The 57,432-nt window shown below is 53.4% G+C and carries 52 protein-coding genes and 1 tRNA gene (2 of these 53 cut by a window edge); 23 read left to right on the top strand and 30 right to left on the bottom strand.

Annotated features, from left to right (window positions below; genetic code table 11):
• Window positions 1–1,081, bottom strand: the 5' portion of a protein-coding gene (locus M0646_RS01110) for an HlyD family secretion protein (protein ID WP_286649776.1). 245 nt of this gene lie to the left of the window's left edge; the window shows 1,081 of its 1,326 coding nt (coding positions 1–1,081); its start codon is at window positions 1,079–1,081; its stop codon lies beyond the left edge, outside the window.
• A 355-nt stretch (window positions 1,082–1,436) separates the two neighbouring features.
• Here M0646_RS01110 and M0646_RS01105 point away from each other — a divergent pair, with 355 nt between their 5' ends.
• Both M0646_RS01105 and M0646_RS01100 read left to right on the top strand, forming a co-directional pair.
• Entirely contained in the window at window positions 1,437–1,811 is a 375-nt protein-coding gene (locus M0646_RS01105; protein WP_149817367.1) for an FHA domain-containing protein, read from the top strand.
• 74 nt (window positions 1,812–1,885) lie between these two features.
• On the top strand, window positions 1,886–2,428 hold the full coding sequence (locus tag M0646_RS01100) for a biotin transporter BioY (protein WP_286627147.1): 543 nt from the start codon (window positions 1,886–1,888) through the stop codon (window positions 2,426–2,428).
• Window positions 2,429–2,438: 10 nt separating this feature from the next.
• Here M0646_RS01100 and cobN read toward each other — a convergent pair whose 3' ends face one another.
• Window positions 2,439–6,116 (bottom strand): cobaltochelatase subunit CobN, encoded by a 3,678-nt coding sequence (gene cobN, locus M0646_RS01095; RefSeq protein ID WP_286649775.1) that lies wholly within the window; start codon window positions 6,114–6,116, stop codon window positions 2,439–2,441.
• A 158-nt stretch (window positions 6,117–6,274) separates the two neighbouring features.
• Here cobN and M0646_RS01090 point away from each other — a divergent pair, with 158 nt between their 5' ends.
• Window positions 6,275–8,467: an ATP-binding protein gene (locus M0646_RS01090; RefSeq protein WP_286626218.1), complete on the top strand. Its 2,193-nt coding sequence runs from the start codon at window positions 6,275–6,277 to the stop codon at window positions 8,465–8,467.
• Here the strand turns inward: M0646_RS01090 and coaE are convergent.
• The 3 genes from coaE to M0646_RS01075 form a co-directional block, all read right to left on the bottom strand.
• Window positions 8,438–9,049 (bottom strand): dephospho-CoA kinase, encoded by a 612-nt coding sequence (coaE, locus tag M0646_RS01085; protein ID WP_149817360.1) that lies wholly within the window; start codon window positions 9,047–9,049, stop codon window positions 8,438–8,440. The genes M0646_RS01090 and coaE overlap by 30 nt on opposite strands.
• Window positions 9,042–9,605, bottom strand: coding sequence for an FxLYD domain-containing protein (locus M0646_RS01080; RefSeq protein WP_286626217.1), 564 nt, complete (start codon window positions 9,603–9,605; stop codon window positions 9,042–9,044). Before M0646_RS01080 ends, coaE begins: the two co-directional genes overlap by 8 nt.
• A 99-nt stretch (window positions 9,606–9,704) precedes the next feature.
• Window positions 9,705–10,628 carry a DUF928 domain-containing protein gene (locus tag M0646_RS01075; protein WP_286626215.1) on the bottom strand — a complete coding sequence of 308 codons (924 nt, stop codon included), beginning with the start codon at window positions 10,626–10,628 and terminating at the stop codon, window positions 9,705–9,707.
• A gap of 156 nt (window positions 10,629–10,784) precedes the next feature.
• Here M0646_RS01075 and M0646_RS01070 point away from each other — a divergent pair, with 156 nt between their 5' ends.
• Window positions 10,785–11,522 carry a 7-carboxy-7-deazaguanine synthase QueE gene (locus M0646_RS01070; protein ID WP_315863175.1) on the top strand — a complete coding sequence of 246 codons (738 nt, stop codon included), beginning with the start codon at window positions 10,785–10,787 and terminating at the stop codon, window positions 11,520–11,522.
• 13 nt (window positions 11,523–11,535) lie between these two features.
• On the opposite strand, the gene M0646_RS01065 is transcribed toward M0646_RS01070, so the two are convergent.
• The 6 genes from M0646_RS01065 to M0646_RS01040 form a co-directional block, all read right to left on the bottom strand.
• Window positions 11,536–12,720 (bottom strand): hypothetical protein, encoded by a 1,185-nt coding sequence (locus M0646_RS01065; protein WP_149817350.1) that lies wholly within the window; start codon window positions 12,718–12,720, stop codon window positions 11,536–11,538.
• 166 nt (window positions 12,721–12,886) lie between these two features.
• On the bottom strand, window positions 12,887–13,732 hold the full coding sequence (locus M0646_RS01060; RefSeq protein ID WP_149817347.1) for a bifunctional diguanylate cyclase/phosphodiesterase: 846 nt from the start codon (window positions 13,730–13,732) through the stop codon (window positions 12,887–12,889).
• Between the two features lie 524 nt (window positions 13,733–14,256).
• Window positions 14,257–15,252 carry an adenosylcobinamide-phosphate synthase CbiB gene (gene cbiB / locus M0646_RS01055; RefSeq protein ID WP_286649773.1) on the bottom strand — a complete coding sequence of 332 codons (996 nt, stop codon included), beginning with the start codon at window positions 15,250–15,252 and terminating at the stop codon, window positions 14,257–14,259.
• Window positions 15,253–15,290: 38 nt separating this feature from the next.
• Window positions 15,291–16,361 (bottom strand): Fe(3+) ABC transporter substrate-binding protein, encoded by a 1,071-nt coding sequence (locus M0646_RS01050; protein ID WP_286649772.1) that lies wholly within the window; start codon window positions 16,359–16,361, stop codon window positions 15,291–15,293.
• A 65-nt stretch (window positions 16,362–16,426) separates the two neighbouring features.
• Complete coding sequence (locus M0646_RS01045; RefSeq protein WP_315863174.1) at window positions 16,427–16,774, bottom strand: hypothetical protein; 348 nt, start codon at window positions 16,772–16,774, stop codon at window positions 16,427–16,429.
• 53 nt (window positions 16,775–16,827) lie between these two features.
• Window positions 16,828–17,160 carry a hypothetical protein gene (locus M0646_RS01040; protein WP_286649770.1) on the bottom strand — a complete coding sequence of 111 codons (333 nt, stop codon included), beginning with the start codon at window positions 17,158–17,160 and terminating at the stop codon, window positions 16,828–16,830.
• Between the two features lie 376 nt (window positions 17,161–17,536).
• Here M0646_RS01040 and M0646_RS01035 point away from each other — a divergent pair, with 376 nt between their 5' ends.
• Entirely contained in the window at window positions 17,537–19,045 is a 1,509-nt protein-coding gene (locus M0646_RS01035) for a pyruvate kinase (RefSeq protein ID WP_149817339.1), read from the top strand.
• Between the two features lie 8 nt (window positions 19,046–19,053).
• On the opposite strand, the gene M0646_RS01030 is transcribed toward M0646_RS01035, so the two are convergent.
• The 6 genes from M0646_RS01030 to M0646_RS01005 all read right to left on the bottom strand — a co-directional run bounded on the left by M0646_RS01030 (window position 19,054) and on the right by M0646_RS01005 (window position 26,292).
• Entirely contained in the window at window positions 19,054–20,295 is a 1,242-nt protein-coding gene (locus tag M0646_RS01030; protein WP_286626211.1) for an efflux RND transporter periplasmic adaptor subunit, read from the bottom strand.
• A 37-nt stretch (window positions 20,296–20,332) separates the two neighbouring features.
• A complete protein-coding gene (locus M0646_RS01025) occupies window positions 20,333–21,268 on the bottom strand; it encodes a DNA polymerase III subunit delta' (protein WP_286626209.1) in 936 nt (311 codons plus the stop codon).
• On the bottom strand, window positions 21,265–23,988 hold the full coding sequence (locus tag M0646_RS01020; RefSeq protein WP_286649769.1) for a CBS domain-containing protein: 2,724 nt from the start codon (window positions 23,986–23,988) through the stop codon (window positions 21,265–21,267). Before M0646_RS01020 ends, M0646_RS01025 begins: the two co-directional genes overlap by 4 nt.
• An 89-nt stretch (window positions 23,989–24,077) precedes the next feature.
• The gene (locus tag M0646_RS01015; RefSeq protein ID WP_149817331.1) at window positions 24,078–24,572 is read right to left on the bottom strand and encodes an isoprenylcysteine carboxylmethyltransferase family protein; all 495 of its coding nucleotides are present in this window, start codon (window positions 24,570–24,572) and stop codon (window positions 24,078–24,080) included.
• Window positions 24,573–24,620: 48 nt separating this feature from the next.
• On the bottom strand, window positions 24,621–25,154 hold the full coding sequence (locus M0646_RS01010; RefSeq protein WP_206201259.1) for a 4Fe-4S binding protein: 534 nt from the start codon (window positions 25,152–25,154) through the stop codon (window positions 24,621–24,623).
• A 106-nt stretch (window positions 25,155–25,260) separates the two neighbouring features.
• Window positions 25,261–26,292, bottom strand: coding sequence for a D-alanine--D-alanine ligase family protein (locus M0646_RS01005; RefSeq protein WP_286649768.1), 1,032 nt, complete (start codon window positions 26,290–26,292; stop codon window positions 25,261–25,263).
• Between the two features lie 72 nt (window positions 26,293–26,364).
• Here M0646_RS01005 and M0646_RS01000 point away from each other — a divergent pair, with 72 nt between their 5' ends.
• The 3 genes from M0646_RS01000 (at window position 26,365) to atpC (ending at window position 28,720) form a co-directional block, all read left to right on the top strand.
• On the top strand, window positions 26,365–26,559 hold the full coding sequence (locus M0646_RS01000) for a DUF2862 domain-containing protein (RefSeq protein WP_149817325.1): 195 nt from the start codon (window positions 26,365–26,367) through the stop codon (window positions 26,557–26,559).
• Window positions 26,560–26,787: 228 nt separating this feature from the next.
• On the top strand, window positions 26,788–28,236 hold the full coding sequence (gene atpD, locus M0646_RS00995; protein ID WP_149817323.1) for a F0F1 ATP synthase subunit beta: 1,449 nt from the start codon (window positions 26,788–26,790) through the stop codon (window positions 28,234–28,236).
• Between the two features lie 67 nt (window positions 28,237–28,303).
• Window positions 28,304–28,720, top strand: coding sequence for an ATP synthase F1 subunit epsilon (gene atpC, locus M0646_RS00990; RefSeq protein ID WP_149817321.1), 417 nt, complete (start codon window positions 28,304–28,306; stop codon window positions 28,718–28,720).
• A gap of 37 nt (window positions 28,721–28,757) precedes the next feature.
• On the opposite strand, the gene prfB is transcribed toward atpC, so the two are convergent.
• A protein-coding gene (prfB, locus tag M0646_RS00985; protein ID WP_286626203.1) for a peptide chain release factor 2 occupies window positions 28,758–29,889 on the bottom strand; the annotation gives its coding sequence in 2 pieces (ribosomal slippage) (window positions 28,758–29,813 and window positions 29,815–29,889; 1,131 coding nt in all).
• Between the two features lie 187 nt (window positions 29,890–30,076).
• On the opposite strand from prfB, the gene ftsH4 reads away from it, so the two are divergent.
• Entirely contained in the window at window positions 30,077–31,936 is a 1,860-nt protein-coding gene (gene ftsH4 / locus M0646_RS00980; RefSeq protein ID WP_149817316.1) for an ATP-dependent zinc metalloprotease FtsH4, read from the top strand.
• A gap of 234 nt (window positions 31,937–32,170) precedes the next feature.
• Here the strand turns inward: ftsH4 and M0646_RS00975 are convergent, their stop codons facing one another.
• Genes M0646_RS00975 through M0646_RS00965 form a run of 3 tightly spaced genes read right to left on the bottom strand, consistent with a single transcriptional unit; the run spans window position 32,171 to window position 35,352 of the window.
• Window positions 32,171–33,637 carry a TldD/PmbA family protein gene (locus M0646_RS00975; protein ID WP_286626201.1) on the bottom strand — a complete coding sequence of 489 codons (1,467 nt, stop codon included), beginning with the start codon at window positions 33,635–33,637 and terminating at the stop codon, window positions 32,171–32,173.
• Window positions 33,638–33,688: 51 nt separating this feature from the next.
• Window positions 33,689–33,994: a 50S ribosomal protein L25 gene (gene rplY, locus M0646_RS00970; RefSeq protein WP_286626200.1), complete on the bottom strand. Its 306-nt coding sequence runs from the start codon at window positions 33,992–33,994 to the stop codon at window positions 33,689–33,691.
• 14 nt (window positions 33,995–34,008) lie between these two features.
• Window positions 34,009–35,352, bottom strand: a complete 1,344-nt coding sequence (locus M0646_RS00965) for an adenylosuccinate synthase (protein WP_149817309.1) — start codon at window positions 35,350–35,352, stop codon at window positions 34,009–34,011.
• Between the two features lie 142 nt (window positions 35,353–35,494).
• Here M0646_RS00965 and M0646_RS00960 point away from each other — a divergent pair.
• The 4 genes from M0646_RS00960 (at window position 35,495) to M0646_RS00945 (ending at window position 38,091) form a co-directional block, all read left to right on the top strand.
• A tRNA-Thr gene (locus M0646_RS00960) sits at window positions 35,495–35,566 on the top strand.
• 41 nt (window positions 35,567–35,607) lie between these two features.
• Entirely contained in the window at window positions 35,608–36,240 is a 633-nt protein-coding gene (gene ruvA / locus M0646_RS00955) for a Holliday junction branch migration protein RuvA (protein ID WP_149821573.1), read from the top strand.
• A 41-nt stretch (window positions 36,241–36,281) separates the two neighbouring features.
• On the top strand, window positions 36,282–37,259 hold the full coding sequence (gene dcm / locus M0646_RS00950) for a DNA (cytosine-5-)-methyltransferase (protein ID WP_286649767.1): 978 nt from the start codon (window positions 36,282–36,284) through the stop codon (window positions 37,257–37,259).
• Between the two features lie 79 nt (window positions 37,260–37,338).
• Window positions 37,339–38,091, top strand: a complete 753-nt coding sequence (locus M0646_RS00945; RefSeq protein WP_286626196.1) for a BsaWI family type II restriction enzyme — start codon at window positions 37,339–37,341, stop codon at window positions 38,089–38,091.
• A 69-nt stretch (window positions 38,092–38,160) separates the two neighbouring features.
• Here M0646_RS00945 and M0646_RS00940 read toward each other — a convergent pair whose 3' ends face one another.
• Entirely contained in the window at window positions 38,161–38,973 is an 813-nt protein-coding gene (locus tag M0646_RS00940) for a hypothetical protein (RefSeq protein ID WP_149817302.1), read from the bottom strand.
• Window positions 38,974–39,265: 292 nt separating this feature from the next.
• Between M0646_RS00940 and M0646_RS00935 the strand changes: the two genes are divergently transcribed.
• The 5 genes from M0646_RS00935 to M0646_RS00915 all read left to right on the top strand — a co-directional run bounded on the left by M0646_RS00935 (window position 39,266) and on the right by M0646_RS00915 (window position 43,266).
• Entirely contained in the window at window positions 39,266–39,556 is a 291-nt protein-coding gene (locus M0646_RS00935; RefSeq protein ID WP_149817300.1) for a YggT family protein, read from the top strand.
• Between the two features lie 28 nt (window positions 39,557–39,584).
• Window positions 39,585–41,498: a tRNA uridine-5-carboxymethylaminomethyl(34) synthesis enzyme MnmG gene (mnmG, locus tag M0646_RS00930; RefSeq protein ID WP_286649766.1), complete on the top strand. Its 1,914-nt coding sequence runs from the start codon at window positions 39,585–39,587 to the stop codon at window positions 41,496–41,498.
• Window positions 41,499–41,632: 134 nt separating this feature from the next.
• Window positions 41,633–42,205, top strand: coding sequence for a Uma2 family endonuclease (locus M0646_RS00925; protein WP_149817296.1), 573 nt, complete (start codon window positions 41,633–41,635; stop codon window positions 42,203–42,205).
• A 99-nt stretch (window positions 42,206–42,304) separates the two neighbouring features.
• Entirely contained in the window at window positions 42,305–42,433 is a 129-nt protein-coding gene (locus tag M0646_RS00920; RefSeq protein WP_255451688.1) for a hypothetical protein, read from the top strand.
• Window positions 42,430–43,266: an EcsC family protein gene (locus M0646_RS00915; protein WP_190278140.1), complete on the top strand. Its 837-nt coding sequence runs from the start codon at window positions 42,430–42,432 to the stop codon at window positions 43,264–43,266. Before M0646_RS00920 ends, M0646_RS00915 begins: the two co-directional genes overlap by 4 nt.
• 145 nt (window positions 43,267–43,411) lie before the next feature.
• Here the strand turns inward: M0646_RS00915 and M0646_RS00910 are convergent, their stop codons facing one another.
• From M0646_RS00910 to M0646_RS00880, 7 genes are all read right to left on the bottom strand, one after another.
• A complete protein-coding gene (locus M0646_RS00910; protein WP_286626189.1) occupies window positions 43,412–44,311 on the bottom strand; it encodes a hypothetical protein in 900 nt (299 codons plus the stop codon).
• Between the two features lie 38 nt (window positions 44,312–44,349).
• Window positions 44,350–45,357 carry a transposase gene (locus tag M0646_RS00905; protein WP_399373867.1) on the bottom strand — a complete coding sequence of 336 codons (1,008 nt, stop codon included), beginning with the start codon at window positions 45,355–45,357 and terminating at the stop codon, window positions 44,350–44,352.
• A gap of 486 nt (window positions 45,358–45,843) precedes the next feature.
• The gene (locus M0646_RS00900) at window positions 45,844–48,093 is read right to left on the bottom strand and encodes a cation:proton antiporter (protein WP_286649765.1); all 2,250 of its coding nucleotides are present in this window, start codon (window positions 48,091–48,093) and stop codon (window positions 45,844–45,846) included.
• An 11-nt stretch (window positions 48,094–48,104) separates the two neighbouring features.
• Window positions 48,105–49,439, bottom strand: coding sequence for a glucose-6-phosphate dehydrogenase assembly protein OpcA (gene opcA, locus M0646_RS00895; protein ID WP_149817288.1), 1,335 nt, complete (start codon window positions 49,437–49,439; stop codon window positions 48,105–48,107).
• Between the two features lie 66 nt (window positions 49,440–49,505).
• Window positions 49,506–51,035: a glucose-6-phosphate dehydrogenase gene (gene zwf / locus M0646_RS00890; protein WP_286626186.1), complete on the bottom strand. Its 1,530-nt coding sequence runs from the start codon at window positions 51,033–51,035 to the stop codon at window positions 49,506–49,508.
• 10 nt (window positions 51,036–51,045) lie between these two features.
• Entirely contained in the window at window positions 51,046–52,086 is a 1,041-nt protein-coding gene (gene fbp, locus M0646_RS00885; RefSeq protein WP_149817284.1) for a class 1 fructose-bisphosphatase, read from the bottom strand.
• 77 nt (window positions 52,087–52,163) lie between these two features.
• The gene (locus M0646_RS00880; RefSeq protein WP_286626185.1) at window positions 52,164–53,174 is read right to left on the bottom strand and encodes an isochorismatase; all 1,011 of its coding nucleotides are present in this window, start codon (window positions 53,172–53,174) and stop codon (window positions 52,164–52,166) included.
• 174 nt (window positions 53,175–53,348) lie between these two features.
• Between M0646_RS00880 and M0646_RS00875 the strand changes: the two genes are divergently transcribed.
• The 5 genes from M0646_RS00875 to M0646_RS00855 all read left to right on the top strand — a co-directional run bounded on the left by M0646_RS00875 (window position 53,349) and on the right by M0646_RS00855 (window position 57,183).
• On the top strand, window positions 53,349–53,957 hold the full coding sequence (locus tag M0646_RS00875; protein ID WP_149817280.1) for a hypothetical protein: 609 nt from the start codon (window positions 53,349–53,351) through the stop codon (window positions 53,955–53,957).
• Between the two features lie 48 nt (window positions 53,958–54,005).
• Window positions 54,006–55,247, top strand: coding sequence for a hypothetical protein (locus M0646_RS00870; RefSeq protein WP_286626184.1), 1,242 nt, complete (start codon window positions 54,006–54,008; stop codon window positions 55,245–55,247).
• A gap of 14 nt (window positions 55,248–55,261) precedes the next feature.
• A complete protein-coding gene (locus tag M0646_RS00865) occupies window positions 55,262–55,558 on the top strand; it encodes a hypothetical protein (protein ID WP_286626183.1) in 297 nt (98 codons plus the stop codon).
• Window positions 55,559–55,566: 8 nt separating this feature from the next.
• On the top strand, window positions 55,567–56,511 hold the full coding sequence (locus tag M0646_RS00860) for a branched-chain amino acid ABC transporter permease (RefSeq protein ID WP_286626182.1): 945 nt from the start codon (window positions 55,567–55,569) through the stop codon (window positions 56,509–56,511).
• A 234-nt stretch (window positions 56,512–56,745) separates the two neighbouring features.
• Window positions 56,746–57,183: an ATP-binding protein gene (locus M0646_RS00855; RefSeq protein WP_149817272.1), complete on the top strand. Its 438-nt coding sequence runs from the start codon at window positions 56,746–56,748 to the stop codon at window positions 57,181–57,183.
• A gap of 2 nt (window positions 57,184–57,185) precedes the next feature.
• On the opposite strand, the gene M0646_RS00850 is transcribed toward M0646_RS00855, so the two are convergent.
• Window positions 57,186–57,432 carry the final stretch of an FAD-binding domain-containing protein gene (locus M0646_RS00850; RefSeq protein ID WP_286626181.1) on the bottom strand. 581 nt of this gene lie beyond the right edge of the window, so only the last 247 of its 828 coding nucleotides appear in the window; the start codon falls outside the window, past its right edge; it ends in the stop codon at window positions 57,186–57,188.

The raw sequence follows: 57,432 nt of genomic DNA, 5'->3' as shown, positions 1-57,432 counted from the left end.
GGTGGATTAGCCGCAGGGACTGTTCCTCTACAAACACATCAATCCAGCGCCGTTGACAATCCAATAACTGCAAAATTCGATCCCCTTTGCCAAGAAACATCCCCGGACGGGCATCCACCCGCCAGACATAGGCGGCAATGGGAGCCGCTACCTTCACTATTTTGCGCTGAGCAACCTCCCGCCGGGCTTGGGCAACCTGTCGCTGTTGAGCCGCAATTTCCCGTTTCAGCCCTTGGACGATCGCCTGCTGTTCGCCAATCTGAATTTTTAGCTCCTGAAGCCGCAGACGGGGGTCATAGTTGCTGCGGGTATTGCGCAGGGTCAGTCCCAATTCAGCAGCGCGGGCATCGGCCTTGAGCGCCTCTACCCTATCAGCGGCAGCCTCCACTTCCCGTTGGCGCGCAACCACTTGCGCTTGGCTTTGCTGCAATTCCGCTAGGGCAGCATCCGCTTGGGCTTGGGGTACCGCTCCCTGCTGTGCCAATCGACTAAAGCGGCCGTAGTTAATTTTTGCCAATCGATGGCGTGCCTTGGCATCAGCCAGATTCGCTCTAGCAGCCCCTAGTTCCGCTTGGGCAGCCGCCACTTGGCGATTGGTTTGTTTCACCTCAAGCAGCTGTTGATGGCGTTCATCCCCTTGGGCAGAGGTGAGGAGTCCCTGCAATTGAGCCAGTTTTGCCTGAGCGGCTTCTAGTTCACCCTGCCGCCGTTCGAGCCATTTTTCAACTTCCTTGAGGTCGCCTTGGCTAAGGTAGTCATTTTCTAGGATAGCCAAGGGAGCGTCTGTAGGTTCGATAAACTCGCCCACCCGTGCCTTGAGTTCCTCTAGGGTTCCTTCTTCAGGGGCACGCACATTCACAATGACGCCATTAATGACCGCATCACGACTGCGCACGGTTGTTAAATGGCGGTAGAGAAACAAGCCTGCAAAGGCAAGGATGCCACACCCGGCTGCAAACACTAACAGATTGGCAAGGAGCGATCGCCGCAGCTTGAGTTGCTGGGTAAAAGTGGGTATTGGGTTACTGGTGTGCTCATGAATTACTATGATATTTTGGGGATGCTGCAGATTGCTTTTCACGGCCAGTCCTAGAACACAAATAACTAACAGTATCAAATATTAGTGATCATCAGTGGTAAATCAATTTTTGAAAACAGGGAACTCAAGCAAAACACTAGGGATTTGCTACCCTGACGACAGGGTTTTGATTCGTTGCTTATCCTGATCAATACAGGCAAGGTTTGATTGAAAACTATCTATAGCCTAATCAAACCATAAACAGTGGGGGAAGTTATCCGTAGATACCCTGAAATTTTGGATTGCGTTGGCTCATCACCATGAAAAGTTTTTTAACTTCATTAAGATAGAGATGGACAGGATTGTAATTTCCTGACCCGATGAATCAATTATCTAAATCATTGGCCATATCTTTCTAATGACGCGGTTCTCAGACACGAGCAAGCAAGCATGGCTCATTGTCCGTTCTCAAGGCACGGTGGTCGGTAAATATCACCTCGCAGGCAAAGCCTTTTGGAAGATTGGCCGTGCCAGTGACTGTGACATTATTATCCATGACCCGTTTATTTCACGGCACCAAGCAACCATTGAACTACGCCCGCGGGGCAATGCTCTAGTGTACCTGATCCGTGACAACAATAGTCGCAATGGCACATTAATTAACGGTACACCCCTGTCGGAGGAGCGAGTCTTATACCATGGAGACCTTATTATGATGGGGGATACGGATCTCACGTTTCGCTATACAAGTCCGACCCCGTCTGTCCCGCCTAATGTGTTGCAGTGCTCTTGAGAACCAACCTGTCACCCCTCGATGAATTTTTGTGGGCCATTTTAGGCCTCCTGCTGACAGTGGCTGGAACCTTCATGGAGGCGGCGATCGCCCTCCCCAACCTCCTCAATGAGGAAGGGCAATTTGTTTTGCCCAGTTCATGGGCCGCCGTTCCCGTGTATGGGTTACCCGTATCCTACCAAGTAGCGGCGGTTCTCTTGGTCGGGTGTATGGGGGGACGGCAAGCCGCCGCCCTCTCCCAGGTGGCCTATTTGATTCTGGGGCTGAGTGGCTTTCAGGTTTTTTCCCAAGGGGGCGGTCTGGACTATTGGCGTGAACCGACATTTGGTTACCTGTTGGGTTTTGTGCCGGGGGCTTGGGTCTGTGGTTGGCTGGCTTTTCGCCCCCAAAAGCGAGTGAGTTTAGAATGGCTTGCTTTGAGTGGCCTAGCGGGACTGGTGCTCATTCATGTCTGCGGTGCGCTCTACCTCAGTGGTCTGGCTCTTGCAGGGCAGTTGAGTCAACCCTTGGTGGAGCTACTAGAGCAGTATTCGCTTTTTGCCTTGCCAAGGCAGTTGGTGATTGTCTGCTTGGTGGCAGCGGTAGCGCGGGTGTTGCGCTTGATTTTGCTGTATTAAAGCTAAACCATTAAAATTTGCCCTCAATTAAACCTTCGGCCTCTAGGGCGATCGCTCGCAGGCGGTCTAGGATCTGCGGATCCGGTGCTTGCCACAGTTGGCGCTGGGCAGCTTCGAGGAGTCGCTCCGCCATGTCCCGCAGTGCCCAAGGATTATGCTGCGCCACAAAGGCTTGCATTTCGCTATCAAGCACATAGGTCTGAGTAATGCCTGTAAACACATAATCGGGCACACAGCGAGCCGTAGCGGCATAGCCAAAGAGATAATCCACTGTGGCTGCCATTTCAAAGGCACCTTTGTAGCCATGACGCTTGATGCCGGCGAGCCATTTGGGATTAATGACGCGGGAGCGATAGACCCGCAGCAGTTCCTCTTGGAGGGTGCGAATTTTCGGCTGCTCTGGCCGGGAGTGATCGCCAAAGTAAACCGTGGGCTGCTGCCCCGATCGCGATCGCACGGCAACGGTCAAGCCCCCCTGAAACTGGTAATAATCATCGGAGTCCAATAGATCATGCTCGCGGTTGTCTTGGTTTTGCAGCACCACTTGCAATTGACTCAGCCGCTGCTCTAGGGCTTCGGCAGCATTGTGGCTGTGGGCTTCCCCCGTGTAGGCGTAGCTACTCCAGTGAATATAGGCGCGGGCGAGATCTTCATCCCCTTGCCAGTTTTGGGCTTCGATCAGTCCTTGCAGCCCTGCACCATAGGCACCGGGTTTGGAACCAAAGATGCGAAAGCGTGCCCGTTCTTGAGCTTGATTCAGGGAGAGACCCTGCTGTTGCCAATAGGCCGTTTCTTTGGCCACTTGCGCTGCCAAGGGATTTTGATCCGGGGGTTCATCCAACTGGCTGACCCGCTGCACGGCCTCATCAAAGAGGGCAATTAGGTTAGGAAAAGCATCGCGGAAAAAGCCAGAAATGCGCAGCATGACATCCACACGCGGTCGTCCCAACAGCGATAGGGGAATCACCTCCAAATCCACCACCCGTCGCGAGGCACCCTCCCAGACAGGACGAACCCCCAAGAGGGCAAGGGCTTGGGCAATATCATCGCCTCCAGTGCGCATGGTTGCGGTTCCCCATACCGAAAGACCTAGGGTACGGGGAAATTCTCCCTGCTCTTGACAATAGCGTTCGATGAGTGCCGCCGCCGATCGCTCCGCCAATGCCCAAGCGGCCTCTGTTGGGACTGCCCGCAGATCCACCGCATAAAAATTCCGTCCGGTGGGTAGGACATCCGGACGACCACGACTGGGGGCACCGGCAGCGCCACTGGGAACATAGCCGCCATTGAGGCCATGGAGAAAGTGGTCAATTTCTTGGCGGGTCTGTTGCAGGGCAGGGTAGAGCACCGTACGAATCCAATCCAGTACCTGCTGAGTTGCACGGCCACAGGGGAGATCAGGGGTGCCCTTCAGTAAGTCCTCCACCAGTTTTGCCGCGGTTTCCTCGAGGGCATGCTGCCACTCACCAACGGAACGGTATCCAAGTACAGGACTTGGATCGGTTGGGTTAGCGGTCAGGGGATCTAAATCAACCCCTTGATCCTTTGCTAAGGCACGAGTGAGACCCATGTGCTGGCCACTGGGACTGCGGGCGATCGCCACCATCAGATCTCGCAACTGCTGTCCCTGGGGGCATTGGCCAAGAATATGCAGGCCATCGCGAATCTGGGCATCCCGCAGATCACAGAGGTAGCCATCGGTGCGCGCTAGCCACGCCGTCCAGGTTTCCTCAGGATTGGGGGCACCAATTTCTTGATCGAGATCGAGTTCTTTGACGAGGGCTTCAATCTGCTGCCGCAGCACACTCAAACGGGGGCGATCGAACTGCTCAGCGGCGTAGTATTCCTCAATGTAGTGGCTGAGGGTCTCTAGACCACCGTACAACTCGGCACGGGTCAGGGGCGGCGTCAGGTGATCCAAAATCACCGCTTGGGCACGGCGTTTGGCTTGGGCACCTTCGCCGGGGTCATTGACAATAAAGGGGTAAAAGTGGGGCACAGGGCCAAGGGCAATTTCGGGAAAACAGGTGTGACTAAGGGCAATGCCTTTGCCAGGGAGCCATTCTAGATTGCCATGTTTGCCCACATGGACAATCGCATCCGCCCCAAAAACATGGCGCAGCCAAAAGTAAAAGCCGAGATACGCTGGGGTGGGTTCTAAATCGGGGGCATGGTAATTCAAACTGGGGTCGCGATCGTAGCCCCGACTGGGTTGGACACCGACAAAAATGTTGCCCCAACAGTCACCAGCAATGGGGAGGTCTGTGGTGGGCGATCGCCAGCGTTGGGTAATGGCCGCCTGTACTGCCCTTGGCAGGCTCTGAAAATAGTGCTGGTAGATGTCAAGGGAGAGGGTATAGCGGGGCTGCCGCCAGTGATTGCCTTCGGGATCGTTGGTGCGGTAGCGGCTGAGGTGTTGGATCAGGGCATCGCCATCCTTGGGCAAAGGGTCAGTCCCCAGATCATAGCCAGCCGCCTGAAGTGCCTTGAGCAGTTCCACCGTACTATTGGGGGTGTCGAGACCAACGCCATTGGCAAGACGACCATCGCGGCAGGGGTAGTTGGCTAAAATCAGGGCAATGCGGCGTTCAGCAGGGGCTTTGCGGCGGAGCTTGAGCCAGTTGGCTGCCAGATCACTGACCCAGTGCAGGCGATCGCCCGCTGGGGCATAGGTGGTCACGGTGGTTTCCACATCTGCTTGAATTTGCGACACCGCCTTAAAGGACACCGCACGGGTAATGATGCGGCCATCCACCTCCGGCAGGACGACGTGCATAGCAAGGTCGCGGGGCGTCAGTCCTTGGGGATGGTGTTGCCAAGTCTCGTGGGTGCTGCTGCTGAGAATCACCTGTAGCACGGGGATATCCAATTGCTGCCAAAAGTTGACCTCGTTGGGCTTGGCGATCGCGAACCCCGTCGTATTGAGAACCAGTTCCACCTTGCCCTGCCATGCCGCCAGCAGTTCCCGTTGAATTTCTGGATCTTGCAGCGAGGAGACAAACAGGGGGACAGGTGCCAATTGCCGCTGCAGCAAGGCCTGAGCGAGGGCATCAATCACCGCCGTATTGCCCGCTAAGTAATGGGCACGGTAAAAGAGAATCCCCACCTGCGGCCAGTCGCTGGCTATCTGCCCCGCAATCGGATAGCTGCCCCAGCGGGGAATCCTTTGGGGGGGTGGGGGGGGCTGACCCCAACCGCAACCGTAGTGGCCAATGAACTCTAGGGCACGCTGAATATTTTCCTGTCCGCCCTCGCGGAAGTATTGCCAGAGGCGATCAACTTGGTCCAGCGGCCAACTGGAGAGGCTCATGAGTTCTAAGTCGGGGTGATCGTCCCCCGGCAGTAAGATCAACTGTCCACCGCGATCGCTGACCATTTGCTGCGCCACCTCTAGGCCATAGCTCCAATAGCCCCGTCCCCCCAAAAGGCGAATCACGACCACGTCGGCCTCGGCCAAGACGCGATCGCCATAGTCATCAATGGCCGCTGCCGCTTGTAAATGAAGTAAGTTCGCGAGGCGCAGAGGGGGAAAGTCCTTGGGTAGTTGGTTGTACGCTTGAGCCAGCAGGGCAATATCCGTATCCGCTGCCGTTAGAATAACAATGGGAGCACTGCTTTGCTGTAGAAATGCAACATCGCTGTTATCTGTGGCAACAGTCAGATCATTTAATGTAAGAATTCGATGCATACGTTGACAACAATCATTAAAGAAACTAGTGGGCTTTCCCCCCTGTCCCCCTTGAGCCGCTACAACAGAAATTAATGGGAAACGCCTTTAGCGATCGCAACCCGCATGGCAATGCCACTGCCTGCGATGGATCGATCAAGGATTAAACTTCAAAAACTATGCGCCAGCCCGTCTTTAATCGAATTTTACCAGCATTTTTCTACGAGCGAATCGCCACAGTCCTGCTCGCAGAAGCTAGCCATCGCGGCGCAACTGTTCTTACCCGTGAAGATGTTATAGGGTCTGCCGATGCCCCTTTTCTCGTTGTTGTGGCAGAGACCTTTGCGCTGCTGTTGCAGACAGAACCCGTACCGCAGATGAGTGCCTATCGGGTGAAAATCCTCACTGAGCCGGTGGCGATCGCTCGCTTTCTGCGCAAAATTCGCAGCCAGACACCCCTAGGCCAGCGTTCCCTGATCCGCTCAGTTTTGCAGCAGTTGACTCCCTTGACCTCCAAAGACCAAACGTTGCCCGCCGACTTGGCCCTTTCGCTGATGAATGTGCTCAGCGAAGACATGGCTCAGCAGTGTCAAAATTGTGCCCCCCTTGTCACTGCTGCCTTGAGCGAACGACAGGCCAAAGAGCGCCTGCTACATCAGGTCACCACCCAAATTCGCCAAAGTCTGGAGCTGCCTGAACTCTTGAAAACAGCCGTGGATCGGATTCGCGAATTTTTAGGTGCCGATCGGCTACTGGTGGGACAGTTTTACAATTCTACTGGTCAATTGCAGGGGCAAATTGCCTACGAATCTTGCCGCTATGGGGGAATTCCGTCGGTTCTTGGGCTCTGGGATGACTGCTGGCAGTGGTCTGCCCTACCCAGCAGTAGCTATCAGCGTCTCAGTCGTGGCCAAACCATCGCAGTCAGTGACATTGAGGAATTTTATCAAGAGGTTCCCTGCCTACAGGCCTTTGCCGCCCGCTGGCAGATCAAGGCTTGGCTAATTGTGCCAATCATTGTTCAAGAAAAACTTTGGGGAGTGCTCATTGCCCACCAGTGCGATCGCCCCCGCCAGTGGCAACCCCAAGAAATTGAGTTTCTTACCCACCTCAGTCAACACCTGAGTATTGCCATTTACCAAGCGCAACTCTACAGCGAGCTGCAACAGCAAAAGGCCACCCTTGAACAGCGGGTGAATGAACGCACCCAAGCGCTGCGGGAAGCCCTGAGTGCCATGGAAGCCGCCCATCGGATTAAGAATGACTTTTTGGCCACCATGAGTCATGAACTACGCACGCCTCTGACCTGTGTGATTGGGGTTTCGGCCACCCTCTTGCGCTGGCCCCTCGGTCCGCTAACGGAAAAACAGCGGGAGTATTTGGAAATTATCCATGAGAGTGGCACGCACCTGCTGGAGTTAATTAACAGCATTCTTGATCTTTCGCAGGCGGAATTGGGGCGATCGCACCTGCATCGTAGTGCCTTTTCGATTCGGCAACTGTGTACCGACTGCATTGAAGTCGTCAAACCCCAAGCCCATCGCCATCAGGTCAACCTGCACCACCAACTGATGATTCCCCCTAGTCGCGATCGCTTTTGGGGAGACTATCGCCGCCTCCAGCAAATTCTCATTAACCTGCTCAGCAATGCAATTAAGTTTACCCCTGCCATGGGGGAAGTGATCCTACGGGCATGGTGGAAAGAGGATGAACTCATTTTCCAAGTTCAGGACACGGGTATCGGTATCCCAGCGCACCTGCAACCCTTACTCTTTCAAAAGTTTCAGCAGTTGGATAGCTCCTTTGGTCGTGCTTATACTGGAGCAGGTTTGGGGTTAGCCCTCACTAAGCAGTGGGTGGATCTGCACCATGGCTGGATTGATGTGGACTCCACTGAAGGCAAAGGCAGTACGTTCACGGTGGGGCTGCCGGCAATCCCTTCAGACTCCCTACCAGAACCCCCGAAACTCAAGCTAGATGTCCCGCCTCTGGCCACAACGGATGTACTGGTCGAACCGGAGGGGCGAATTGTGCTTGTGAGTGAGGATGAGGCCACTGCCACACTGATCTGTTCTATTTTGACGACCGCAGGCTATCAAGTGATTTGGCTGGTGGATGGTGAAGTGGAACGGTTGCTGGCACTAACTCCCATTGCCGTTCTTTTGGCGGAACCCTTTAGCTCTGGGGATGTGCAGGAGCTAGTGGATCAGTTGCGACAACGCTGCACCCCTGAGCAACTCAAGATTTTCATTTTGGGGTCAAAGGGTAATTACCAAGGGGTCGATCGCTACATTCCTTTGCCGATCAATCCAGAAAGTTTCCTGCAACAGGTGACAATGGGGCTAACCTCCCTTGCCATTTCTGCCCAGTAGGGAAAAGGCCTGATCCACCTGACGGTAAAGTTCCTCAAGAGAACCAGTATTCCAGAGCACTGTATCTGCCCGCCGAATTTTTTCCTCTAGGGGCAATTGACTAGCGAGGCGTTGGGCGGCTGCCTTTCCAGAGAGGCGATCGCGCTGCTGAAGGCGAGCTAACTGCTGTGCAGGTGTAGTGGCAACGACCCAAATCTGATCCACTAACCCTTCGAGGTGGGCTTCGAACAATAGGGGAATCACGAGGGTAATCAGGGGCTGATCACATGCTTGAATGGCTTGCTGCATCTGGGCAATCACCCAAGGGTGAATTTGCGCTTCTAGCCAGTGGCGTTCCTGGGGCTGAGCAAAGACAATCTCGCCCAACCGCGGGCGATCGAGGGTGCCATCGCTCCGACAGATGCCATGGCCATAGCGATCAACAATGGCTTGATAAATGGGTGTGCCCACGGCAACCGCCTGCCGCGCTAAGACATCAGCATCGACAATAGGCACACCATACTGCTGCTGCAAATAGGCAGCCACCACCGATTTACCGCAGGCAATTCCCCCCGTGATACCGAGGCGAAGCGGTCTAGACACCCCCTTGGAGCTGCACCGCTGGCTGCATTAAGCGCACCCGTGCCCCAATATCCGCTGGCACAGTGGGGAGCATTTGTTGATAGGTCACTGTCTGACCGGGACCAACAGTTGCCGGTTCTGGCGTCGCTGCACCCGTTTGTAGAATTTGGCCATTAGGCCCCACGACTTCATAGTTAACGGATTGAATCGTTACCGGTTGGCGGTTATTGTTCGTCACGGTACCGGTCACCACTGAAGAGCCTGGTAACTTCAGTACAGGTTGAAGCTGCGGCTGCCCCACGCGGATATTGCGTAGGAGCTGTTGTTCCAGCACTTTGGGATCGACTTCTTGGGGCGTCTCTGATGGTGTTGGCGTAGAAGCGGCTGCCGTTGCTCCAGAAAGGTTGAGCAAATGATTCCAATAGCGTTGATGGCGCCCCCAGTCATAGGGAGAGTTGCCAATAATCACAATGTCGCCCGCAGCCCGTTGTGCCAAGGCAGGGAGGGGGGCGATCGCTCCAAGAAGCACAATACTGGTTAGCCAAAGGGGAAATGGCGATCGAGTTATCTTTAGCATGGCGCACGCTCCTGTCAATGCAGCCTACTCTCCATCCTACTGCAACTTGATGTGGGGTTTGGGGTCAGCCAACCGCCCTCAATATCGGCCTAGGGGCAGCTATCGCAACAGCGGCATATTAACAATTTGGGGATCAATACCGGCACTCTTGAGCACATCTTGCCACTGCTGTTTGATGACAGCATCATTGGGATTGCTTTGCTGCAACTCCACAAGGGTTGCCAAGGTATCATTCCAGAGTTGACTGGTGGCCAAAAGGGGCAGGCGATCGGCTGGCGGCATGGTGGTAATCACCTGGGCAAGGTTGCTGTCTAGCTCAGCCCGCTCAATCCAGCCCGTCACAAAGGGATTGGCATCGGGTTCATTGGGCTTACAGGTGAGGGAGAAGATCCACTGGTATTTTTGCCCCGGTTGTAGCTTCGCCTTACTGGCATCCACTGTCACAGGTAAAATGCCGGCTTTACCATTCAGGGGCACTTGTTGGGTGAGGAGCAGATCGCCAGCTTCTGAGAGCAGCATCAGTTCCGCCGATTTGGCCGTGCTTTGGGGAACAAAGAAAAAGAGACTGGGATTGGCCGCAGCGGTCATCCCCAAGTTGTTATCGGGCACAAGAGCGACAATTTTTGTCAGAGAGCCTTGGGTACATTCACCAAAGCGGGTGGCGCCTGCGATCCGTTGCCCTGGCATGCCGCGATTTGGGGGTACAAAGGTGAGACGGTTACTCGATTGGGCAGCGTAGCGATCGCGAGCAATATAGGCCTCGACATTACTCATCGCTGTGAGGGCATAGCGGTTACCGGGGCGCAGACTGAGGGCACGGCGGAAATTCACCAAGGCGGATTGATAGTCGCGTTTGGCGGTGAGTTGATACCCCCGCTGCATGTAGCGATCGAACTCACTGGCTTCCCTAGGGGAAGTTTGGCCAACAGCAGGTAACGATGGCAAAATAACTGGCAGGGCACCCATCCCCATTGCCAAGGTACCGACAAGCAGCCACGAAAGGCCAAAACGGTGGGCAGACATAGCACTTACCTACTGAACACGCTAACTATCTTTAAGGTACTATCGGAAAGAACGCCCGATTGTGATCAGGCTTGCACATCCCCTGTGATTTCTGTAAAAGAGCAGCAAACTAACGATCAGTTCTCCCTTGCGCCGATCACGCTTCCCTTGGTGGAGATGTTCTCAGCGATTCAAGGGGAAGGCGCCAATGTGGGGTGTCGGCAAATTTTTATTCGCTTGGCGGGTTGTGATCTCCGCTGCACCTATTGTGACAGTGCCCACACATGGTTTGTTCCCGCCCATGCCCTAATTGAAGCACAAGCGGGCGATCGCCACTTTCAAACCGTACCCAATCCCGTCACTGCCGCCCATATTCTCGAAGCCGTACAGCAGCTCAATACTCCCTCCATCCACGACAGTATTAGTCTCACCGGCGGCGAACCGCTGCTCCATGCTGCAACACTGGCACTATTTTTGCCCCTCCTCAAAGCCCATAGCTCCCTGCCCCTCTACCTTGAAACTGGCGGACACCATCCAGAAGCACTGGAGCAAATTCTTCCCTATCTCGATAGTGTCGGCATGGACATTAAGCTCCCCAGCGTCAGTGGTGAGTGCCATTGGTCAGCCCATGAAGCCTTTTTGCGCCTGTGCGATCGCGCCCCTGTCGAGGTCTTTTGCAAAGTAATTATTTCCCAAACCACCGACCCTGCCGATCTCGATTGTCTCAGTGCCCTTGTGGCCAGCGTCAATCCCCATATCCCGGTCTTTCTCCAACCTGTAACGCCCGTAGGTACCGGTCGCTGTACCCCCCCACCCACCCCGGAACAACTCCTCAGGTGGCAAGCGCAATTGAAGGCACAGCTGACCCAAGTGCGCGTCGTCCCCCAAACCCATAAATATCTCGGCCAGCGCTAGGGGTATTTTTTAATCACTTTTTGATCAAAATGTAGGCACGGACATAATTGGGGATGCGACGGGCAGCCGCTTGGTAGGTAGCACGGTCTGGAAAAATTCCCGCTAGAAAGTCCAACTGATAGAGATTGGGCATAAAGGCTCCTCCTGTATCGGCAATCACACCGAGGCGCAGTTTAGGCTGACCGCCTTGGGTATCTTCAACCACAATGACTCGCCCAAGACCGATATTCCAGACATCCCCCGCAAAGGTGACTTCAGGTTCAATGTTAATTTTGTTCTCAATGGTGCTGCCGTAGCCCTTGATGGCGGCCACTTGGCGAAAGTACCAATAGCGTTGCTGCTCGTAGGGGGAAAGCCCCTTGACGAAGGGAATATCATTATTGCGATCCACATTGAAAAAGGCTTCAGTGCCATCGGTAAATTGCACCAGAATCGTCCCCTGCATCAGGGCATCCTCAAGCCCTCTCCTCGTCAAGTAGGCCAAAGGCTTCACCCGTCCATAGAGGGAGCCACCCGGTTCAAAAATCCCTTTCAGTACCTGTTGCTTTGTCAGTTGCTTATAAAATAAGTCCTCGCGTTGATCGGGAACATGGGGCGGCAGAGCATAAAGCGCCGTATTGTACGTCTCTGTGCGGGTGCGTGATCCGCGATGGGTAAATACCGCGTAGTTGGTGAGGCGCAATTCCTCAGTTTGATTTGGATTGCGGGGATTGTGGGGCAGCCATTGAATGACGCGAAAGTGCTGATTAATAAATGCGGGATCTTGCAAACGAATTGGGCGCTTGCGGCTAATATCCTCCGTGAGCGTTGCAATCATGAAATCTAGGGTGTCGAGGACTTGGGGCAACGTCACCCCCTGAATCGCCAGAATGCCCTCCCGCTGGGTAATGGGGTCTGTGTCACTAAAGTCTTGAAAATACTGGCGAGTGCTACGCAACACTTGCAGCAGCTTCATCGGGGCGGTGCTAATGCGGTGGGCGGGCAGGGGGCGATCGCGAAACAGGTTCCGCCCATCCACTTGAAACTGGGGCTGGCCAAACTCATCCAGCGCGGTGTACAGAGGAGATACAGCCACAGGGGACGTTGTAACTGTTGCAGATGCTTCTACTGGTGCTGAGGGAACCGTTACCGCTTGACAGCCCACTGCCAAAAACATCAGACTCAGACGACTTGCCGCACTCAGCCAATAGAAACGCATAAGTAGACCTTGAACATGCTTAGCCTGCACTCCCTAATCCTCGCATCGCAGATGGGGGTTAAGGCGCGGCAATGTAGGGAAGCGGAGTGGCCAATCGATTCATCATCCTAACCTTATGTGGAAAACTACACAAGGGATGCTGCTCTCACACCTATGGGAAGTGTCGTCATCTCAACCGCATTTGAGGAATTGACCAGTGGATCACTTGGGAATAGGGAAGTGGCTCTGTGAGCAGGTAGCCTTGAGTGGCCTTACAGCCAAGGTGGTGGAGGAGTTGCCCTTGCCCCCAAGTTTCTACACCTTCGGCGACAGTGGGAATCTCTAAACCGTTGGCTAAGTCAATAATGGCTTTGACAATTGCTTGGTCTTGGCGATTGCCTGCAATCTCAGTAATAAACGAGCGATCAATTTTTAGCCCAGTGATCGGGAATTGTTTCAGATAGTTCAGTGAGGCGTAACCAGTGCCAAAATCATCCAGCGTGATCCCCACCCCAAGGGCACGCAACTCTTGAAGGATTAACTGCGTTCGTTGGACGTGATGGATGGCCGTGGTTTCTGTAATTTCCAAGGTGAGTAATTCGGGAGGAAGGTGGGCGTTCCGCAGGCACTGGCTGACTTCTTCGACAAGATTCATGTGCAAAAACTGCCGTGCCGACAGGTTTACCGCTACTCCTACGCCAGCTAATCCCTGTTGTTGCCATGCTTGGCAGTCGCGACAGGCCTGTTGGAGAACCCAGCGGCCAATAGCAAGGATCAGACCATTTTCTTCAGCAATATCAATAAAGTGTTTGGGATAGAGCAAGCCCTGCCGAGGATGGTGCCAGCGCAGTAATGCTTCAATGGCGTGAATTTTGCCTCTTGTGAGATCCAGTTGGGGCTGATAGTAAATTGAGAGTTCGCCGCGTTCAAGGGCCCCATGGAGATCGTTTTCAAGGCGCAGGAGTTCCGGGGCAAGGGCATTGAGACTATTGGTGTAGAACTGATACGTGTTGCAGCCTGTTTCCTTCGCCACGGTGGTGTACTCTCACAGGAAAAGAGAAACCCCAAGAGTTGATCCATCAATTGGGTGAGGCGCTGCGGATTTTCGGCGAGGGGACTATGGCTTGGCTCATGCTGCAGAAAGGCAACAATGAACCCGGATGCCGATGCTGTCTCCCTGAGGGGAACCATGGTGAAGCAGAGTTCGCGGTGGCAACCTTGCAGGGGCATTTGCTGGTGCCAACACTGATCCAAAAAGGTTAGCAGTGCTCCATCCTGAAGCAGTGAAGCTACGGAGAGGTGATTCCCCAAAAGCTGCTGGCCAATGCTGTTGGCGCTAATGACTTGATATTGGGGTGGGCGGGTGGCAGAAACACCAATCAGTAGTAGCCCTTGGGCACTGTAGTTAAAAAGAATCTCCAACAGGCGATCGGTCATGGAGAGGGAGGAAGCGGTCAGTGTCTGGTCTTGCAGAGGAGAGGGCTGAACCACGGCCAATGTTTCTAAATTTTATTTCTTAATCCATCTACTCTAAACGACTCTGGCCAAGATGAACTGCTAAATGGAAAACACTTTATGCCACACCAAAACGATGCCGCCTGTGGCTGTAAGGGTGATCAGGTAGAGGGAACGGCTGAGCCGCAGAGCCGCAATAATCGTGCCTTGATCAATGGGGTGCAGCGGTTCTCCTAAAAAGGGTTTCACTTTCACCGTGCCGCGATAGGTATTCGTACCCCCCAGCCGTACGCCAAAAGCAGCTGCATAGGCACACTCACTCCAACCGGAATTGGGACTGGGATCCTTGGGCGCATCCCGGCAACACCACTGCCACACTCGCTGCCACTGCCCGGAGCAAAGGGCAACCAGAAAGACGAACCACCGACAGGGCAACCACGTGAGCACATCATCGGTTTTGGCAGCAAACCAGCCCCAGTGGGTGTAGGGCGCCTCGCGGTAGCCAATCATGGAATCAAGGGTACTCGCTGCTTTGTAGGCCATCACGAAGGGCAGGGGCGTCAGTTGAGGCACCCACAGGGTGGCGATCGCCCCATAAAAGAGTGGCGCCATCATGCCATCGGTGGTATTTTCACTGACGGTTTCCAGAACCGCCCGCAGAATCTCAGGTGCCTCTAGATGGGCAGTCTCGCGACCCACATACTTGGCCAAGGACTGGCGTGCCCCCTCAAGATTGCTAGCCGCCAAAGGTACCAATACCTCTGCCGCTGCATCCCGCAGACTACGACCCGCAAAGCCACTGGCCGTGCCCACGACTGCAATCCCCCAACCGAGGAGGGGCGAAATCCTCATCCCCAGTGCCACCACCCCCCAACTGATGAGGGCAGAACCTAGGATTAAGCTCAGTGTCAGCAGCGCCCCCCCCAACCGCTGTCCCCAAACTGGCCAGCCTTGGCCATAGTTGAACCCGTTGCTAAGGGATTGAATATACGCTCCCATCCAGCGCACGGGATGCGGCCAGCCCCAAGGATCCCCAAGGCCAAAGTCAAGGAGGGCAGCAGCCAGAAGAATCGTGTAGGCAATGAAGGGGCAAGACACAGGAACGATCAACGGGGGCGATCGCTCATTTTAGAACCTTAGCGCCACCCCGCCCGATCCATGAGCCGCAGAGCCTCGGCATTGTTGCGGCCAAACACTGCAGCATTGACATTTTGGCCACGGAAGTTGCCAAACTGGCGCACAACCGGATGCAGGGGTACCCCGGCGCGCACGGGATATTCAAAGTTGGCCATGGCAAACATTTCCTGCGCCCTAGGACTCACTAAGTATTCGAGAAAACGAATGGCCGCTTGCCGGTTGGGGGCACCCGCCACCACGCCGCCACCACAGATATTGACATGGGCACCGCGATCGCGCTGATTCGGGAAGAACAAACCAACCTTCTCAGCAACTGCGCGGTCTTCTGCTTTATCTGAGGCCATTAATCGAGCGAGGTAGTAATGATTTGTAATTGCAATACTTCCAACACCCGCTGCACAAGCGCGAATTTGTGCGGTGTCATTTCCCTCTGGGGGTCGGGCAAAGTTGACAACCAATCCCCGCACCCACTCTTCTGTTCTTTGAGGACCATGAATCGCCAGCAGTGAGCCTACCAAGGATTGGTTATAGACATGGCTGGAGCTGCGTGTGAGGATCTGTCGCCGCCACCTAGGATTGGCCAAGTCTTCGTAGGTGGAGAGTTGGTTGGGATTCACTTTGGATTTATCGTAAATCAGGACACGCACCCGCCGCGAGAGACCAAACCAGTGTCCTTGAGGCTCCCGTAGGTTGGCTGGCACAACGCTATTGAGTACCCTTGACTGAATCGGCTGCAAAAGACCGGCCTGCTGTGCTCGCCACAAGCGACCGGCATCCACTGTAATCAGCACATCGGCAGGACTCCGACTGCCCTCACTGCGAATCCGTTCAATTAGGGCATCGGCCTCAGCTTCAATGAGATTGACCCGAATACCAGTTTGTTCAGTAAAACCGTTGTAGAGGGCTTTGTCAGTGTCGTAGTGCCGTGCCGAATAGACATTGATTACACCCCCAGCCTGTCGCTGTTGGGCATAGCTCGATTCTGCTTTTTGGTTCCAGAGGTGGTGGGCGACATAGGCCGTTGCCCCAGCGCCCATGCCTAGGAGTACACGGCGACCGACTTTCTGCATAGTTGAGAATTTCTCCTAAATCCAATCTGAGAAATATTCTAGGACGATGGCTCTGTTTTTGCAATTTAGTTGCAATAAGTTAAGTCTTTGCTGTACCACCACTGGCGATCGCTAGGGGATAGCTCCACCCAATAGAGCGTAATCACCATCATTGCCCCCGTTTCGAGGTGGCGCACCCAATAGCTGGGATGCCATTTTGTGGCACTGTCGAGGACAAGCCGCCGACCAATGCGCCGCCAACTGGGTTCTTTGCTGCGCCAAGCGATGCGGCAACAGGGCCACGGTAACTGCTCGCGGTCAAAAAGGCGACAACAGGCACCGACCACTTCATAGCTAAAGGAATAGCCGGGACTGTAGAACTGAGTCCCACTCCCTAAGACCGGTGGTTGTTCTATTGTCGAAGATGAGCCAATCAAGGACGTGTGCTAGCGTGCAGGCCAGCTTTCCAGTGTATCAGGAATCCCCCCTAAGGTTCTTGGGCGGCAATCAAAAGGGCACAGCAGCTAAAGCCAATGACGAGGGGGAGCAAAGACTGCAGCCAGCCACTCAAGCCCGTGGTGACTAGGGCGATCGCCAGTGCCAACATCTGGAGGCGGCGTTGCTGCGGCGATGGAGCCGTCGGCAGTTCAACGAGTTGCAGTCCCTCAGTGGGCAAGGGCAGGGGCATCACGCCGCCAGGGGGAAATGCCCAATACTGGTACTGCTCAATAAAGAGATCTGTCCAGCCATGTTCTTGGCACCAGGCCACTGCGGACTGATAAGAGTATTTGAGTAATTGCAACGAAGGATGACGATCCATAGGGGCACTGGTCAGGGCAAGACAATGAACATCTCTATTGAGAACATAACAGAACTGGGAAATCGGTTTGGAACCCTTGTAGTAACTCTTAATCCTTTTGCTTGGGAGAAAATTAAGATTCCCGAAAGAGGTCAGCAGATATACTGAAAGATAGATAGAGTTGTGCCAGAAAGCACAACGGTTCCTACACAACCGTTCGTTGCAGCCGAGTGATGTAAAGAAGTGTTTATTTATGTTTTGCAGTGAGGGGTATTGTTAAGCCATCAATAAATGGTTTTCAACAATCATTAAAATTTCCTCAAACCCTTATTAAGTCTTGCTTTGCCATGAATCCAAACCAATCATGAAATCCCTTAAAACCATCCAGGAGGCGGTCATGTTGCTGGAGGCACCGACTGTACCAGTTTCCCCCATTGCCTTGCTCCATAGCCTGTTAGAACTGCGGCAGGAAATTACCAAAGAAGGGGAAGCCCGTTTTCAACAGTGGCAATCAAAAATTAAGCGATCCGAATTTATACCTAGTGCCCGCAATCTTGCCTACTATTTGGCCTTGCGCTGGCGGGATCTACGGGCAATTCAAATGGCCTTGATGCCTTGGGGGTTATCGTCCTTAGGGCGGATTGAGTCGCGGGTGCTCCCCAATTTGGATGCGGTGATCAATACTTTGGGCGCCCTGTGCCATACCCATGAGTCACTGCCCCCCCGCCCACCCTTAGATGCCTTTTTTGCGGGCGATCGCCAACTGCGCCGCCAGACGGAAGAACTCTTTGGTCCGATTCGGGGCAAACGCCATGGGCGCATCATGGTGACCCTGCCCCCTGAGGCGGCGACTGACCCCCAATGGAGTATTACGCTCCTGCGCAAGGGGATGAACTGTGCTCGGATCAACTGTGCCCACGATGACCCTGCCACTTGGGAAGCGATGATTGAGCACCTGCAAGCGGCAAGCCACATTACGGGTCAACCCTGCAAAATTCTCATGGACTTGGGGGGGCCAAAACCCCGCATTGCCGACATTTTTCCTGAGGTGGTGCGCCTCCACGGCGGCGATCGCCTGCGCTTGACTACAGCAATTTGCCCTGATGGCGGAGAAATACCGCAATTCACCTGCTCCTTGCCAGAAATTTTGCCGCAATTGGAGGTGGGGCAGCGGATTTGGATTGACGATGGTCACATTGGCGGTCGCATTGTCAGCAAAGATGAGCAAGGGGTGGAACTGACTATCACCCACTGCAAAGAAGGACAGCGGTTGAAAGTGGCCAAAGGCTTAAACTTCCCCGATAGTGATTTGCGCCTGTGTCCTCTGACCGCAAGTGATCGCGAGCATCTGGCCTTTGCTTGCCGCCATGCCGACATCATTGGCTACTCCTACGTCCAGTCCGCCGAGGATATTGCCCTACTGCAACGGGAACTGGAGCATTGTTGTGGCGATCGCGCCGACCAGATGGGCATCATTGCCAAAATTGAGACCCCGAAAGCAATTCGAGCACTGCCAGAACTGATCATCCAAGCGGCGGGTCGGCAACCCTTTGGCGTCATGATTGCCCGGGGTGATCTCGCAGTTGAAATTGGCTACCAACGCTTGGCAGAAATGCAGGAGGAAATCCTCTGGCTCTGTGAAGCCGCCCATGTGCCCGTGGTTTGGGCGACCCAAGTCCTTGAAAACTTGGTGAAAAAAGGCGTGCCCTCCCGTGCAGAAATCACGGATGCAGCGATGGCGGAGCGAGCGGAGTGTGTCATGCTCAACAAAGGCCCCTATGTGGGACTGGCAGTAGATATCCTCGATGATGTTCTTGCCCGCATGGAAGCCCACCAGCAGAAGAAAACACCGCAACTGCGGGCACTGCACTCGTGGCACCCCTACGAGACAATTGTGCGCCAATAAACCTCTAGTTAGCCCTCAGAGAGAATGCTGGGGCGAATTTTATCCCCGTCCCGCAGGGGTCGACCCGAACGGACGACATAGCGATCGCCGGCATTCAAACCACTGAGGATTTCTACTTTGCCCTCCCGCCGTTGGCCTAGGGTGACCTGCCGCTCCTGCACGCGATCGCCAACCACCACAAAAACGCTGCCTTGCCGTGAGGATAGTTGCCCCGCCTCAAAACCACTGAGGGCGGATTGCGGAATCATCAAGCGCGGCGCATTCGCTCCTTGGAAGGCCACCCGTGCCAGTAAACCACTGCCCAGGCGTTCATCGGCATTGTCAATCACGACTTCCACAGGAATCAGACGGGCAGCGGCGGCGGCAGGTGAAATTCGCGTAATCCGTCCTTCATAGGTGCGGTTGGGCACGGCATCAAACGTCACTGTTGCCCCTTGGCCGGGAGCTAATCTCGCTAATTCCCGTTCCGAGACTTCCACAACAACTTTGAGTTGACGAATATCGCCAAGGCGAAGAACTTCTCCCCCCGGTTGCAGTAGGTTGCCCACTTCTGTCAGTCGCTCTAGCACCACGCCATTGAGGGGCGATCGCAGGAGGGCTTGATTCAACCGTGCCCGTGCCTGTTGGACAAAGGCGGTTTGGGCTTGGACTCGTCCTTGGGCAACGGCCACCCCCTGTTGGGCGGTCACCACCTCTGCTTCACGAGACCGCAGTACCTGCCGTGCTGTTTGCGCCGTTGTGCGTGCCTGTTCCGCTGCTTGCGCTGAGACGGCACCATCCCGCAGCAGGGTTTCAAGGCGGCGGGCGTCACTTTCCGCCTGTTGGAGGGTAAGACGGGCTTCTTCGACGGCTGTACGGGCGCGATTGACGGCGGCTTGGGCTTGGATCACCTCGTTGCGACGGGCAGCCAGTTCTGCCTCTGCTTCAAAGACGGCATTTTTCAGCACAATGGGATCCACCTCTGCAAGGAGTTGCCCCGCTTGAACGCGATCGCCCACATCCACGCCAAGGCGAATCACTTGACCTTCCACCTGCGATCGCACCATCACTTCACGGTAGGGGCGAGTGGTACCTGTCAGGGTTGAGCCTGTTTCCAGCCGTTCCAAGCGTGCCACTGCCACATCAGCAGCGACCCCTTCCCTTTCTGGTCGCGCGACTGCCGGTGATTCTAAGCGATTTATTGCCGACTGGCACCCCCCCAAGAGCACCGCGATCGCGATCGCCCCCAGCCATTGTTGTTTCGCCATCATCTGTCTATTTATCTTCCCAACTGCTGCCGATAGCCTATCACACCGTCCCCAACTGCATCAGTAACACCTCCCAGACAAGGCGAGGCTGAACGTACTGCTGCAAATACTGACGGGCACGCTCCAATTGCTGAAGCATAGACACCTTCTGCGGGAACGATCCCCCTTGCCAAATTTGCTGCTGCATTAGACCGAGGAGCCAGAGCTGTCGTTCCACATCAAGGGATTGGCTAATATCTCGTGCCAATTCCAAAGCAGTTTGTAAAGGGAGGGGTGTGGTCAGTTGTTTGCCGAGGTGGCGGAACGGCTCAGGAATCTCTCGCCATGTTTGCCACGCTTGCAGAACTGCTCCTGGGGAGCCAGCTCCTAGGTCAAAGAGGGCGGGGCTAACCTCCTGCCAAAATTCAGGGGGGGCGACCTGTCGCAGAACCTGCTCCAGATCCGAACGATTCAGGGGATAGAAGGGAATTTTCTGACAACGGGAAACTATCGTATTCAAGAGCGCTGACGGACTGGGAGCAATGAGGATCAACGTGGCACGCCCCGGTTCTTCGAGGGTTTTTAGCAGGGCATTGGCGGCAGCTTCGTTCATGGTTTCAGCTTGGGTCAAGACCACTAGCGATCGCGACGCACGCATCGGCGGTTGGCTGAGGTGACGGCTGAGTTGGCGAATTTGCTCTAGACGAATCTGGGGGGCACTGCGGGGAATCTCCTTCTCAGCGGCGACGAGTTGGCGACGGGTGTAGAGCGTCCCTTGGATACTGTAGGTGGGTTCAATCCAGAGGACATCCGGGTGGTTGCTGAGATCCTTGGCCTCGTTGAGAATCGCTTGCAGAAAACAGCGGGCAGTGAGGGCACGGCCTACCCCTTCAGGTCCAACAAAGAGATAGGCGGGGGTGAGTCGCTGGCGATCGAGGGCATGGGTCAAGAGTTGAACAGCGGTTGGCTGACCAATGACGGAGCGAAACCAATTCATGGTTTGGGGAAATGGGCTTTAACATAGGCAATGGCACTGGGGCGATCGCTGACAAGGCCATCAAGCATTGCCGATCGCAGGGCAAGGAGAATTTGCCGTAACTGCGGTCCGCGAGGATAGCCCAACTGTTGCAGATCATGGCCATTTAGGGGCGGCTTTTGCAATCGCCAATGCCAGAGATACTCCCGCAATAGGGCGACATCCCCTAAATCGGCTGCGCTACCTTTTGCCTGCTGTACTGCGGCCAAAAGCACAATGATGGGTAGGGGCTGACGCTCTAAAAATTCACAGTAGCGACTGCGCTGTTGCTGGCTCTGCCGCAATCTCTGCCACTCCTGTTGGCATTGAGGAAAAGTGTCCAGCCACTCACAGATATGCTCCCCCAGTTGCAGTTGACGGGCGATCGCCCCCGCCGTGGGGACAGTCACAATCAAGGCCAAGAGTTCTAGCTCCCACAGGGGAAAGGTTTGCCACTCTCGCCGCTCAGGAATCTCTGGCCACCACTCCCAAACCAATTTCAAGCGCACCTTGGCCGCCTGATCAAACTTCACTTGGCGATCTAAACACTCAAGGGCACCCAATTCCGCGAGTAACGTCAAGGCACGCTCACCGCCAAAGTGTTCCGTTGGCGCAAGGGGCAGTTCAAGGATGTGGCGCAGTTCATTGCGCAGCCGACTTTGCAGGGAAGGCCGTTTTGAGGTGGGGCGATCGCGGGTGGCAAAGACACCGCTGGTGAGGGCATATTCAATGTACTGGCGGGTTTGCGGCTCTAGGTCAAAGCCAAGGCGCACAGCAAAGCGCACGGCTCGAAAAATCCGCGTCGGGTCTTCAATAAAGCTATTGGGGTGGAGCACCCGAATCAGTCGCCGCTGCAAATCCTCCCGTCCGCCAAAGAAGTCCAGAACCTCCCCGTGGCGCGGTGGCGTCAGGCGCATAGCAAGGGCATTGATGGTAAAGTCGCGGCGGTAGAGATCTTGGCGAATCGAACTGGCGGCCACTTCCGGATGCGCCGCCGGATAGGGATAAAACTCACTGCGGGCGGTGGCAATATCCACAGCAAACCCGGCTAAGGGCAAGGCCTTCGGCCAGTGGAGCGCCGCGGTTTGAAACTGGCCATAGATTTGTAAATCCGTCTCTGGGTAAAGGTCATGGAGCGCTTGTGCCAAATGCACGCCAGCAGCTTCCTCCTGTTGCACCCCATCCACCACCAAATCAAACTCCCGTGTCGGTAAATGGTGATTCCCTTGGGCAATGGCCAACAGCAGATCCCGCACGGCGCCACCCACAAGGTATAGTTGCCAGCCGCGTTCCTTGGCGATCGCTGCCGCCCGTTGCAGTAGCGCCCACAGTTGCTCCGGCAGCCGTTGTTGCAGTGCCTCGTAAAGATTTAGGGTTGGCAAGGGGCAGACCGTTTCCGTTTCGCGGCTGAGGGCATAGAGGTGGCGCAGCACATCGGTACGGGTGACAATTCCCACAAGATCACCTTGCTCATTCACCACCGGTAGCCGCCCAATATCGTACTGCACCATTAGGGCTTGAATCTCTGGCAGTGGCGTTGTCGGGGAAACCGTGCGCACCGGTGCTTTCATGTATCCTTTGACCGGGGCATGGGCAAAGCCGTGGTGCAGCGCTACATCCAAATCTCGCCGTGAAATAATCCCCAGCAGTTCCCCTGCGGCACTCACCACCGACAGACCAGAGTGGCCATAGCGCAGCAAGACGCGGTGGGCATCGGCAATGGGGGTTTCTGGACGTACTGTTCGTACGGGTGAGGACATGAGTTCTGCCGCTGTTGGCGGATGGGGAATCTGTGCTTGAAGCGCTGTAAATATCTCTTTGAGCACCGCCTCTGGCTGGTCTGTGGTCATCGTCACTGCGGCGGCTTGGGCATGGCCACCCCCGCCAAGGGGAGCCAGCAAATGGGCAACATTGACATTGGGAATTTGGCTGCGGGCAATAATGGCGAGATGATGTTGGCGATAGCAGTGGCCAAGGAGAATGGCATCGCATTCACTGAGATCCGCCAATTGGGTGATTAACCGCGAGAGGCCGGGGAGATACTCCGCTGTGTGCAGCAGTACCCAGCCCAGCCGATAGCCCTGATAAACCACTTGCTGGAGATTTGCCCACGCCTGCTGCAAATAGGGTTGCAGATCTGCACTCAAGCCAGCCTCGGAATAGGTGGCGATCGCCCGCTGATTGGCCCCTTGGCTCAACAGCCACACCAAGGCCTGCACATCCCGCACCGTGGTTTGCTCAAAGGTCAAGGAACCCGTATCCGCATGAATCCCTAGGGCGAGAACCGTTGCTTCTGTGGGTGTCAGGCGAATCTCTGCGGTCTGCAACTGTTCGCAAATAATGGTGCTGGTTGCCCCCACGGGTTCTAACCATTGCTGCTGGGGGACAATATCCCCCGTCATCTCTAAATGGTGATCGTACAGGCCAATTTGGACTTGGGGTTGATCCAGCCATCCTGCGGCTTGCCCCAATTGGCGGCGCCACTGTGTATCCACCACCCAAATCTGGCGCAATTGACGGGGGTCAACGGCTCTTGCTTCAATGAGGGGATATTCATCGCGATGGTAGGCCAAAAATTCCCCCACCTTGGGATGGGTTCCCCCAGTCAAGACAATTTTGGTTCCCGGATAAAGGCGTGTGACACCGACGGCTGCCCCAAGGGTGTCAAAATCAGCAATTTGATGACAAAGGACAACATCCATCAGAACTTCCGCAAGGGGGCGGTGGCGAGAGTTTTCAACTCCCCTGTATCCAGTCTGCGGCAAGTTGTGTTCCAGCAAAAGGACAAAAATTAGTAGAGAAGAGGAATCAGTTTCTTCACCGTTTGCCGATAGGTTGGGTAGTCCTTAAACTTGGCCGATAGCCACTGTTCTTCTTGAGCGGCCTTGCGGTCAAAGAAAATGAAGAGGGCGATCGCCCCCAGCCCGTGGGAAAGACTCATTTGCCATACACCATAGGCCAAGGCCAAAAAGATCACACTGCTATAGATCGGATGGCGCACCCAAGCATAAACCCCCGTGGTTACTAACTGACTGTCCTCCTTGGGATGGGGTAGGGGTGTCAAGTTGTTCCCTAGGTGAAACAAGCCAGCAATGCCTAGACCAAGGCCAATCAGCCCCAAGCCAAGGGTCAATCCTAGGCGCACCACCAAGGGTAGGCTAACCACTCGTACCACTGGCAAGAGAATAAAGCCGATACTGAGTACCGTTTGGCCAATGACCCAAAATTCTCCCCGTTGATTGCGCCACCAGTCTTTGCTGAAGCCCCACTCTTGCAGTTTATTCACCTTGGTTGCCGCTGTTGCTGCATATCTTCAATTCTAGCGATCGCGCGCTCATTCCACAGGGGGCAACAATTTTGTGGCTTTCGCACTGGCTTTTTTCGCCTTCGTCTGGCCACTTCCCAGTTTACCCAAGGATTCTTGGAGTGTGCCCATCGGGCAAATCGCACACCATGCCCGCTGATTAAAGATCACCCCTAAAAGAATCGCAACAATGGACGTGACGACGCACATATTGACAAAGAGGCCACCTACCGCGACCCAGTTGCCCCATGCCAATGTCATGCGAAGGGCAAAAACCGTCATGATGAAGCTAAACACCGCCCAGCGAAAACTTTGTTTTTTGAAGAGTTTGGGATAGGGACGGTGGGGACTAAAGTGATAAAGCACAATGTCTAGGAACGCGCCACGCGGGCAGAGGTTGCCACACCAGTAGCGGCTGCGAAAATAGGCCAGCACAGGAATACCCAGCATCATGGCCAGCATCAGGTACCCCAGCCAAGGATACCAGAGGCCACCGATCGCAATTAGAAAAAATAGCCAAATCATTGCCCACTGACTGGGCTTGCCCCTCAACGATCGCTTCATAACCTGCCTAGTCGTATAATCTTATATGACTATAAAGTTATTTAGTAGAAAAAGTCAAGGCTTAGCTCCAGTGCCTTCACGACTCTTTACGTGGTCAAGGCAATAGCTAGCCGTGCCGCTCTAGAGCCAATTGCACCAAGCGATGGACTAATTCCGGAAAGGGCACACCACTCGCCGCCCACAGTTGGGGGTACATACTCAGGGCGGTAAACCCCGGTAGGGTATTCACTTCATTAATCAGGATTTCGCCAGTGCTGGGTACATAGAAAAAATCAAAGCGGGCAAGGCCAGCGGCATCAAGGGCTTGAAAGGCCTGTAGGGACATCCTGCGGATCTGCTCACTCACCGCTGGGGAAATCTCCGCAGGAATATGGAGTTGAGCGCGGCCATCGGTGTATTTGGTTTCGTAGTCGTAGAACTCACTGCTGTAGGTAATCTCCCCCACCACCGAAGCTTGGGGTTTATCATTGCCGAGCACCGCGCACTCTAGCTCACGGGCAACCACACCCGCTTCCACAATGATGCGGCGATCCAGTTCGGCAGCGGCCTCAAGGGCAGTTGTCAGTTGTTGGCGATTTTTGGCCTTGGAGATGCCCACGGAGGAGCCAAGGTTGGCAGGTTTGACAAAGCAGGGATAGCCCAATTCGGTTTCAATGCGATCGCACAAATGGTTGTAACGACAGGGATCCGACCACAGGTCACTGCGCTGCAGGGCTACGTAGCGCACTTGGGGTAAGCCCACAGCCCCAAAGACCGTTTTCATCAAGATTTTGTCCATACCAATGGCCGAGGCAGCCACCCCCGAACCCACGTAGGGGCGTTGCATCAATTGCAGCAGGCCTTGCATCGTACCATCTTCACCATTGGGGCCGTGGAGAATCGGGAACCAAACATCAATGGTTTCGGCAACCGCAGGAAACTGCCACAGGGAGTCCTCTGGTGCTGCGCCCTCGGGGATGCCAACATGGTCTGTGGAGCGCCAGCGGCCATCTTTTTGGATGTAGATCGGAATCACTTGATAGCGATCGCGATTGTCGCCCTCGGTAAAGGCTTGGGCGATCGCTGCCGCCGAGACCACCGAAACTTCATGCTCCCGTGAGCGACCTCCAAACAATAGCCCGACCCGCAGACGACCCATAGGACAAACCCGTGTGAATGTGACGGTTTCTTGGTACGATTTTCAAGGATTATACAAAGTTTGGGAGTTGCTATGGACGTGGGGCAAAAAGTGCGCGTCTGTCGAATTCGCGATCGCGTCGCCCAAGACATCATTCAAAAACTCGGCCAAGTGGGTCAAATTACTGGTTTTAAGATGACCGATGGCAGTGGGGTTGGCGTCATTGTCACCTTTGACGATCGCTCCAGCACTTGGTTTTTTGAGGACGAAATTGAAGTCGTCGGCTAATTCCTGCCCTGCCGCCTTTTTCACAGCAACTGAGCGGGGTCAATAAGATCTCAGATTTGCATCCCACTGAATCCGATAGAAAAAGGCTGCATTAGTGGTACGTTGTATTGTGGTGCGCTTGCACCAAAAGCTGCATTCCACTTTCAGTCTCGATCGTTGTGCCCCTTGGGGAGCGATCGCCCTCTGAAAAAACGCAAATGAATTTACCTAGACAGTAGGCAAACGTCCATGGTCATATCAGCAGAACGAACCAATGTAGGCTTTATTACTCAGGTCATTGGCCCTGTCGTTGACATTGAATTTCCCAGCGGCAAAATGCCCGCCATTTACAACGCCCTGCGGATTCAAGGCAAAAACGAGGCCGGCTTAGACGTGGCTGTAACCTGTGAAGTGCAACAACTCCTTGGCGATAACCGCGTCCGTGCCGTTGCCATGAGTAGCACCGATGGCTTAGTGCGGGGGATGGAAGCCGTAGATACCGGTGCCCCCATCAGCGTGCCCGTAGGGACAGCCACCCTTGGTCGCATCTTCAACGTGCTGGGTGAACCCGTGGACGAAAAAGGCGCTGTCAGTGCCACTGAAACCCTGCCCATTCACCGTCCTGCTCCCAGCTTTACGCAACTGGAAACCAAGCCCTCGGTCTTTGAAACCGGCATCAAGGTGATTGACCTGCTCACCCCCTATCGCCGTGGCGGTAAAATTGGCCTCTTTGGCGGTGCAGGCGTCGGCAAGACCGTGATCATGATGGAACTCATCAACAACATTGCGACCCAACACGGTGGGGTGTCGGTGTTTGCTGGCGTGGGCGAACGTACCCGCGAAGGCAATGACCTCTACAACGAAATGATTGAATCGGGCGTGATCGACAAAAACGATCCCAGCAAATCTAAAATCGCCCTTGTGTACGGTCAAATGAACGAACCCCCCGGCGCACGGATGCGTGTGGGTCTGTCGGGGCTGACGATGGCCGAATACTTCCGCGATGTCAACAAGCAGGATGTCCTGCTGTTTATTGATAACATCTTCCGCTTTGTGCAAGCCGGTTCTGAGGTGTCGGCGCTACTCGGTCGGATGCCCTCTGCGGTGGGATACCAGCCCACCCTCGGTACCGATGTGGGTGCCCTGCAAGAGCGGATTACCTCGACCACGGAAGGTTCGATTACTTCGATTCAAGCGGTCTATGTGCCTGCGGACGACCTGACTGACCCTGCTCCGGCCACGACCTTTGCCCACTTGGATGGGACAACGGTGCTCTCCCGTGGTCTAGCCGCAAAAGGGATTTACCCCGCTGTGGATCCCCTTGGCTCCACCTCCAACATGTTGCAGCCGGACATTGTGGGTCAGGAGCACTATCAAACGGCACGGGCGGTGCAAGCCACCCTGCAGCGCTACAAAGAGTTGCAGGACATTATTGCCATTTTGGGTCTCGATGAACTCTCTGAGGAAGACCGCCTAACCGTGGCGCGGGCACGCAAAATTGAGCGCTTCCTGTCTCAGCCCTTCTTTGTGGCGGAAGTGTTCACCGGTGCCCCCGGCAAATACGTCACCCTCGAAGAAACCATCAAAGGCTTCCAGATGATCCTCAGCGGTGAGCTGGATGATCTGCCCGAACAAGCCTTCTACATGGTGGGCAATATCGAAGAAGCCAAAGCTAAGGCTGAAAAACTCAAAGCCTAGGTTTCACAGGTGTCGATACAGGGTGGGGCAACCCGCCCTTTGATCATTGAGTGGCAAGGGAAGCGTTATGGTGATGACCGTCCGGGTAATTGCACCCGATAAAACCGTTTGGGATGCCCCCGCTGAGGAAGTGATTTTGCCCAGCACAACGGGGCAATTGGGTATTCTCTCAAATCATGCCCCCCTCTTAACCGCCTTGGAAACGGGCGTGATGCGGGTGCGCCAAGACCGCGAGTGGGTGGCGATCGCCCTCATGGGGGGCTTTGCCGAAGTTGAAAACAACGAAGTGACCATTCTTGTCAACGGTGCTGAGCGCGGGGACACAATTGACCTCGAAAAAGCCAAGGCCGAATTTGCTGAAGCACAGGCTGCCCTCGCTAAAGCCGAACAGGGGGAATCTAAACAGGCCAAAATTCAAGCCACCCAAGCCTTTCGTCGTGCCCGTGCTCGCTTGCAGGCCGCAGGGGGTGTGGTCGAGATTTAGGTTCTTTCCCTGATTTGCTGAACTGCAATTGCTCCCCCTAGGGGGAGTTTTGTGTTTCACTGGCTTCCTCCGTTTGCTGCCGCAGGTAGGCTTGGATAAAGGGATCGAGGTCACCATCCATTACCTCTTGAATGGCTGTCGTTTCCACCGCCGTGCGCAGGTCTTTGACCAGTTGATAGGGATGGAAGACATAGTTGCGAATTTGGTTGCCCCAAGCCGCTTCAACGGCATCACCGCGAATATCCGCAATTTCTTTGGCCTTTTGTTCTTGGGCAATGACTAATAGCTTGGCCTTGAGAATGGCAAGGGCTTTTTCCTTGTTTTGCAGTTGCGATCGCTCCTGCGTACAGCGGACGGCCAAGCCCGTTGGTTTATGGACAATACGCACTGCCGTTTCCACCTTGTTCACGTTTTGCCCCCCCTTGCCACCACTGCGGGAAGTGGTAATCTCCAAATCGCTTTCCGGGATTTCAACCGTAACGGATTGATCCAGTTCGGGCATCACATCCACGCCGGCAAAGCTGGTTTGCCGTTTACCATTGGCATTAAAGGGAGAAATGCGCACAAGGCGATGGGTGCCCTTTTCAGAGCGCAGATAACCGTAGGCATAGCGCCCCCGAATTTCTAGGGTGGCTGACTTAATGCCCGCCTCCTCCCCCTCCGATAGCTCGGCCAGATGGGTTTGGTAACCGTGGCGCTCCGCCCAGTGGGTGTACATTCGCAGCAACATTTCTGCCCAATCCTGAGCATCAGTCCCGCCAGCACCAGCATTGATCGTGAGAATGGCGTTGTTTTTGTCGTAGGGGCCACTGAGGAGTTGTTCCAGTTCCCAGCGACTCAACTGGGCGTCTAAATCCTTGAGCAGCGTAGTCGCCTCTGTCACCAACCCTTCATCCGGCTCTAGCTCCAGCAGTTCCAGTGCCGTTTCCACGTGTTCAATTGTTTTTTGCCACTGCTGAAGTTGGTTGAGGGCGTCTTTGGCTTCGGTCAACTGTTGGAGCGTGACTTGGGCGATCGCTTGATCATTCCAGAAGTCGGGCTGAGCGGCAGTGTGCTCAAGGTCGTGAATCTTAGCGCTTAATGCTGCTGGGTCAAAGATAGTCCTGGGTATGACCCAGGCGATCGCGCAACAGGGAAAAATCGCGTTTGAGCGTACTTAAATCGATCATTCTACAATGCAAAGGAAATGAATTCTGTTGATATTCTATCAAAGGCAGACCGCCGCCCAACGCTACTGTGGGCTATTTCTGAGGCAGCTGAGGGGTCAAGGCAAGAAATGTTAAGTTTTTCACCCTTGCCCTTAGTCCCTCCCAAGTGTCACCATGATCCCTAGGTGAACTCTGGGGAATGGAACCCATGGCCATCAAAAACTCGCCCGAAGTACCCCGCAATCGCTGGATTGGCAATGCCTTACTCTTTCTGGGTTTGGGATTTCTGCTGCTGAACCTCTTCTTTCCGCAGCTCTTTGCACCGCGCCCGCCTCAGGTTCCCTACAGTATGTTTATCCATCAGGTGCAAGAGGGAGAAGTGGCTCGCGCCTATGTGGGTCAAAATGAGATTCTTTATCAACTCAAACCCCAGGGGGATAAGCCTGCCCAAGTGTTGGCGACCACGCCCATCTTTGATTTAGAGTTACCTAAACGCTTGGAGGAACAGGGGGTTGAATTTGCTGCCGCGCCACCCCCCCGCAACAGTTGGCTATTGAATGTCTTGGGCTGGGTGATTCCGCCGATTGTTTTTGTGCTCGTTTTCCAATTCTTTGCCAGTCGCCAAGCGGGCGGTGGTCCTCAGGGGGTTCTCTCCATCAGCAAAAGCCGCGCTAAGGTCTATGTCGAAGGTGCGAACACGGGGATTCGCTTTGATGATGTGGCCGGGGTGGAAGAAGCCAAGGCGGAACTGGTGGAGATTGTGGATTTCCTAAAAAATCCCCAGCGCTACATTCAAATTGGAGCCCGCATTCCCAAGGGGGTGCTGCTGGTGGGGCCGCCGGGGACAGGGAAAACCCTGCTGGCCAAAGCCGTTGCTGGCGAAGCTAATGTCCCCTTCTTCTCCATTTCAGGTTCTGAATTTGTGGAGCTATTTGTGGGCGTCGGGTCGGCCCGCGTACGGGATCTCTTTGAGCAGGCGAAAAAGCAAGCCCCCTGTATTGTCTTTATTGATGAGTTAGATGCCATTGGTAAGTCCCGTTCCAGTGCCGGTTTTTATGGCGGGAACGATGAGCGGGAGCAAACCCTCAACCAACTGCTGACGGAAATGGATGGCTTTGATGCCACGGGGGCAACGGTGATTGTCCTTGCGGCAACGAACCGCCCAGAAACCCTTGATCCGGCATTGCTGCGCCCTGGACGCTTTGACCGCCAAGTCTTGGTCGATCGCCCCGATTTGAGTGGTCGGGAGGCAATTTTGAAAATTCATGCCAAAAAGGTGAAACTGGCTCCTGAAGTGGATCTGCACGCGATCGCTGCCCGTACACCGGGGTTTGCTGGCGCAGACTTGGCCAACCTAGTCAATGAAGCAGCCCTACTGGCGGCGCGCAATCAACGGGAAGTGGTGACGCAGCAGGACTTTGCCGAAGCAATTGAACGCATCGTGGCTGGCCTTGAGAAAAAAAGCCGTGTCCTCAACGACAAGGAGAAGAAAATTGTCGCCTACCACGAAGTCGGTCATGCCCTTGTCGGCTGTGCGCTGCCGGGCAGTGGTCGGGTAGAGAAAATCTCGATTGTGCCCCGTGGCATGGCGGCTCTTGGTTACACATTGCAATTGCCGACGGAGGATCGCTTCCTCCTTGATGAGCAAGAATTGCGCGCCCAAATTGCCACCTTGCTAGGGGGGCGATCGGCAGAGGAGATTGTCTTTGGCACGATCACAACTGGAGCTGCGAACGATCTACAACGGGCCACAGATTTGGCAGAGCGGATGGTGCGCAGCTACGGCATGAGCAAAGTCCTTGGTCCTCTTGCCTTTGAGCAACAGCAGGCGAGCTTTTTGACGAACAATGGCATGATGCTACGGGCAGTCAGTGAGGAAACCGCTCAAGCCATTGATCGCGAAGTCAAAGAAATTGTCGAGTCAGCTCACCAGCAGGCGCTCAGTATTCTTAAGGAGAACCGTGACCTTCTCGAAGCGATCGCCCAAAAACTCTTAGAAAAAGAAGTGATTGAGGGCGAAGAACTCCACGAACTACTGAGCCAAGTAAAAACCCCAACCGCTGCTTAACCAACGGAGCCGCAAAACCGCCAAAAAAAAAGACCAGCGGATTACTGGTCATTCAGTCCAATGTTTTTGTCTCAGAAGAGAAGTCAAGGTGCACACAAAGCGGTGAGGGCGATCAAAAAGCTGCACTGCCTGAGCTCCCCTTCTTCCTCCATGATAATGTAGCGAGAGTCACAAAAGTTCACATATAAAATCTTTAGGTATTTCTACTCAAATCCATAACCGCAGGTAATCAGTTTAGCGGCCACCGACGGTAATGGCATCGACTTTAATGTGGGGTTGACCAACAGTGACGTAGATACTACCGCTAATCGAGCCACAGAAACCGGGGGCAAGGGCGAGATCGTTGGCAGACATTGAAATTCGCTGCATGATTTCCTCGGCTTCGCCAATCAGTGTGGCTCCCTTGAGGGGCTGTTTGATTTGGCCATGTTCAATCCAGTAGGCTTCCTCAACGGCAAAGTTAAATTGCCCCGTGGCACCAACACTACCGCCCCCCATGCGTTTGCAGTAAATGCCGCGATCAATGGAGGTAATTAAGTCCTCAACACGGTATTCACCGGGGGCAATGTAGGTATTGCGCATCCGCGAAGCGGCGGCATAGGTATAACTTTGGCGGCGGCCACTGCCCGTGCGAGGGTGCCCTGTGCGCATCGAACCCGCGCGATCGCTCAGGAAATTCTTAAGGATGCCATTTTCAATCAGCAACGTGCGCTGCGTCGGCATCCCCTCATCGTCCATATCAATACTGCCAAAGGCACCGCTGGTGATTCCCTCATCCCAAGCGGTCAAGTTTTCATGGGCAATTTTTTCGCCTTTTTTATCAGCAAAGGGGGTCGTACCGCGTTCAATTTGAGTGGTTTCCAAGAGGTGACCACAGGCTTCATGGAAGATCACCCCCCCAAATTGGTTGGCCATGATCACCGGGTAAGTACCCGATTCCACATAGTCAGCATAGAGCATTTTGCCCGCCGCTTCGGCAACGGTATCGGCCAAGGTGGTGTAGTCCCACTGACGCAAAAAGTCTGGATTACTGGTATCGCCATTGCGCTCACCAATAGAGGCGCGGTGCTCGCCATCCGCACAGAGAACAGAGGCCACTGCTGACTGGGTGAGGCGAATATCGCGACCAAAGGTGCCATCACTAGCGGCCACCATTACCTCTTGCCAATCGCGAAAATAACTGAGGCGGCGGGATTGCAGATGCTGGGTTTTCTGGCGTAGGCGATCGCTCCCCGCCAGCAGAATATCGGCCACTTCAGCAATAGAACTACAGCTAGCCAGCCAGCCTTCCTTGCGGCCTTGGGCATAGTCCCGCAGCAATTCAAGGTGGATTTCAGGCACGTAAGCTTGCGGACTGGGTAAGAGCAACCCCATTAAGCCCAAAGCCTTCTCTAGAGCCGCCCGCAACCCCTTGAAGCTGAGGTCATTGGTGCTCACGTAGCAATCACTGGTACCGCGAAAAACGCGAATACCCGCCCCTAAACTCAAGCGAGGGGAGACACTCGTCAGGCGATCGTCCTCGACAAGGGTACTGAGGTAATGGTTGCGCTCAAGGAAAATCTCGACAAAATCAGCGCCAGCCGCCCGCCCAAGGCCAAGGAGCGTAGCGAGGGGAGATTCCCAAGAGCCGTCAAAGCGATCGCCTTCGGGGGAATAGCTAAGGTGGGCAAGATCCGCAGAACGAAGTAGCGTGGCTGGCATTGTTAACAATCACTTAACATATCCCCACTATAGCAAATTCCCCCTCGCAGCCTAGTTTTCAGCTTTGGCTAAAAAGGAGAGGTGATAGAGGGTATCCTTGGCGGGGTGGGCTTGCACCTCTTGGAGCACCACCGTTCCCTGCCACGGCAAATCGGGGATCGAAAGCTGGATCGGGGTTTTCTGGGGACGGGCATCCCGCACCAAAAATTCGGCGGCATGGGTATCCACCACCAAGGAAATCGAAGACTCAATCGTCGAGCCGTAGAGGACGGCAGGGGTTTTGCCCTCACGGCGTAGGGCATTGGGTTTAGCATCGGCAGGGCGTAGGTGCCCCTCAATAGCTAAGGAACGAGACATTGCTGCAACTCCAATTAAGATAAAACGGGATGGACTTGGGTGCCATCATCCTTGAGGAGTGCCCGTTTCGGACCATGGATCGGATCCTCAACAATGATGGTTTGGCTGCGCTCTGCCCCCAACGAGACAATGGCGATGGGCACAGACATAATTTCAGCCAAAAACTTGAGATAGTTCAATGCCGCCTTGGGCAGATCGTCAAGGGAGCGGCAATGACGGGTGGATTGCTGCCACCCCGGCAGGGTTTCATAGATGGGACGACAGCGGGCAAATTTGAGGGCATTGCTGGGGAAGTGTTCGCAGCGCTCACCGTCAATATCGTAGGCAACACAGACTTTGATCTCTGGCAGCTCATCGAGAACATCGAGCTTCGTAATTGCCAAGCAGTCGAGACCATTGATGCGCACCGCATAACGGCCAATCACGGCATCAAACCAGCCACAGCGGCGGCGCCGTCCAGTTGTGGTACCAAATTCAGCACCGCGATCGCCCAAGAGTTCTCCCACCTCATCCAGCAGTTCCGTCGGAAAAGGCCCTTCGCCGACCCGCGTGGTATAGGCTTTGGCCACACCAATGACGCGGTCAATCATCGTTGGACCAATCCCCGCCCCAACACAAGCACCCCCGGCCACAGGGTTTGAGGAGGTGACGTAGGGATAGGTGCCATGGTCAAGGTCTAAAAGAGTACCTTGGGCACCTTCAAAGAGAATGTTGCGCCGCCGGCGGATGGCATCATCCAGCACGAGGGAACCATCGACAATGTGCGATCGCAGGCGCTCACCGTAGGCACAGTACTCTTCAATGATCGGCTGCGGTTCGAGGGGAGCCAGTCCGTAGAGCTTTTCGAGGATCAAATTCTTTTGGGCGATCGCCCACTCCAGCTTGGCGGCCAACTGATCAGCATCCAGCAGATCCAGCATGCGAATCCCCGTGCGCTCCGATTTATCGGCATAGGTGGGGCCAATGCCGCGTCCTGTGGTACCAATGCGCCGCGAGCCACGCCGTTCCTCAGCAGCAATATCCAACTGGCGATGGTAGGGCATCGTCACATGGGCTGTTTCTGCAATCAGCAGATTCTCAGTGCTCACCCCCAACTGTTCCAGTTGTTCGAGTTCCTCAAGGAGCACCTTCGGATCCACCACTGTTCCCGCGCCAATGATGCACTGGGTATCAGGGTAGAGAATCCCTGACGGAATCAGGTGCAATTTTAGGGTCTGGTCTTTGACGACAATCGTGTGACCTGCATTGACACCGCCCTGATAGCGGACTACCACATCGGCAGACTTGCTCAGGAGATCGGTGATTTTACCCTTGCCTTCATCGCCCCACTGGGCACCAACAACGACGACGTTTGCCAAGTGATTTTCTTAACTCGTTAATTAACACAATCGTCTATTGTAACCCTTGGGGCAAATGCACACAAGCGCGCGATCGCAAAAATTTTGCCATTGCCCTGCCCGTCCTAGGGGCGATCGTGCTAGCATAAATAATGCTTTGAATGCCGATGTAGCTCAGTGGTAGAGCACTCGATTCGTAATCGAGCGGTCGTGAGTTCGAATCTCATCATCGGCTTGGCTCACCCATTTCCAATCGTCTGCGAGCAGGAACAGACTGTGTTTGCCTACCTCAGAGGAACCGTTGTTGCCCATCAATCGGAGGGTGGCCATCGCTCTGCCCTGATCCTAGAGGTGAATGGGGTCGGCTATCGCTTACTGGTCACATCCCATCTGTTGCGGCAATACCCGCCGAGTGCTGAGGTGGTGCAGATTTTTACCCATCTCAGTGTCCGTGAGGATCAGATGCTCCTCTATGGCTTTGCTTCGGCAGCGGAGCGGGATCTCTTTTTGCGTTTGATCCGTGTCAATGGGGTTGGGCCACAGATGGCGCTATCGTTGCTGGATACCCTACCTTTGCCAGAACTCGTGCAGGCAATTGTGAGTGGCAATACCCGTCGTCTCAGCCGCGCGCCCGGAGTCGGCAATAAAACCGCTGAGCGCATTGCCTTGGAACTGAAAGCCGCCCTGAGTGCTTGGCGACAGGAAACGGGGTTAACAACGGCTCCCGCTGGCCTGCCCACGGAAGCGATGCGTGAAGAACTGGAGTTGACTCTTTTAGCCTTGGGTTATAGCGATCGCGAGATTGAAGCCGCCCTCACTGCCATCGGCCAAACGAGCACCCTCGCCAAGAATAGCGATCCAGAGGCATGGCTACGGGAAGCCATCACATGGTTAAGTGCCAATACCTAGGCCTTAGGATAAATAAAGACGACACCTAACTCTAGACTGCTATGGGGCAGCCAACCTTCATTGATCTATTTGCTGGCATCGGTGGCATGCGGCTCGGTTTTAGCCAAGCAGGTGGTTGCTGTGTTTTTAGCTCAGAGTGGAATAAGTTTGCCCAAATAACCTACGAAGCAAACTTTGGCGAAGTGCCAGCAGGAGACATTACTCAAATCCCCTCGGAGAGGATTCCTGACCATGACATATTATTAGCGGGTTTTCCCTGTCAGCCCTTTAGCATTGCGGGTGTCAGCAAGCACAATGCCCTAGGAATGAATCATGGTTTTCAGCACCCGACTCAAGGCAATCTATTTTTTGAAATTGCGAGGATCATCAACGATAAACGTCCTAGGGCTTTTTTGCTAGAAAATGTTAAAAATCTTCAAAGCCACGATCGCGGTAGAACCTTTCAAAGGATTCAAGAAATTCTAAATGATTTGGGATACTACATCTATTACCAAGTCATCAACGCCGTTCACTTTGTGCCTCAGCATCGAGAAAGGATTTTTATTGTGGGTTTTAGAGAACCCCTTGAATTTACATTTCCTCAATTGCCAATTCAGCAACATAGAGTTAGGGATATTCTGGAACCGTCAGTAGATGCTAAATATACGTTGAGCAATCATCTGTGGCAGTATTTGCAAAACTATGCTGAAAAGCATCGTGCCCGTGGTAATGGATTTGGCTATGGTCTAGTTGATTTAGAGGGAGTAACCCGAACATTAAGCGCAAGGTATTACAAAGATGGCTCGGAAATCCTCATTCCCCAAGAAAACAAGAATCCCCGCCGCCTGACGCCAAGGGAATGTGCCCGCTTAATGGGGTTTCCCGACTCTTTCAAAATTGTGGTGAGTGATACAAGGGCATACCAGCAGTTTGGCAATTCAGTTGTGGTGCCGTTGGTGAAAGTTATTGCTGATGAGATATTAAAATCCCTAAAGCAGGGAAAATTATTAAAACAAACTAGGCAGCTTACGCTCTTTTAGTTCAGATATGTCATTCAAGGTTTTAAGCAAGCAGGAAAAGAAAGTTTTAAGAAAGATATGTTCAGGCAATAAGTATTACATGAAGCCTATTGTTAAGAGAATTAATCAATGGGTTGCTAGTCAGAAAAACATTAAGGAAGCATGGCTATTAGTGCTTAACCAGTTACACGACATCATACGAGCTTCTCAGATTGATGTGGAAATACTTTTAGATCAAAAGGTTCAACAGGGGAAAATAGAGAATAAAAATCAAGCAATAAAGAGCATTGCTGGCAATGCTTTTTCAAACGCCTTAATTTACATCTTTCTTGTTAACAAGTGTTGCAAAAACATACCTGAATGGATGTTCATAACATCTCAGCTATCAAGTGTTCCAAATTTCAGGCAGTCAATTAATATCAATATCCAAAATGAAGTGCAAAAACCAGATATGGATATTGTGATTTATGCAAATAATAATATTAAGCAGAAACATACACCTGAAAGCTATATCATTTTGTCTCTTAAAACATCCTTAAGGGAAAGGGCGGCTCAAACTTATAAGTGGAAACTCCTAATGGAAGTTGCTCTACATAGCCCTGAATTATGCGAAAAATACAATATCTCCTATCGATCGTCAGTAGTTCCGATTATTTGCTTTGCAACAACAAACTTTTATAACGAAATTAATAACCCTCAGCAACGCGGAATGTTGAAATTCTTTGATCGGTCTTTTATCGCTAAGGAAATAATAGATTTTACAGAAGATGCGTTTATTTATCCTCTTTCTAACTTAATTCCATTTGCTATAGAAAAGCTGTCAAATCCCTATGTTCAGCTTAGTTTGTTTTAACCCGCAAATAAAAAAGGGGCAGTTTTATGCCCCCTAGTATCAGCAAACTATAGCGAACAATTTGAATCTCTAGGAAAACATGGGCAGGTGAGAATAGACGGCTGCCCACAGGGGACTCCAAGGCCCAAGGTTGAGTACTAGAGTTGCGATCGCCACGGTGCTGCTGAGCCATGTCAGCCACTGAGCGTAGATATTTGCTCCTTGTTTTTGCGTTTGCAGGTGGTCAATGGTTTGCTGAAGCTGCTCGACTTCTTGGTTGAGATCTGCAATTTCATGGTGTAGCTCGTCAATTTCACGATCGCGCTCGCTGACTGTGGCATGACAGGCCGCCAGTTCTGCCTCTTTTTCGCGACAGGTGGCTTCAATCGTGGTCAGAGAAGCAGTCAATGTCGCCGTTTGACTGGCGTATTCTTCTTCGAGGCTGCTACTGCGCTGGTAGGCGGTTTCTAGCTCTTGGCGATAGCGATCGCAATTGTCCCGTAGGGCTTCGTTTTCCGCTTGGCTAGTGTTGAGGGCATGCGTCAATTCCACCACCTGTTGGCGATAGTCACTAACTTGAGTGTGTAGTTGCTGTTGTTGGTCTTCTAGCTCTTGACAGCGGTTTTGCAGCCGTTCCACCTCTGAGCGCAATTGCTCAATTTCTTGGCGCTGGCGATCGCGCTCCTGTTCACTACGGCTGACCAGTTCCTTTAGCCCTTCGATGCGCTGGGCTTGTTCGCTGACAATCCTATGCAGGCGATCGCACTCTTCCTTCAAACGTTGCACAGAACCCTTGTACTGCCGCTGTACCCAAGCCCGCAAAAACGATAGGCCAGAGATGGTAAATCCAATCAGGGCATAGGTGCCCACCAGTGTATGACCCGTGGCCGACATCTGTAACATATTGAACCCCTGAACTTCAGTTGAATGTCAATGAAAACGCCGCCATCCAGAATACAGCCCTTTTCCCAAGGATGGAACCCGCCCAAAACAGTCAAAGCCGCTGTCGGACAGGCCTCTATCTCTTTATCCTTTGGCGATCGCTCCCCTATGCAGGGGCACAGCGATAACTTTATGGGAATGCATGCAGAAACTTCTATTTCCTAGTCTAGCGAGGGAGAATGACCGCTGGGGCTAGCTTCTTGCCAGCATTGGTACAATAAGGGATGCACTTGAATTTGCAAGGGGAAGACCAATGACCGAGGCACCTGTATTGCCCATTCTATTGATGGGGATTGCGAACTTTTTGCAGATCTACTTAATTGTGCTGCTGATTCGGGTTCTGCTGTCGTGGTTTCCCAATATCAACTGGTACAATCCGCCCTTTTCGATTCTCAGTCAGTTAACGGATCCCTACCTGAATATCTTTCGTGGTCTGATTCCCCCCATCGGCGGCCTTGACTTTTCGCCGATTATTGCCTTCTTCCTCTTGCAATTTATTGTCCAACTCTTATCGGGGTTCTCCAGTAGCGCCACATTCTTCTAAACCATCGCTAGCCTAGGGTGCAATCGCTATGTCAACGCTGCCTGCGTTTCAGGATGAATTTGATGTCATTGTTGTTGGTGCCGGTCACGCCGGCTGTGAAGCGGCCTTGGCAACGGCACGGTTGGGTTGTCGTACCCTCTTGCTGACCCTCAACCTCGATAAAATTGCTTGGCAGCCCTGTAATCCTGCCGTGGGTGGGCCGGCCAAATCGCAACTGGTGCACGAGGTGGATGCCCTCGGAGGCGAAATTGGGCGTGTGACCGATCGCACTTATCTGCAAAAGCGGCTCCTGAATGCCTCACGGGGGCCAGCGGTCTGGGCATTGCGGGCGCAAACCGATAAGCGCGAATACAGCGCCGTCATGAAGCAGGTGGTGGAAAATCAGCCCAACTTGCTGGTGCGCGAAGGCATGGTCACGGATTTAGTCCTTGATGCCAATGACACGGTGATTGGGGTTGAAACCTACTTTGGCGTCGCCTTTCGCTGTCAAGCAGTGATCCTGACAACGGGAACCTTCCTCGGTGGCCGCATTTGGGTGGGAAATAAATCCATGGCCGCTGGTCGGGCTGGCGAATTTGCTGCTGAGGGACTCTCCCAAACCTTAGCACGGCTCGGTTTTGAGGTGGATCGCCTGAAAACAGGAACGCCCGCACGGGTAGATCGGCGATCGGTGGACTACAGCAAGATGGAACCGCAACCCCCAGATGAGCAGGTACGCTGGTTTAGCTTTGACCCCACCGCATGGGTGGAAAGACCCCAAATGAACTGCTACTTGACTCGCACCACCGCTGCTACCCACCAACTCATTCGCGAGAATTTGCACCTGACGCCCGTCTATGGCGGTTGGGTGGATGCCAAAGGCCCCCGCTACTGCCCCAGCATTGAGGATAAAATTGTCCGCTTTGCTGACAAAGAAAGCCATCAAATTTTCATTGAACCCGAAGGCCGCGATACACCAGAACTCTATATCCAAGGCTTTTCCACGGGGCTACCGGAACCGCTGCAATTGCAACTGTTGCGCACCCTGCCGGGGCTAGAAAACTGCATCATGCTGCGTCCGGCCTATGCAGTGGAATACGACTACTTGCCGGCAACCCAGTGCTTTCCCACCCTGATGACGAAAAAGATTCAGGGGCTGTTTTGTGCCGGGCAAATCAACGGTACCACCGGCTATGAGGAGGCCGCCGCCCAAGGGATTGTGGCCGGGATCAATGCGGCTCGCTTTGTTCAGAGGAAACCGATGATCACCTTCCCACGCCAAGAGAGCTACATCGGCACCCTGATTGATGATCTGTGCACGAAGGAACTGCGGGAACCCTACCGCATGCTCACCAGCCGCTCGGAATATCGCTTGGTGTTGCGATCGGACAATGCTGACCAGCGGCTCACCCCCTTGGGGTATGAGATTGGCTTGGTGAGTGAAGCCCAGTGGCAAGTGTTTCAAGCAAAGCAACAGCGCCTTGCGGCGGAGACCCAACGCCTGCAAATGACGCGCATTAAAGCCCATGAACCCGTGGGCGAAGCGATTGTGGCTGCAACAGGTCAAGCGATTAAGAGTGCCATTGCCCTTGATGAGTTGCTGCGGCGATCGGGGGTACATTACGACCTATTAGATCGCCATGGCCTTGGCAATCCTGATCTGACCCCCCAAGAGAAAGAGGCGGTTGAAATTGCCATTAAGTACGCAGGCTACATTGAACGGCAGCAACGGGAAATTGAGCAGATTGCCCGTCAAGACCAGCGTCCGCTCCCTGCGGATTTGGATTACTTTGCCATCCCCACCCTTTCGATGGAAGCACGGGAAAAACTCAGTGCCATCCGCCCCCTCACCATTGGTCAAGCCAGCCGTATTGGTGGGGTCAACCCGGCAGATATTAATGCCCTTTTGGTCTATCTCCAAGTGCAACAGCAGCGGCAATCCCTAACGGCGGTGGAGGGCTAGAACCGTGTGGCCGTCTGAACTAGAGTTGTCCTATGTCAGACATCAAGCTCCCCTGTATACTTCTGGCAACCCAGTTGGGGAAGCGGGCAAGCATCTCCCTTGTCCAAAAGCTCCCTTTTTTGCAAAACAAACCCATGATTGCTCTGAACCTGCGTCCCACGATTGAATTAACTGATGAAGCCTTCGAGCAACTTTGCCGTAGTAACCCTGAGCTACGGCTAGAGCGTAGCGCCCAAGGAGAATTGATTGCCATGGCGCCTGCCGGCAGTGAAAGTAGCCGTCAAAACCTCAGTCTCAGTTCCCAGTTATGGCACTGGAACCAACAAACAAAGCTGGGTGTAGCCTTTGACTCCTCCGCTGGCTTCCGTTTGCCCAATGGCGCCATTCGCTCCCCTGATGCTGCTTGGATTGAAAAAAGTCGCTGGCAACGCCTCACGCCTGAGCAACGGCGCCGCTTTGCCCCCATCTGTCCTGATTTTGTGTTGGAACTCAAGTCACCAACGGATGATTTGGCTGCCCTCCAAGCCAAGATGCAGGAGTATGTGGACAATGGTGCCCAACTGGGTTGGTTAGTTGATCCCGAAATGCGACAGGTTTACTGTTATCGATCTGGGCAAGCTGTGCAGGTTTTGGAGCATCCCCCTTGTCTTTCAGGAGAGCCCCTGTTGCCTAACTTTGTAATGGATTTCACCTTGATTTGGGATTAGGGATTCCCTATTATAGGGTGCCTCTGCCGTTCGTACTGCCCTTCCGCAGCATGAATGCCGAGGCTTGGCGCGCCCTAGGTCAGTGCCCTGATTCGTGGAGTGGTTTGTCGCTATCGCGGTCACTCCATGGCGGGATTACAGCACTGGTTTGTGGTGGCTTGGCAATTGCTGCGGCAGGAGCAAGGTTCTCATCTTACGGTTTGTTATCCCCGGGTGTGGCCACGATGACCCGCAATCTTGCTCTTACGGATTATGAGCGGCAACAAATTAAAAAAATCAGTGCGTGGCTGCGGGAAGAAACGAACCCTCTGCAACAGGCGGTGCAATCGGTCAATGCCACAGTCGAGCGTCATGTCAGTCGGATGTTGTCCCCTGAACATCTAGCGATTCTGCGTAAGGCGGGCGATCGCCTACTAGCCAATAGTGATCAGGCTTGGCAACACCTGAAACAGCGATTGGGGAACACTCGGATGCCAGTCGATCATTGGCAGGATCTCAAGGATCAACCCCTAGAGGTGTGCGATCGCCTGCAAGCTAGGGTTGCCGGTGCGGCCTTGACCAACGCTGCCTTGGAAGCCCTGATCACTGCTCCCTTTGACTTTCTGGGCGAACTGGTGGATGTGGGGTTAACTCTGCTGTTGGGTCTCAAAACGATTCAAGCGGTGGGCTTGTGCTATGGCTTTGGCAGTGAGACCACAGTTGAACAGCACATCATCTGGGGCACATTGGGGATCAGTTTTGCCGGCACTGCCAAGGAACGTCAGCATCTATTGTTGAGTTTGCTGCATCCTTCTGAGGACAGTGAACGGGGGGCGATCGCCGGCCTCTTGGAAGACAGTGCCTTTGAGGTCTTTACTGACAACACGGTGGAGGCGGTGTTGAGTCGCGCATTAGTGATGTTGAGCGAAGAATTGAGTGGCGAGTTGATCCCCGTGATTGGCACTGCTTTGGGGGTTCTGGAAAGCGAACAATTTGCCCGAGAAGTGGCAACGACCACGCGATATGTTTATCAGTTGCGTTGGCTACTGCGTGCTCACGGTGGCAGTGGAGTGGATGGTTGACAACGGCTACCGCCGCCAAAGTCCATGGTCGTGCCAAAATCTCTGTAGAAGAAACAATCCACTACTATCTTGCCGATGACGCTGTTTTGGAATGGCTACCTCAAGAAAAGAAACAGTCGTTTGTCACTATCGGGGTTACTCAATTTTATTCAATTAATGGAGTCAATTCTCTTTTCATTTCTTCTGCTGTCTTGATACAGTTAAATCCCCAAAAATAGTTACAGGCTTCATACTGATCATGTGTAACACTCAGTGAGATATCGCGAAATAAATTTGTTAAATGTGATGAAATTGATTGATATGTTTTTCTTTCTTGATAAGATTTTATACCATTCTCTACCCTGATTTTCAAGGGAATGTTGATCAGAACATCTGCTGTACAGATTATCTGTTGTTCAAATAGCCAATGGGGTTTATTCATGTAAATACAGTACCCAATGTGAGTACCAATAGCGTTAGAAGCAGTGACATCTGACAGCCAAATGATTGATTTAAGACGATTCAGAAAATTCCAATCATAAATGTGACCTGCTGTTGTGCAGTGAAACCCTGCATTCAGGTAGAGTTCTACAATTTCAGGACGGCAATCTTTCCAGTAAAAACAAATAAGTACTGATTCAAACTGATGATCCTTTGATACTCTTCTAAGCCATTCGATAGCCTGTAAATGATTGAATGAAGTTTTAATTAGATGAGTTGAGTGTGCAGGGAAAAATAGTAGCGTTTTTCCAAGTTTTTTCTTGTAATCCTTTAGTGTTTCAATATCGATTAACTCTGCGTAATGTATATATGGCCCTATAGGTAATAATTTCCTCTCTGTATACTTTGAAATAACTTCTTTTCTAAACTCACTGAATGTAATAATTGCCCTTGCAAAGGGATCATCGTCAGGTGCTCCGGAATCATCTAGATAACAACCATGTTCGATAGGCGCCAGAAGCTTTTTTTTAGGCTGAATGCCAGCGTACTGCTTGATTGTTTTGGATATACCGTAGAGTGAATTTTGTGAAAATTCTTCTGGAACTAAGTGATAGCAAGCTCTCATAGGCAGAAGTGTTGAATTCTGCAACAAAACTTAACATTTTAAGTGACCAGTAGCTCTGGCTGCCAATCAAAGCTCCAATGCACTATTGAGCAGCGACGACTGAGTTCCAGTTGCAAATATCGCAATTTGTCTAATAGCTTCTTCCCAAAGTATTCAGGTATCTCCACCAGCTCTAAAATTAAATAGGCAATTAAAACCATATAAATCTGATTTATCACCCCGTTCAAACTCTTCGTAATCAACTTGTCTAATGATAAATGCATCTTCAGAAATTTCCATAGGTTCTCAATCGCCCACCGATGCCGATATAACTCACTCACTTCCTCATCACTCAGCTCCTTTAGATTTGTCGCTATACGAAACTCCGTTTGATTCTCGTCAAAAAATTGAACCACGCGATATCTCTCATGATTGAGCTTCATTCTCATGTTATTCTTGATACGTACAACAAATGGGCACTTCCTCTCACTTAGTCGCTCTAAAAATTGCCAGCTCGCAAACCCTCTATCCATGATTACAACAGCATTCTCAGGGATCATTTCTAGAATCTCCTCTTGAAAGCTCAGGTCATGTCTCTCCCCAAAAGAAATCACCGCTTTACCCATGATGTTCTCTGTTAAATCAAATCCCGTAAGTAACTTCACTTGATGATATTTATAGAACCAAAAGAGTTTACTGGTCAGGGTAATGATGGTTGAATCGATAGGAAACAGCGTCATGCTTGAAGTACGATGTCTCTTTTGAGCTTGAGACATCAGTTGAGTGTAAATCCCCTCAAATAAGCTGGTTGTCCGAGTTTTGTTGGCTTTGGAAAACGTGGACATATCCACTGTAATCCCTGCATGATTCAAGCGATAAAATAAGGCTCTCATACTGGTTAACCCTTGGTCGAGAACGTAGGTCAACCAGATTTTGAAGAACAATTGAGAGTTCAGCACGGGGTAGTCACAGGGGCTGAGCCGATTGAGAATGGACTTGACAAGAGTTGCAAAAGATGCCATAGTAAATTGATTTTTTCTTCTTCTTTTAAGGGAAGAATATGACATTTCTTCCCTTTTTTCTAGCCTCTCAAACTATCTTTCAACACTTCTGTCTCATAGGGATATCTACTATATTATTAATATCCCGATCAAACTGAAGTATGTTTGCATTCTTTTCTATGTAGGGCAAGTATAGGTAAGACTCAAGTTTTGTAATTGGGTTTCTTGCCGGTGCAATCAGAAACAGTCTAATAGCCCTGATCGTTTTCCTAATTCCTCTTAAAAAAAATTGATTTAGTAACATGACTTCTTGTATCTGCTTTTTTGGAGAAGGAATGATTTTTCTTATAAGATTATACTAGGGGTTGACTCTTGTTAACAGAAGCCAAAGCTAATTTGGCTAGTAATAATAATAGAGTTTCTTAAGTCTGGCTAAATGAGATTGGCGGTGCTGTTGGGCTTGAATAGAAGATCATTTGGGGCACGTTGGGGTGAGTTTTCTAGCTATAGTCAAGGAACATCAGTATCCCCACGGTGCTCGCTACTGCGTGCTCACGGTGGCAGCGGAGTGGATCGCGCTTGCAGTTGATCACCAATGCGCTGTAGGGCATTCATAGAGCCAGTGAGAAGGAGGCGATCGCCCGCCATTAGGGGACAGTCCTCCTTGGGTTCCAAGAGCAGCGTTCCCTCTCGCCGCAGGGCACGGATGGTGATGGTCTCAGGCAGATGCAGATCGGCAATGGTGCGATGTTGTTCGCCAATCTCTTTGGGCAACATGATCCAAAGAAACAAGGTTTCCCCTTGGGGCACACTGACACGGCCATTGATCAGGGCTTCACAAGCTTCAAACTCTGCTGGCTGACCAACAATCAGGAGGCGATCGCCCCCCTGCAGACAGGTTTCACCACTGGGATAATCCACCTCAGTACCATCGGCACGGACAATGGCCAACAGAGTCACCCCCGTCAACTGGCGCAGTTGAATTTCCGCAAGACTCATGCCCCGAATGGGGGAATCCTCAGGGACGGTCAGCCAGCGACTATTCATATCCTGAGCCGCTTGCCGCAGGAGACGGGCGGTTCCCTCAGGGGGAGTATCGCCGCGCAAATTGGCGTAGTGGCTGTCGCGCACCTGTTGTACCTGCTGCTGAATGTGGCGTTCACCCATGCCTAGCGTAAAGAATAGATGAGCGGCCAACTCCAGACTGGCTTCAAACTCGGGCTGCACCACCTCCCGTGCCCCCAGTTGATAAAGCAACTCAATGTCGCGATCGCTATTGGCGCGCACAATAACATCCAGTTCCGGGGCAAACTCTAGGGCACGCTTGAGACAGAGGCGGGTACTCATACTCTCCGAGAGGGCGATCGCCATACCAAGGGCTTGATCGACGCCTGCTTTGGCCAGAATGGTGGTACTAGCAGCATTGCCGTAAATGTAGGGCAGTTGGGCATCGCGCACTTCGTTAATCACCGTTTCACTTTGCTCAATGACCAACACGGGATAATTTTGTTTCTGGAGCAGCTTCACCACACTCTTGCCGACGCGACCATAGCCACAGACAATCACATGATTCCGCTGCGGCAACCCCGTTAAATCCATGTCGAGGATTTCATCTTCCTTGAGAATACGGCGCAGTAGGGGCAGTTCCAACAGCACAGGCACCAGCTTTAACAAAAAGGGCGTCACCAGCAACGTCACTGCTGTCGTGCCGAGGGTGAGCAGATAAACTTGTTGGGACACCAACCCCAAGCCCCGCCCTGCTGTCAGCAGTACAAAGGAAAATTCCCCAATCTGAGCCAGCCCAATCCCCGCCAGTAACGACGTTTTCCACGAATAGCCAAAGAGCTTGACAATGGGGGTGGTGATCAGGAATTTACCCAGAATCACTAGGCTCACCAGTTCAATAATGCGATCCAAGTGCTGCCAGAGAAACACTGGATCAATGAGCATACCAATGGAAGCAAAAAAGAGCGTGGTAAAGACATCGCGGATCGATTCCACGTAATCGAGGGTTTGATCGGCATACTCCACCTCGGAGATCATCAGACCGGCAATAAAGGCACCAATCTCAATCGAAAGCCCCAAATACTGGGTCAGCAGGGCAATTCCCAAACAGAGGGCAACGACGCCTAAAAGGAAAAGCTCACGACTTTCTGTTTTGGCCAGTAGCCGTAGCAGAGGCGGCAGCAACCACATCCCAGCGGCGATCGCCCCCACGGCAATCAAAGCAATGGTCAAGACTGCTTGGCCGAGGGCAAGTCCCAACTCCTCTGGGGGCTTGTTCAGGGCGGGTAAGACGGCAATCATCAAGCCCACCGCCAGATCCTGCACCACCAAGATGCCCAGCATAATTTGCCCTTGGATCGACTCCAGCTCATTGCGATCCATGAGGCTGCGCAGCACCACTGCTGTTGACGAGAGGGAGAGGACAGCACCGAGGAAAATCCCCTGATTGGGGGAACTTACCCAGCCAACCCCAACGGAAATGAGCGTTGTAACTGCAATGGTCAGGAGAATTTGCAGGGCACTGCCCCCCAAGCTAACCCCTTGAACTTTGCGAATTTCACCGAGGGAGAAGCTCACCCCTAGGGCAAAGAGCAAAAAGGCCACCCCCAGTTGTGCCAAACCTTCCACCTGGGGTACTTCCTTGAGGAGTCCCAAGCCCGTTGGCCCGACCAACATACCGGCCAAAAGGTAGCCCAGCAGGATCGGTTGTCGCAGCAAAGCCGCCAACACACCCCCCACTGCCGCTGCCCCCAGTACCACACTGAGGTCAATGACAAGGCGAAAATCTTCAGTCATGGGATCTCATGCTAGGGCATCAAGGCTAGCATCTGAGCCACAACGGCAAAACTCTCACTGTAGAGGAAGTCTTGTCCCCAGCGCTGAAGTTCCTGACTCAAGAGCACCTCAGCCGTGAGATCACTCAGGGGAGACACATGATAAGTACGGCACATTTGAGCACTGCCCCCGGCCTCCATGCGCATACAGCCACGGGTTTCTGAGCAAATGATTGTACAGCAATCGGCTTGGAGATTGGAGGAGGTGAGTTTGAGGTCAATTAAATCCCCCAGCACGAGGCCAGCATCACCCGTGGGAATACCTGCTAATTCTGCCTTAATCAACCGTTGATCGGAGGCCACCAATTCCACGTGATAGACATCATAGTCACCGCACTCGTGGCGGATCTGGCGCGGCTGCCACTGAAGCCGGGAAGCTAACCAGCCAAGGTACATTAAAGCTTGGGCAGGATTGCCCTTTTCGTAGTCAATGACCACCTGATCAATTTCCTGAATGGCCAAACGGCGTTCGGGGGGATCAAAGGCTTCGGCGGCCAGTTCTTGCCATGCCCCCAGACGGCGCCAGTTCAAATCTGCGAGGGGAAGGTTCTGCTCCAGCAAAGGCGCGATCGCCCGCAAGCCCCGCAGCGGATCGAGAAATTCACTGGAATCCACAATCACGCGGCTAAATTGGGGCGCAAGGGTTTGAAACAACTCAAAGTTATTGAACAAGTCCCCCTTCCACCACAAAAAGCGGGGGAGTTCGCGAATGATTAAAGACTGCAACAGGGGTTCCACCCGCTGGAAGGCGCTATGGGTGCCCTTGAGGGTAATGTATTCACAGCAAACGAGGGAACTGCGCATCTTTTTGTTAATCGGGCAGTAGGCCGCCACCTGAGCAGTAATTCCCGTATCTTCGCCAAGGGTAGGACACAGGGCAATCACCCGACAGGGATTTTGGCTGGCGATCGCGTCAGCAATGCCACTACCGCGCATATCTACCGCATAGCGATCGCCCCGAGGGGTTCCCTGAGCATATTCTGCCTGCAAGGCCTGCCGCAGTTGGGGCGTGACTCGACCCGTCAAGGGCAAGTTGTGATTCTTTTCAGCAGCACGAATCGCCGACTGCATGCGGGGGCCAAGGATACCATCAATGGGGCCTGTGTAGTAGCCCAAGGCCGCTAGCAATTGTTGGGTATCATCCGCCTCATAGACAACTAGGGTAAAGGTGGTTGCCCGCACTGCTGCTGGCGCCGTACCATCTCCGCCATGGCTGAGCCAAATTTGCCGCAAACTTTGCTCAATATCATCTAACGAGACATCCACGGGATCTTGGAGCGCTACGAGGGGAGTTGATTCAGTTGCCATACCTAGGTACCTATCTGTGAATGAAGTTCGGCCTTGATTCCCATCTCTTCCCATGATGGATAAAGATCACAGTCGCCGCCACCGCCGACCATCGGCATTAATCATCGCTTCTGCGGCATCGGGATCCCATGTCCCCGCTTCATAGGTGGGAATCGTGTCTGGATCCGTAGGGGCATCCCAAGCACTGAGCACTGGCATCACCACCCGCCAAGCCGCTTCCACCTCATCTGCCCGGGTAAACAGGGTTTGATCCCCGAGCATGCAGTCCAGTAAGAGCCGCGCATAGGCATCCGCCGTTGCCATTCCAAAGGAGGAGCCGTAGCTAAAGTCCATTTCCACCGTGCGCGTGCGCAGATCTGCACCGGGCATCTTTGCCTCAAAGCGCAGGGCAATCCCCTCATTCGGCTGGATACGCATTGTTAGAATATTGGGGTTAGTTTGGCGGGCGGCCGACTGGAAAATCAGCAGGGGCACATCGCGAAACTGAATCGAGATTTCCGTCACTTTTTTTGCCAAGCGTTTACCCGTGCGCAAATAAAAGGGCACCCCCTGCCAGCGCCAGTTATCAATCACCAGTTTGAGTGCCACATAGGTGGGGGTGGTGGAGGTGGGACTCACCCCCGGTTCTTCGCGGTAACCCACCACAGGTTTGCCCTTCATCCAGCCGGCTCGGTATTGGCCGCGGACAGCACAGGCATCGAGATTATCCAAATCTGCTAAACGGGTGGCTTGGAGCACCTTCACCTTTTCGTTGCGCAGACTATCGGCATCGAGGGCATTGGGGGGTTCCATGGCGGTCAAGGCCAATAACTGAAGGATGTGGTTTTGCACCATGTCCCGCAGAGCACCCGAAGTTTCATAGTAGCCCGCGCGGTCTTCAACCCCCACGGTTTCGGCAACGGTAATCTGCACATGATCTACGTACTGGCGGTTCCAGAGGGGTTCAAAAATAGCATTAGCAAAGCGAAACACCATCAGGTTTTGAACGGTTTCTTTGCCGAGGTAGTGGTCAATACGGTAAACCTGCTCCTCTTTGCACACCGACTGCACCACTTCATTGAGGACTTGGGCAGAGGTGAGATCGCGGCCAAAGGGCTTTTCAATGACGAGGCGATGCTTTTGGGGATCACTCAATAGACCGGCTGCCCCTAGTTGTTGAATCGCTTCAACGAAAAAGCTCGGTGAGACCGCAAGGTAAAAGACGCGATTGCCGCGAGTTTGGCGTTTTTCATCCAGCTCGGCCAAGAGGGTTTTCAGTTTGGTGTAGGCGGCGGGATCATCCATATTGCCAGAGCAGTAAAACAGGCCTTGGGCAAATTCCTGCCACAGGGGTTCCGCCTGAATGCCGCCGCCAAATTCCTCGACCCCTTGGCGCAGATGCTCGCGAAAATAGTCATCACTCCAGTCGCGACGCGCCACACCAACAATCGTGAGTTCTGGGGGCAGACGGCGTTCCAGTTTCAGTTGATAAATGGAGGGAATGAGCTTGCGCTGGGTGAGATCTCCACTGGCACCAAAAATCACTAGAATCAGTGGTTCTGGGGTGCGCTCTTGGCGTAATCCGACCCGCAGGGGATTTTCAAATAGGGTTACCATGGGTTTACACCTAAGTCACGGTTGGATTGGCAGGGGCTTGCCGGATGAAGGATTCAACGAGAGCAACATTCTCAGGACTGCCAATGATCAGCGGTGTGCGCATGTGCAGATGATCAGGCACGACATCGAGGAGGGGTTGGGTGCCGGTACTGGCTTTGCCACCGGCCTGTTCCACGAGGAAGGCGATCGGTGCCGCTTCGTAGAGTAGACGCAACTTACCCGCCGGATTTTTTTGGGTGCCCGGATAGAGAAAGACCCCCCCCTGCATGAGGATGCGGTGAATATCGCCGACAAGGGCACCACTGTAGCGGGCACTGTAGCCGGGCTGGCGATGGACATGGCGGACATAGTTACGAATGGATTCTTCCCATGCCCAGAAGTTGCCTTCGTTGACACTGTAGATCGGGCCACTAGCGGGAATTTGCAGGTTCTCGATCGCCAGAATAAATTCTCCGAGGCTAGGGTCAAGGACAAAAACATGGGTGCCCCTGCCCAGGGAATAGACCAGCATCGTACTAGGGCCATAGAGAATGTAGCCAGCGGCAATTTGCTTGTGGCCATCTTGTAGAAGATCAGCAGCGGTGCCGTCTAGATCAGTGCCCTCCTGCTGGCGAATCGCAAAAATTGATCCCACGTTCAGGTTAATGTCCACATTGGAGGAACCATCGAGGGGGTCGTAGAGGAGGGTATAGCGACCAATGGGGCAATTTTCTGGAATGTAGTAGGGCTTCTCCATTTCCTCGGAGGCGAGGCGACACACTAGGCCACTTTGCTTGAAGGCCGCAATAAAGACTTCATTGGCATAGACATCCATTTTTTTGACGTCTTCCCCTTGGATGTTCACTGCCCCCGTAAAGCCCAACACCCCCTCCATGAGACCCGCTCGACTCAAACGGCGGGCAATGAGCTTGCCAGCAAGGGCAATGCGATTCATTAGGGCACTGAGGTCTTGGGCAGCGGCGTCAAAGCTTTGGAGTTGCTGGAGAACGTGCCGAGATAGGGTCAAACAATCGCGATCGAGAGCCTGTTCATGGGCTGCGTAGTCAGTCATTGCCCCTCCCTAGTGAGGATGCGTCTAGCCCCGATCCTAAACTGTCTCTTTTCAGAAGTGGTAAGTCTTTAGATCAACTAAAGATTCCAAGGAGCACTGCTAGTGGTGATCCGGTGCATGCCGGCAGCAGCAAACTCGGCAAAGGTTGCATTGGCAGTTTCACTAAAGTCCACGACCCCCGGCACCACCACAGGGGACATACAATCCTCAAGGAGATAGACCCGCTGGGCGAGTTGGGGATCGCGCTGCTGAATTTCACTGAGCAGGTCAGCCACCGTCCAAGCAACACAGTGACTTTTGGCTTGACCGGCAATGATCAGGCGATCGCCCGCCAGCAGATGCTCAATCAAAGCCCGATTCACCGCCACTAAGGGACGCCCTTGGGGGTCATGGCTCACCTCTGGCCGCAGCACCGAATAATTTTCGGTCAGGGGATGGCTCCCCTTGAGTTCGATGCGGGTTTGCTGCTGTCGCGCCACGGTGTGAAAGAAACAGGCCTCCTCCACAGCAGACACCAGTGCATGACCAATTCCCCCCAGCATCGAGTGGTAAGGCCAAATCGTCAACGGAAATTTGCCTTTGGCGGCTAACTGGGCAACATAGTGCCGGGCATAGGCCTGCAAACTTTCTTGATCAGTCATGCCGAGGGAGGTCAGCAAATGGGGATTGGGTTGCCAGCGCCCGCGCTCAACATCGTCAACGGTAATCGTGGTTAGGGGTGGCGGCGGTTCCCCGGTAGCATCTCTCCAAAAGAGGGGATGAAAAATTTGACTGGCGGTATGGGTATCGAGGGTAACGATAATCTCGCTAATGTGAGTAAGGTGGGTATAGATAAAGCGGCAGAGGCGTTGATTATCCGCAACGGCACCGTGGACAAATAGCTCAAAGTCGGGTAAGCAAAACGTGTTTTGGACATCAATGAGCAAAAGGATCGTACGCTGCTGATCCTCAGCGGCAGGGGGAATTTGATACCGCTGTGCCCATTGCCGCGCCTGCGCTGCCCGCTCTTGGTAGGGAACGCGCCACACTTGAGCAACCTTAGTGGCATCAAAAAATTCAGGGATGGGCAGTTCTGTGATCGGCGCCATAGGCAAGGGCTCCGCTGCAGACCCGCTGCAAAATAGTGTAATAAAGTATTTGCGGATACAATTGTTAATTTTTAATAAAAATCTAGAATATCAGAAATTCTACGGATGCGCAACAATTGATTCCCTCTATAAAGTAGAGTTAGTCAAAGCTTAATCTTGATTAGGAAACTCGCAATGCTGGTGCGTACACTCAAGAGTGTTTTAGAACAACACATTGCTGGGGTGCCGGGCGTTTTGGCCGTGTTGATTGGCCGCATGACGGATGGAGCAACCATTGCCGAAATTAACTACAGTGGCAACAGCCTTGAAAATGAGTCCTTGAGTTCTTTGGGTGCCTATGCCAGCGATCTGCTGCGAGCCAACAATCGCGTGTGCCAAGTGGTGGATCCGGCCTCGGAGGCAGACTATCTGCTAGCGGGTTCGGCAGAGGTACGACTGGTCATCAAAGCCTTCAGCAAAACTCCCTACTTTGTCCTGTTTCTGACCAAGGGTAGCACGAACCTGAAGCTGGTCTTTGAGCGCATTAAGGCGATCTTGGCGGATGGCAAGCCACTGCTGCCCCCCGTGCAGGATAACACGACCTCCGTCGCTCAACTGCTGCTTAGTTATGCCCGTCGCTATGCCCCGGATCCCAACTTTGTGACGCTGCGGCTCTCGTTGAAAACGGGCTTGCACCGCGAGCGGCTGGAACAAGGCCAATTGGATGAGCGGGAAGTGCGGATTCTCTATAAGGGTGTGGCCGATATTTTGGGCGTGGAACGTCTCCCCGTTGCGCTTCCCTAGTGTTGTTGAACTGCCCCTAATTAGAAACTTAAGAAAAGATTTGTACCCATGTTTGAGCATCTCCGTATCGATCGCCCCCGCAAGCTGGTGGCTTTTTTTAACGAGCCGGTAATTTTTCACTGCCACCACTACAACCTATTTCTCCAGCAAACCATTGAAGACCCCGACTGGATTGATGGCGTCACTATCCTACAGACCTCAGCCCAAGAGATTTTCTATAGCTTGCTCGCCAATGCCTTTAATACGTTGGGAGTGCAAACGCCAGCGGAACGCCTTGCCACCGCCGCCCAAATTTTTAGCTTCTTGGGCTTTGGCCGCCTCAACTTTGAGGTGACAGAAGAGGGGGGTGAGGTGGAATTAACCCACTCCCACTATGCAGAGGGCTGGCTTGGAAAATACGGTGAGCAGGTGAGCCGCACGAAACCCATTGATCACTTGGCGGTGGGTTATGTGGCGGCAGCCCTAGATGCCACCTTTGCGGCGTTGGGTACCTATGTGGCTGAAGAAACCAGTTGTATGGCGGTGACGCGGCAGGATCACTGCATGATCCATGTGACCAAAGCACCGGTGCGCCGCTCCCTAACACCGAGTCCGCAAATGGGCAAGCTCATTGATCAACCCGTCCCGTTGCCAAAAGCAGAAACCAGTGTGGACTACGATGCGGTGAACGAAGCTCTGTGGGGACTGCCCCTGGAAGGGGATGCGAATGGTCAAATTCGTGCCTTTAATGTGCTGCTGACGCGGATGCCTGCCAACTACTACAACCGCATTCAGTACCGTTTCCTTGATGAGCTGCAAAAGGTGGATCCACAGCTTTTAGAGGTGGGACAGGCGTTGATTCGTGAATCGGGCCATGTTTGTGTCTTTTATACCTTTGGCAATATCATGGAATCCTTGGAGTGGGAAACGGTCGTTGGCCCGATGTTGAAAACCGATACCGATTGGATTCACGGGGGCTATGCCGTTGCCAGTAGTTTGGGGTGGGGGCGTTGGCAAGCCCTAGAGGTGGTCAGGAATGAATCCTGTCGGGTGGCCATTGATGGCAACTACGAAACCAACTACTTCTTAGCCTCTTATCCCCATGCTGCCCAACCGGCCTGCTATTTTGCCCAAGGGGCGGTACCGGCAATGATGAACATTGTCTATAACGGGCGCATTCAACAGAAGCCTGTCTTAGATGAGGCGTTTTACAATCGTCTCTTTCAACGGGGCGGTGTGTTTCAAGGGGCAGAGGTGAAGGCGCGGGAAAAGGGCGATCCTTGGTGTGAATTTTATGCTCAACGCCTATAAGTTAAGTTCTGAGAATGCCAATTCAACTCTCTAAACGGCGGGAATGTGGGGGCACATGGGTGGTTGATATGGATCTGGGGCGATCGCCCACCAGCGAGGAACTCGCCACCCTTGCCCAACGCTATGGCGGTCGCTGTCGCCAGTTTCAACAGTTGGTGTGGTTAGATCTTCCTAGCGGTCGGATTACGGCCTCCCTGCGGCTGTCGCGTCTGACGATTCGCTTGGGGGATAAGACCCTCGAAGCGGCGATGATTACCGAGTTGCAGCAGCTTGTGGAGGGAAGCGTGCCGGCCTGTACGGTGGATCTCTAGCGCTAGCTATGGCGGGTTGGCTTGGCACCTACGATTTCTTGATTGTTTCAATGACCTTGGGGGCAATGTTGGCCTTGTCGCTCTATTTGCCTCTGATGAGTGGTCAACTCTCCCTTGCCAGTCCAGCCTTTTATGCCATGGGTGGCTATATTGCTGCACTGCTCTCCACCCGTGTTTTTGCAGGACTGAACCCCTATCCGGTGCCTTTGGTGCTGGGGGAAATGGTGTTGGCGGCTATTGTCTGTGGTCTGGTGGGCTGGGGCTTGGGGGTGCCGGTGCTGCGGTTGCGGGGCATTTATTTTGCCATTGCGACGATTGCTTTCTCTGAGGTGCTGCGGGTGTTGGCACTCAATCTGGAGGTGACTGGGGGGGCGATCGGCATCTTTGGCATTCCCCAACCCTTTAGTACACCCTTGGGCTATTTGTGGCTGACGCTGCCCTTGCTGATCATGGTGGCGATCGCCATCGGTCGCTTGGAACAAACCCGTGCGGGCAAGGCGATGCAGGCCATTCGTGCCGATGAATTGGTGGCACAGACCCTCGGTATTGATACCACTCGCTACAAGGTTTTGGGGTTTGTCTTGGGGGCGATTCTAGCGGGGGTGGCGGGAGTTTTGGCGGCCCATCTTTTGAATACTTGGAATCCGCGGCAGGGCACGTTTGATACGGGGGTGTTGGCACTGACAGCAGTGCTGGTGGGGGGCAATCGGACGTTTGTGGGGGCGATCGCTGGCGGTATGCTCTTTACGGCTCTGCCCGAACTCCTGCGGGGACTCGCCGATCAACCCTATTTGCCAGTGGCAGTGGCCACTTTTTTCCGCGATGGGCGTCTGATGCTCTATGGGTTGCTGATTATCCTCGGCACACGGTTCTTTCCCCAAGGGTTGTGCCAGTCTCCCAACTGGCGATCGCTCTGGTGCACCCTATTGGGCAACAAAACGAGGAAAATGTAATCAGTCCTCCTGCATTTGGCTGCTTCATGTCCCATCTGCGTTGCGCCATTGAACCCTCTTTCTCCTGCAGCCCATCTCAGCAGCCCTCCAGCGGCGAAACGTCTATTCGTCATGGTTCCATTTGCATCCTTTACATTCAGTGGGCAGGGCGAGCTGCGGAGCTGTTTTTGACCTCTTGGTATCCGATCCTAAGGCTCTGCAACTGATTCCACCCCAGCAAGGACAACTCAGCCTATGACGCCTCCCTTCACCACGGTTTCCCTAACCCTGACCAGTGACCTGACCCAACTGGAGGCTCTCTTGGCATGGTTCAATCAATATCGCCCCACGACGCTGCCCATCGAAGAGTGGTTGAAATTGGAACTCGCCCTTGCCGAGGGGTTTACCAATGCTGTGCGCCATGCCCATCGCGATCGCGCCAGCGATACCCCCATTCGCATTGATCTCTCCCTTGCAGACACTGTGATTGAATTGCGGATTTGGGATCAAGGGGATCCCTTTGATTTGATGGCCAAACTGGCAACACTCCCCAGCCAAATTGCCCTCGATGCCGAAGGGGGACGCGGCCTACGCCTCTTGGCAACCATCATGGATGAATTGGACTATCAGCGCGTGGGCAATACGGGTAACTGTTTGATTCTGCGCAAAACCGTGAAGCCCACTCCCCAATAACCCTATTCCTTGTGGGGGAAAAGGCGGGCTGCCAATTCCTCGTAGGTGGCATCAAAGGGACAGCGATCGCCCATCGCACACTGGCGACAGTATTTGCCATCGCTATAGCGCTCGAGGTTTTGGCGGTTAAAAAAGTAGGGCTTGTGGCTAAAGGTACTGGCCACCCACTGCCACGAGAGGTTATTACTTGCCGGATCGCCATCGAGGAGATGCTGCAAAAACCAAGTGGCTCCCGCCTGCCAGCGCACC

Source organism: Thermosynechococcus sp. B3 (assembly GCF_030323045.1).
Taxonomy (GTDB): Bacteria; Cyanobacteriota; Cyanobacteriia; order Thermosynechococcales; family Thermosynechococcaceae; genus Thermosynechococcus.
The sequence above is the reverse complement of the archived record's forward strand: the minus strand, read 5'-3'. Positions and strand labels throughout refer to the sequence as shown.

Excerpts from the sequence above, each read along its gene's own strand:
- M0646_RS01105 (WP_149817367.1), top strand. The coding sequence starts at position 1,437 with ATGACGCGGTTCTCAGACACGAGCAAGCAAGCATGGCTCATTGTCCGT.
- M0646_RS01100 (WP_286627147.1), top strand. The coding sequence starts at position 1,886 with ATGGAGGCGGCGATCGCCCTCCCCAACCTCCTCAATGAGGAAGGGCAA.
- cobN (WP_286649775.1), bottom strand. The coding sequence starts at position 6,116 with ATGCATCGAATTCTTACATTAAATGATCTGACTGTTGCCACAGATAAC.
- M0646_RS01090 (WP_286626218.1), top strand. The coding sequence starts at position 6,275 with ATGCGCCAGCCCGTCTTTAATCGAATTTTACCAGCATTTTTCTACGAG.
- M0646_RS01080 (WP_286626217.1), bottom strand. The coding sequence starts at position 9,605 with ATGCTAAAGATAACTCGATCGCCATTTCCCCTTTGGCTAACCAGTATT.
- M0646_RS01075 (WP_286626215.1), bottom strand. The coding sequence starts at position 10,628 with ATGTCTGCCCACCGTTTTGGCCTTTCGTGGCTGCTTGTCGGTACCTTG.
- M0646_RS01070 (WP_315863175.1), top strand. The coding sequence starts at position 10,785 with ATGTTCTCAGCGATTCAAGGGGAAGGCGCCAATGTGGGGTGTCGGCAA.
- M0646_RS01065 (WP_149817350.1), bottom strand. The coding sequence starts at position 12,720 with ATGCGTTTCTATTGGCTGAGTGCGGCAAGTCGTCTGAGTCTGATGTTT.
- M0646_RS01050 (WP_286649772.1), bottom strand. The coding sequence starts at position 16,361 with ATGCAGAAAGTCGGTCGCCGTGTACTCCTAGGCATGGGCGCTGGGGCA.
- M0646_RS01040 (WP_286649770.1), bottom strand. The coding sequence starts at position 17,160 with ATGGATCGTCATCCTTCGTTGCAATTACTCAAATACTCTTATCAGTCC.
- M0646_RS01035 (WP_149817339.1), top strand. The coding sequence starts at position 17,537 with ATGTTGCTGGAGGCACCGACTGTACCAGTTTCCCCCATTGCCTTGCTC.
- M0646_RS01030 (WP_286626211.1), bottom strand. The coding sequence starts at position 20,295 with ATGATGGCGAAACAACAATGGCTGGGGGCGATCGCGATCGCGGTGCTC.
- M0646_RS01025 (WP_286626209.1), bottom strand. The coding sequence starts at position 21,268 with ATGAATTGGTTTCGCTCCGTCATTGGTCAGCCAACCGCTGTTCAACTC.
- M0646_RS01020 (WP_286649769.1), bottom strand. The coding sequence starts at position 23,988 with ATGGATGTTGTCCTTTGTCATCAAATTGCTGATTTTGACACCCTTGGG.
- M0646_RS01010 (WP_206201259.1), bottom strand. The coding sequence starts at position 25,154 with ATGAAGCGATCGTTGAGGGGCAAGCCCAGTCAGTGGGCAATGATTTGG.
- M0646_RS01005 (WP_286649768.1), bottom strand. The coding sequence starts at position 26,292 with ATGGGTCGTCTGCGGGTCGGGCTATTGTTTGGAGGTCGCTCACGGGAG.
- M0646_RS01000 (WP_149817325.1), top strand. The coding sequence starts at position 26,365 with ATGGACGTGGGGCAAAAAGTGCGCGTCTGTCGAATTCGCGATCGCGTC.
- atpD (WP_149817323.1), top strand. The coding sequence starts at position 26,788 with ATGGTCATATCAGCAGAACGAACCAATGTAGGCTTTATTACTCAGGTC.
- atpC (WP_149817321.1), top strand. The coding sequence starts at position 28,304 with ATGGTGATGACCGTCCGGGTAATTGCACCCGATAAAACCGTTTGGGAT.
- ftsH4 (WP_149817316.1), top strand. The coding sequence starts at position 30,077 with ATGGCCATCAAAAACTCGCCCGAAGTACCCCGCAATCGCTGGATTGGC.
- M0646_RS00975 (WP_286626201.1), bottom strand. The coding sequence starts at position 33,637 with ATGCCAGCCACGCTACTTCGTTCTGCGGATCTTGCCCACCTTAGCTAT.
- rplY (WP_286626200.1), bottom strand. The coding sequence starts at position 33,994 with ATGTCTCGTTCCTTAGCTATTGAGGGGCACCTACGCCCTGCCGATGCT.
- dcm (WP_286649767.1), top strand. The coding sequence starts at position 36,282 with ATGGGGCAGCCAACCTTCATTGATCTATTTGCTGGCATCGGTGGCATG.
- M0646_RS00945 (WP_286626196.1), top strand. The coding sequence starts at position 37,339 with ATGAAGCCTATTGTTAAGAGAATTAATCAATGGGTTGCTAGTCAGAAA.
- M0646_RS00940 (WP_149817302.1), bottom strand. The coding sequence starts at position 38,973 with ATGTTACAGATGTCGGCCACGGGTCATACACTGGTGGGCACCTATGCC.
- M0646_RS00935 (WP_149817300.1), top strand. The coding sequence starts at position 39,266 with ATGACCGAGGCACCTGTATTGCCCATTCTATTGATGGGGATTGCGAAC.
- mnmG (WP_286649766.1), top strand. The coding sequence starts at position 39,585 with ATGTCAACGCTGCCTGCGTTTCAGGATGAATTTGATGTCATTGTTGTT.
- M0646_RS00925 (WP_149817296.1), top strand. The coding sequence starts at position 41,633 with ATGATTGCTCTGAACCTGCGTCCCACGATTGAATTAACTGATGAAGCC.
- M0646_RS00915 (WP_190278140.1), top strand. The coding sequence starts at position 42,430 with ATGACCCGCAATCTTGCTCTTACGGATTATGAGCGGCAACAAATTAAA.
- M0646_RS00910 (WP_286626189.1), bottom strand. The coding sequence starts at position 44,311 with ATGAGAGCTTGCTATCACTTAGTTCCAGAAGAATTTTCACAAAATTCA.
- M0646_RS00905 (WP_399373867.1), bottom strand. The coding sequence starts at position 45,357 with ATGTCATATTCTTCCCTTAAAAGAAGAAGAAAAAATCAATTTACTATG.
- M0646_RS00900 (WP_286649765.1), bottom strand. The coding sequence starts at position 48,093 with ATGACTGAAGATTTTCGCCTTGTCATTGACCTCAGTGTGGTACTGGGG.
- opcA (WP_149817288.1), bottom strand. The coding sequence starts at position 49,439 with ATGGCAACTGAATCAACTCCCCTCGTAGCGCTCCAAGATCCCGTGGAT.
- zwf (WP_286626186.1), bottom strand. The coding sequence starts at position 51,035 with ATGGTAACCCTATTTGAAAATCCCCTGCGGGTCGGATTACGCCAAGAG.
- fbp (WP_149817284.1), bottom strand. The coding sequence starts at position 52,086 with ATGACTGACTACGCAGCCCATGAACAGGCTCTCGATCGCGATTGTTTG.
- M0646_RS00880 (WP_286626185.1), bottom strand. The coding sequence starts at position 53,174 with ATGGCGCCGATCACAGAACTGCCCATCCCTGAATTTTTTGATGCCACT.
- M0646_RS00875 (WP_149817280.1), top strand. The coding sequence starts at position 53,349 with ATGCTGGTGCGTACACTCAAGAGTGTTTTAGAACAACACATTGCTGGG.
- M0646_RS00870 (WP_286626184.1), top strand. The coding sequence starts at position 54,006 with ATGTTTGAGCATCTCCGTATCGATCGCCCCCGCAAGCTGGTGGCTTTT.
- M0646_RS00865 (WP_286626183.1), top strand. The coding sequence starts at position 55,262 with ATGCCAATTCAACTCTCTAAACGGCGGGAATGTGGGGGCACATGGGTG.
- M0646_RS00860 (WP_286626182.1), top strand. The coding sequence starts at position 55,567 with ATGGCGGGTTGGCTTGGCACCTACGATTTCTTGATTGTTTCAATGACC.
- M0646_RS00855 (WP_149817272.1), top strand. The coding sequence starts at position 56,746 with ATGACGCCTCCCTTCACCACGGTTTCCCTAACCCTGACCAGTGACCTG.